Source organism: Bartonella doshiae NCTC 12862 = ATCC 700133, assembly GCF_000278155.1.
Classification (GTDB): Bacteria; Pseudomonadota; Alphaproteobacteria; order Rhizobiales; family Rhizobiaceae; genus Bartonella; species Bartonella doshiae.
In genome coordinates, this window is sequence record NZ_JH725094.1 from 41685 (window position 1) to 98306 (window position 56622).

The 56622-nt window shown below is 39.5% G+C and carries 65 protein-coding genes, 3 tRNA genes and 1 pseudogene (1 of these 69 cut by a window edge); 57 read left to right on the forward strand and 12 right to left on the reverse strand.

The features are described from left to right. The 4 genes from MCS_RS00170 to MCS_RS00185 all read right to left on the reverse strand — a co-directional run. Window positions 1-612: Rha family transcriptional regulator (locus tag MCS_RS00170; RefSeq protein ID WP_004854221.1), on the reverse strand; the 612-nt coding region annotated here is incomplete at its 3' end. Continuing rightward, a complete protein-coding gene (locus tag MCS_RS00175; RefSeq protein ID WP_004854222.1) occupies window positions 605-1039 on the reverse strand; it encodes an antA/AntB antirepressor family protein in 435 nt (144 codons plus the stop codon). The genes MCS_RS00170 and MCS_RS00175, both read right to left, overlap by 8 nt. 37 nt (window positions 1040-1076) lie before the next feature. Further along, the gene (locus MCS_RS00180; RefSeq protein WP_004854223.1) at window positions 1077-1481 is read right to left on the reverse strand and encodes a hypothetical protein; all 405 of its coding nucleotides are present in this window, start codon (window positions 1479-1481) and stop codon (window positions 1077-1079) included. A gap of 165 nt (window positions 1482-1646) precedes the next feature. Further along, window positions 1647-2297, reverse strand: a complete 651-nt coding sequence (locus MCS_RS00185; protein WP_004854224.1) for a LexA family transcriptional regulator — start codon at window positions 2295-2297, stop codon at window positions 1647-1649. Window positions 2298-2347: 50 nt separating this feature from the next. Here MCS_RS00185 and MCS_RS00190 point away from each other — a divergent pair, with 50 nt between their 5' ends. The 6 genes from MCS_RS00190 to MCS_RS00220 all read left to right on the forward strand — a co-directional run bounded on the left by MCS_RS00190 (window position 2348) and on the right by MCS_RS00220 (window position 5775). Beyond that, on the forward strand, window positions 2348-2665 hold the full coding sequence (locus tag MCS_RS00190; RefSeq protein WP_004854226.1) for a helix-turn-helix domain-containing protein: 318 nt from the start codon (window positions 2348-2350) through the stop codon (window positions 2663-2665). A 42-nt stretch (window positions 2666-2707) separates the two neighbouring features. Beyond that, window positions 2708-3061 (forward strand): hypothetical protein, encoded by a 354-nt coding sequence (locus tag MCS_RS00195; protein WP_004854227.1) that lies wholly within the window; start codon window positions 2708-2710, stop codon window positions 3059-3061. A gap of 106 nt (window positions 3062-3167) precedes the next feature. Beyond that, the gene (locus tag MCS_RS00200; protein ID WP_004854229.1) at window positions 3168-3647 is read left to right on the forward strand and encodes a crossover junction endodeoxyribonuclease RuvC; all 480 of its coding nucleotides are present in this window, start codon (window positions 3168-3170) and stop codon (window positions 3645-3647) included. Beyond that, window positions 3637-4875 (forward strand): DUF1376 domain-containing protein, encoded by a 1239-nt coding sequence (locus MCS_RS00205; protein WP_004854231.1) that lies wholly within the window; start codon window positions 3637-3639, stop codon window positions 4873-4875. The genes MCS_RS00200 and MCS_RS00205 overlap by 11 nt, the downstream gene beginning before the upstream one ends. Further along, window positions 4859-5272, forward strand: coding sequence for a hypothetical protein (locus tag MCS_RS00210; protein ID WP_244596000.1), 414 nt, complete (start codon window positions 4859-4861; stop codon window positions 5270-5272). The genes MCS_RS00205 and MCS_RS00210 overlap by 17 nt, the downstream gene beginning before the upstream one ends. Window positions 5273-5448: 176 nt before the next feature. Then, entirely contained in the window at window positions 5449-5775 is a 327-nt protein-coding gene (locus MCS_RS00220; RefSeq protein ID WP_004854235.1) for a hypothetical protein, read from the forward strand. Between the two features lie 23 nt (window positions 5776-5798). On the opposite strand, the gene MCS_RS00225 is transcribed toward MCS_RS00220, so the two are convergent. Both MCS_RS00225 and MCS_RS00230 read right to left on the reverse strand, forming a co-directional pair. Further along, window positions 5799-6104: a BrnA antitoxin family protein gene (locus MCS_RS00225; RefSeq protein WP_004854238.1), complete on the reverse strand. Its 306-nt coding sequence runs from the start codon at window positions 6102-6104 to the stop codon at window positions 5799-5801. Further along, window positions 6082-6381, reverse strand: a complete 300-nt coding sequence (locus MCS_RS00230) for a BrnT family toxin (protein WP_004854240.1) — start codon at window positions 6379-6381, stop codon at window positions 6082-6084. Before MCS_RS00230 ends, MCS_RS00225 begins: the two co-directional genes overlap by 23 nt. A 193-nt stretch (window positions 6382-6574) precedes the next feature. Here MCS_RS00230 and ssb point away from each other — a divergent pair, with 193 nt between their 5' ends. From ssb to MCS_RS00250, 4 genes are all read left to right on the forward strand, one after another. Beyond that, a complete protein-coding gene (gene ssb, locus MCS_RS00235; RefSeq protein WP_004854241.1) occupies window positions 6575-7021 on the forward strand; it encodes a single-stranded DNA-binding protein in 447 nt (148 codons plus the stop codon). A 53-nt stretch (window positions 7022-7074) separates the two neighbouring features. Further along, window positions 7075-7569 carry a hypothetical protein gene (locus tag MCS_RS00240; RefSeq protein WP_004854244.1) on the forward strand — a complete coding sequence of 165 codons (495 nt, stop codon included), beginning with the start codon at window positions 7075-7077 and terminating at the stop codon, window positions 7567-7569. Between the two features lie 96 nt (window positions 7570-7665). Beyond that, entirely contained in the window at window positions 7666-7923 is a 258-nt protein-coding gene (locus tag MCS_RS00245; RefSeq protein ID WP_004854246.1) for an AbrB/MazE/SpoVT family DNA-binding domain-containing protein, read from the forward strand. Then, a complete protein-coding gene (locus MCS_RS00250) occupies window positions 7923-8255 on the forward strand; it encodes a type II toxin-antitoxin system PemK/MazF family toxin (RefSeq protein WP_004854248.1) in 333 nt (110 codons plus the stop codon). Before MCS_RS00245 ends, MCS_RS00250 begins: the two co-directional genes overlap by 1 nt. A 16-nt stretch (window positions 8256-8271) precedes the next feature. Here the strand turns inward: MCS_RS00250 and MCS_RS00255 are convergent, their stop codons facing one another. The 4 genes from MCS_RS00255 to MCS_RS00265 are packed head-to-tail and all read right to left on the reverse strand — an operon-like array spanning window position 8272 to window position 10038. Then, a complete protein-coding gene (locus tag MCS_RS00255) occupies window positions 8272-8976 on the reverse strand; it encodes a hypothetical protein (protein WP_004854250.1) in 705 nt (234 codons plus the stop codon). 12 nt (window positions 8977-8988) lie between these two features. After that, window positions 8989-9162: a hypothetical protein gene (locus MCS_RS08435; RefSeq protein ID WP_004854251.1), complete on the reverse strand. Its 174-nt coding sequence runs from the start codon at window positions 9160-9162 to the stop codon at window positions 8989-8991. A gap of 10 nt (window positions 9163-9172) precedes the next feature. Next, window positions 9173-9529, reverse strand: a complete 357-nt coding sequence (locus MCS_RS00260) for a hypothetical protein (RefSeq protein ID WP_004854253.1) — start codon at window positions 9527-9529, stop codon at window positions 9173-9175. A gap of 35 nt (window positions 9530-9564) precedes the next feature. Next, window positions 9565-10038: a hypothetical protein gene (locus MCS_RS00265; RefSeq protein ID WP_004854254.1), complete on the reverse strand. Its 474-nt coding sequence runs from the start codon at window positions 10036-10038 to the stop codon at window positions 9565-9567. 291 nt (window positions 10039-10329) lie between these two features. Here MCS_RS00265 and MCS_RS00270 point away from each other — a divergent pair, with 291 nt between their 5' ends. From MCS_RS00270 to MCS_RS08595, 25 genes and pseudogenes are all read left to right on the forward strand, one after another. Then, the gene (locus MCS_RS00270; protein WP_004854257.1) at window positions 10330-10644 is read left to right on the forward strand and encodes a hypothetical protein; all 315 of its coding nucleotides are present in this window, start codon (window positions 10330-10332) and stop codon (window positions 10642-10644) included. After that, window positions 10625-11950: a PBSX family phage terminase large subunit gene (locus tag MCS_RS00275; protein ID WP_004854258.1), complete on the forward strand. Its 1326-nt coding sequence runs from the start codon at window positions 10625-10627 to the stop codon at window positions 11948-11950. Before MCS_RS00270 ends, MCS_RS00275 begins: the two co-directional genes overlap by 20 nt. Beyond that, window positions 11935-13989 (forward strand): portal protein, encoded by a 2055-nt coding sequence (locus MCS_RS00280; protein ID WP_004854260.1) that lies wholly within the window; start codon window positions 11935-11937, stop codon window positions 13987-13989. The genes MCS_RS00275 and MCS_RS00280 overlap by 16 nt, the downstream gene beginning before the upstream one ends. An 11-nt stretch (window positions 13990-14000) precedes the next feature. After that, window positions 14001-14912 (forward strand): hypothetical protein, encoded by a 912-nt coding sequence (locus tag MCS_RS00285; protein WP_004854261.1) that lies wholly within the window; start codon window positions 14001-14003, stop codon window positions 14910-14912. A 97-nt stretch (window positions 14913-15009) separates the two neighbouring features. After that, window positions 15010-16152, forward strand: a complete 1143-nt coding sequence (locus tag MCS_RS00290; RefSeq protein WP_004854263.1) for a N4-gp56 family major capsid protein — start codon at window positions 15010-15012, stop codon at window positions 16150-16152. Window positions 16153-16171: 19 nt separating this feature from the next. Further along, window positions 16172-16630 carry a hypothetical protein gene (locus MCS_RS00295; RefSeq protein ID WP_004854264.1) on the forward strand — a complete coding sequence of 153 codons (459 nt, stop codon included), beginning with the start codon at window positions 16172-16174 and terminating at the stop codon, window positions 16628-16630. Window positions 16631-16702: 72 nt separating this feature from the next. After that, a complete protein-coding gene (locus MCS_RS00300) occupies window positions 16703-17401 on the forward strand; it encodes a phage adaptor protein (protein WP_004854267.1) in 699 nt (232 codons plus the stop codon). After that, window positions 17401-18858 (forward strand): hypothetical protein, encoded by a 1458-nt coding sequence (locus tag MCS_RS00305; RefSeq protein ID WP_004854268.1) that lies wholly within the window; start codon window positions 17401-17403, stop codon window positions 18856-18858. Before MCS_RS00300 ends, MCS_RS00305 begins: the two co-directional genes overlap by 1 nt. Window positions 18859-18899: 41 nt before the next feature. After that, window positions 18900-19283: a hypothetical protein gene (locus MCS_RS00310; RefSeq protein WP_004854271.1), complete on the forward strand. Its 384-nt coding sequence runs from the start codon at window positions 18900-18902 to the stop codon at window positions 19281-19283. Between the two features lies 1 nt (window position 19284). Further along, a complete protein-coding gene (locus MCS_RS00315; RefSeq protein ID WP_004854272.1) occupies window positions 19285-19545 on the forward strand; it encodes a hypothetical protein in 261 nt (86 codons plus the stop codon). 44 nt (window positions 19546-19589) lie between these two features. Continuing rightward, window positions 19590-20213 carry an IS607 family transposase gene (locus tag MCS_RS00320; protein ID WP_004854276.1) on the forward strand — a complete coding sequence of 208 codons (624 nt, stop codon included), beginning with the start codon at window positions 19590-19592 and terminating at the stop codon, window positions 20211-20213. Further along, entirely contained in the window at window positions 20210-21406 is a 1197-nt protein-coding gene (locus tag MCS_RS00325) for an RNA-guided endonuclease InsQ/TnpB family protein (RefSeq protein ID WP_004854278.1), read from the forward strand. The genes MCS_RS00320 and MCS_RS00325 overlap by 4 nt, the downstream gene beginning before the upstream one ends. A 16-nt stretch (window positions 21407-21422) precedes the next feature. Further along, a complete protein-coding gene (locus tag MCS_RS00330; protein WP_245256363.1) occupies window positions 21423-22235 on the forward strand; it encodes a tail fiber domain-containing protein in 813 nt (270 codons plus the stop codon). Then, window positions 22235-24061, forward strand: coding sequence for a hypothetical protein (locus tag MCS_RS00335; RefSeq protein ID WP_004854281.1), 1827 nt, complete (start codon window positions 22235-22237; stop codon window positions 24059-24061). The genes MCS_RS00330 and MCS_RS00335 overlap by 1 nt, the downstream gene beginning before the upstream one ends. Further along, the gene (locus MCS_RS00340) at window positions 24054-26267 is read left to right on the forward strand and encodes a hypothetical protein (protein ID WP_004854282.1); all 2214 of its coding nucleotides are present in this window, start codon (window positions 24054-24056) and stop codon (window positions 26265-26267) included. Before MCS_RS00335 ends, MCS_RS00340 begins: the two co-directional genes overlap by 8 nt. Next, complete coding sequence (locus MCS_RS00345; RefSeq protein ID WP_004854285.1) at window positions 26267-27259, forward strand: transglycosylase SLT domain-containing protein; 993 nt, start codon at window positions 26267-26269, stop codon at window positions 27257-27259. The genes MCS_RS00340 and MCS_RS00345 overlap by 1 nt, the downstream gene beginning before the upstream one ends. Further along, on the forward strand, window positions 27252-28229 hold the full coding sequence (locus tag MCS_RS00350) for a tail fiber protein (protein WP_004854286.1): 978 nt from the start codon (window positions 27252-27254) through the stop codon (window positions 28227-28229). The genes MCS_RS00345 and MCS_RS00350 overlap by 8 nt, the downstream gene beginning before the upstream one ends. A gap of 9 nt (window positions 28230-28238) precedes the next feature. Beyond that, window positions 28239-28490 carry a hypothetical protein gene (locus tag MCS_RS00355; protein WP_004854288.1) on the forward strand — a complete coding sequence of 84 codons (252 nt, stop codon included), beginning with the start codon at window positions 28239-28241 and terminating at the stop codon, window positions 28488-28490. 17 nt (window positions 28491-28507) lie between these two features. Beyond that, window positions 28508-30211 (forward strand): hypothetical protein, encoded by a 1704-nt coding sequence (locus MCS_RS08805; RefSeq protein ID WP_004854290.1) that lies wholly within the window; start codon window positions 28508-28510, stop codon window positions 30209-30211. Between the two features lie 13 nt (window positions 30212-30224). Next, a complete protein-coding gene (locus tag MCS_RS00365; protein ID WP_004854291.1) occupies window positions 30225-30890 on the forward strand; it encodes a lysozyme in 666 nt (221 codons plus the stop codon). Continuing rightward, the gene (locus MCS_RS00370) at window positions 30887-31114 is read left to right on the forward strand and encodes a hypothetical protein (protein WP_004854293.1); all 228 of its coding nucleotides are present in this window, start codon (window positions 30887-30889) and stop codon (window positions 31112-31114) included. Before MCS_RS00365 ends, MCS_RS00370 begins: the two co-directional genes overlap by 4 nt. Then, window positions 31047-31265, forward strand: a complete 219-nt coding sequence (locus MCS_RS08890; protein ID WP_035452328.1) for a hypothetical protein — start codon at window positions 31047-31049, stop codon at window positions 31263-31265. Before MCS_RS00370 ends, MCS_RS08890 begins: the two co-directional genes overlap by 68 nt. Then, a complete protein-coding gene (locus MCS_RS08560) occupies window positions 31246-31464 on the forward strand; it encodes a hypothetical protein (RefSeq protein ID WP_004854294.1) in 219 nt (72 codons plus the stop codon). The genes MCS_RS08890 and MCS_RS08560 overlap by 20 nt, the downstream gene beginning before the upstream one ends. A 35-nt stretch (window positions 31465-31499) precedes the next feature. Next, on the forward strand, window positions 31500-31946 hold the full coding sequence (locus MCS_RS00385; RefSeq protein WP_004854298.1) for a hypothetical protein: 447 nt from the start codon (window positions 31500-31502) through the stop codon (window positions 31944-31946). Next, window positions 31947-32314, forward strand: a pseudogene (locus MCS_RS08595) (XRE family transcriptional regulator). Between the two features lie 101 nt (window positions 32315-32415). Here MCS_RS08595 and MCS_RS00395 read toward each other — a convergent pair. Together MCS_RS00395 and MCS_RS00400 are read right to left on the reverse strand one after the other, a co-directional pair. After that, window positions 32416-32505: transfer RNA gene (locus tag MCS_RS00395), tRNA-Ser, on the reverse strand. A 340-nt stretch (window positions 32506-32845) separates the two neighbouring features. Continuing rightward, window positions 32846-32921, reverse strand: a tRNA-Val gene (locus MCS_RS00400). A 174-nt stretch (window positions 32922-33095) separates the two neighbouring features. Between MCS_RS00400 and MCS_RS00405 the strand changes: the two genes are divergently transcribed. The 22 genes from MCS_RS00405 to mfd form a co-directional block, all read left to right on the forward strand. Beyond that, window positions 33096-33172 (forward strand) — tRNA-Asp (locus tag MCS_RS00405). A gap of 342 nt (window positions 33173-33514) precedes the next feature. Further along, window positions 33515-33880, forward strand: coding sequence for an NADH-quinone oxidoreductase subunit A (locus MCS_RS00410; RefSeq protein WP_004854299.1), 366 nt, complete (start codon window positions 33515-33517; stop codon window positions 33878-33880). Beyond that, on the forward strand, window positions 33871-34452 hold the full coding sequence (locus MCS_RS00415) for a NuoB/complex I 20 kDa subunit family protein (protein ID WP_004854302.1): 582 nt from the start codon (window positions 33871-33873) through the stop codon (window positions 34450-34452). The genes MCS_RS00410 and MCS_RS00415 overlap by 10 nt, the downstream gene beginning before the upstream one ends. 14 nt (window positions 34453-34466) lie before the next feature. Then, window positions 34467-35075: an NADH-quinone oxidoreductase subunit C gene (locus tag MCS_RS00420; protein ID WP_004854304.1), complete on the forward strand. Its 609-nt coding sequence runs from the start codon at window positions 34467-34469 to the stop codon at window positions 35073-35075. 119 nt (window positions 35076-35194) lie between these two features. After that, entirely contained in the window at window positions 35195-36385 is a 1191-nt protein-coding gene (locus MCS_RS00425) for an NADH-quinone oxidoreductase subunit D (protein ID WP_004854306.1), read from the forward strand. Further along, window positions 36385-37059: an NADH-quinone oxidoreductase subunit NuoE gene (gene nuoE / locus MCS_RS00430; protein ID WP_004854308.1), complete on the forward strand. Its 675-nt coding sequence runs from the start codon at window positions 36385-36387 to the stop codon at window positions 37057-37059. Before MCS_RS00425 ends, nuoE begins: the two co-directional genes overlap by 1 nt. Before the next feature lie 147 nt (window positions 37060-37206). Next, window positions 37207-38511, forward strand: coding sequence for an NADH-quinone oxidoreductase subunit NuoF (nuoF, locus tag MCS_RS00435; protein ID WP_004854309.1), 1305 nt, complete (start codon window positions 37207-37209; stop codon window positions 38509-38511). Window positions 38512-38580: 69 nt separating this feature from the next. Further along, a complete protein-coding gene (gene nuoG / locus MCS_RS00440; protein ID WP_004854311.1) occupies window positions 38581-40650 on the forward strand; it encodes an NADH-quinone oxidoreductase subunit NuoG in 2070 nt (689 codons plus the stop codon). A gap of 22 nt (window positions 40651-40672) precedes the next feature. Further along, window positions 40673-41719, forward strand: a complete 1047-nt coding sequence (gene nuoH, locus MCS_RS00445) for an NADH-quinone oxidoreductase subunit NuoH (protein ID WP_004854312.1) — start codon at window positions 40673-40675, stop codon at window positions 41717-41719. A 13-nt stretch (window positions 41720-41732) separates the two neighbouring features. Continuing rightward, window positions 41733-42224, forward strand: a complete 492-nt coding sequence (nuoI, locus tag MCS_RS00450) for an NADH-quinone oxidoreductase subunit NuoI (protein ID WP_004854316.1) — start codon at window positions 41733-41735, stop codon at window positions 42222-42224. 96 nt (window positions 42225-42320) lie between these two features. Then, window positions 42321-42941 (forward strand): NADH-quinone oxidoreductase subunit J, encoded by a 621-nt coding sequence (locus MCS_RS00455; protein WP_004854318.1) that lies wholly within the window; start codon window positions 42321-42323, stop codon window positions 42939-42941. 10 nt (window positions 42942-42951) lie between these two features. Further along, the gene (nuoK, locus tag MCS_RS00460; RefSeq protein ID WP_004854320.1) at window positions 42952-43260 is read left to right on the forward strand and encodes an NADH-quinone oxidoreductase subunit NuoK; all 309 of its coding nucleotides are present in this window, start codon (window positions 42952-42954) and stop codon (window positions 43258-43260) included. Window positions 43261-43266: 6 nt separating this feature from the next. Beyond that, window positions 43267-45231: an NADH-quinone oxidoreductase subunit L gene (gene nuoL, locus MCS_RS00465; RefSeq protein WP_004854322.1), complete on the forward strand. Its 1965-nt coding sequence runs from the start codon at window positions 43267-43269 to the stop codon at window positions 45229-45231. Then, complete coding sequence (locus MCS_RS00470) at window positions 45231-46700, forward strand: NADH-quinone oxidoreductase subunit M (protein WP_004854324.1); 1470 nt, start codon at window positions 45231-45233, stop codon at window positions 46698-46700. Before nuoL ends, MCS_RS00470 begins: the two co-directional genes overlap by 1 nt. Window positions 46701-46718: 18 nt before the next feature. Beyond that, window positions 46719-48173, forward strand: coding sequence for an NADH-quinone oxidoreductase subunit NuoN (gene nuoN, locus MCS_RS00475; RefSeq protein ID WP_004854325.1), 1455 nt, complete (start codon window positions 46719-46721; stop codon window positions 48171-48173). Then, the gene (locus MCS_RS00480; protein ID WP_004854328.1) at window positions 48173-48982 is read left to right on the forward strand and encodes a biotin--[acetyl-CoA-carboxylase] ligase; all 810 of its coding nucleotides are present in this window, start codon (window positions 48173-48175) and stop codon (window positions 48980-48982) included. Before nuoN ends, MCS_RS00480 begins: the two co-directional genes overlap by 1 nt. Window positions 48983-49033: 51 nt before the next feature. Continuing rightward, window positions 49034-50710 carry a ribonuclease J gene (locus tag MCS_RS00485; RefSeq protein ID WP_004854330.1) on the forward strand — a complete coding sequence of 559 codons (1677 nt, stop codon included), beginning with the start codon at window positions 49034-49036 and terminating at the stop codon, window positions 50708-50710. A gap of 213 nt (window positions 50711-50923) precedes the next feature. Then, window positions 50924-52249, forward strand: coding sequence for a proline--tRNA ligase (gene proS / locus MCS_RS00490; RefSeq protein WP_004854331.1), 1326 nt, complete (start codon window positions 50924-50926; stop codon window positions 52247-52249). A gap of 11 nt (window positions 52250-52260) precedes the next feature. Next, window positions 52261-53529, forward strand: coding sequence for a lipoprotein-releasing ABC transporter permease subunit (locus tag MCS_RS00495; RefSeq protein ID WP_004854334.1), 1269 nt, complete (start codon window positions 52261-52263; stop codon window positions 53527-53529). Between the two features lie 2 nt (window positions 53530-53531). Then, window positions 53532-54212, forward strand: coding sequence for an ABC transporter ATP-binding protein (locus tag MCS_RS00500; protein ID WP_004854337.1), 681 nt, complete (start codon window positions 53532-53534; stop codon window positions 54210-54212). A 72-nt stretch (window positions 54213-54284) separates the two neighbouring features. Beyond that, entirely contained in the window at window positions 54285-54581 is a 297-nt protein-coding gene (locus MCS_RS00505; RefSeq protein ID WP_004854339.1) for an FAD assembly factor SdhE, read from the forward strand. Between the two features lies 1 nt (window position 54582). Continuing rightward, window positions 54583-56622, forward strand: partial view of a transcription-repair coupling factor gene (gene mfd / locus MCS_RS00510; RefSeq protein ID WP_004854341.1) — the 5' portion only. The gene runs 1452 nt beyond the window's last position; 2040 of the gene's 3492 nt are visible here — the first part of the coding sequence; the start codon lies at window positions 54583-54585; the stop codon falls past the right edge of the window.

Sequence of the window (56622 nt, forward strand, 5' to 3'; positions counted from 1 at the left end):
CTTTTGGATTTTGTCTTGATAAGGAAGCAAATTTCCACCTGCTGCTCGTCTGTAAACCCAACCTTTTTGCTGTAAGAAGAGAATGAACTGTTTTGGTTGCATCTCGAGTATTTTAGCGGCTTCTGTAAGACCGAAGAGTCCATTATGACGCTGTAAACTTTCAAGAGCCATTGCTTTTGGTTTTAAATTTGCAATAATGTTATCTTTTTGTTCATTTTCATTTTTGAGATAAGTTAAAACACCAAGCATAACCTGAGGGCTTGAGTAATCGATTTGTGGTATTACTGCTTGCTTTTCCAATTCTTGCCAACGGTCTATAATCCTAGCACGTAATGTCATACTGTAACCAGAAACTAAAATGAGGCATTCACGTTTAGGGAGGTTGTAACAAGGGAGAGTGCGACCTGTTGAATCTTTGTAAAAACCTATAAATTCACTCAGCCCAAATTTGGGCTCAGTACTTTTAGAGTGCAGTTCTTCAAGCATTTGCTTAACATCACGCATAACGTGTTTATGTTGCTTACCGCATAACTCTGCAATTTCACGACTAGACATCGTTTGAACTGTTGTGTTTTGAAAATTTCTTTCAGATGTTGTGATAAAATTATGCATGCTTCACTCCGTTCGTTGTGACAACATTGTCATTGTGCTTAATTTGCTGTCTTAGATGTCTTAAGAAATCTTCTAATGTTTCAGGATTTGAATAATCGATTTTTGAATTTGCTTTTTTTTCGCATTTCAGAAAATATTCACGCACTTGTTTACCTTTGAGACCAGGTTCACAAATGGCAATGTGTTTTGCTGTGTCTAAAGTGAGAGCATAATCTTTAAGAGGATTTCCACGTGAGGAGTTTGATAATTTTTTCGTAGAAAGTACAAAGTCGACATCTTCTCTAAAGCTAAGTTCTTTAATACAGTTTGTTATCCACTTTCTAAACTCGGTTTTTACCTCTAAAAAGGTATATAAATCACGAGCGCTAATAGTTTGAACCTTTTGATGCTGAATAATATTGTATTGAGTAGCAAGAAGCTTTTCCATTACGAACCTCATATTGGTGGGATTGAAAGGAGCGCTTTTAAAAACGCACTATATATGGTGAACAGTTGGGAATGACATCACAGGGTTGCAAACGGTTCTGCTCTTCATAGGTACCAAACATCTCATCATTATATTTTTCTTCTGCGATATCGTCTAAAAGACTATGGTAAGCATCACTTTCATATACATAAGACTGCACTTTGCTGTCCTCATCGAGATCTTCGAAGTTTTCTTTTACATATGCTTCTGCAATTTCTTCAGAAATGTCTTCACAGTTCTTTTCAGAAAGATTGATGCGAAAGATTTGGATTACATCATCCGCTTCATTAACGATCCCTAAAACTTGGCTTTCATCAAGTGGACCTGACCGACCAATATGTTGATCATTATCGTAGACAACTAATAAAATTTCATTGGAATTAATAAGAATTGGCTTATCCATAATTTCCCCTCCCTAACGCCTCTTGGCAATTGTTTGTGCGTGGTTTATGGATACCAATGTAGCGATTTTAAAAACAAAGTCAACAAAAAAATGTAGCGATTTTGAAAATTTTTTTAAAAGTAATAAACTAAAGGCTTGCTTGAAGAGAAGTATAAAAATATTAATTCATATTCTGGCTGGCTTAATCCAGTCGATAGGTGCGCACCATTCTAATTCTACATCTACGATATCAGCATATTTTCCATTTATACTGGATAAAACCCATTTCCCTTTTTCTTTCCCGAGACGTAATACTTTGATGTAAACTTTTCCACATTTAGTTTTTATGATGGCGCGGTTGTTGATAAGATCCTCTGGTGGCAAATGATAGGAATAAAAAAGAAGGCTTCCTTCTTCAATGGCTGGAAACATAGAATCACCTACCACGCGAACAGCAACAGTTCCTTTAGGAGCAGATGGCGGGGCTTCTACTTCTTCTAGACAACCAGAATCTATTGCGATTATTTCTCCTCCGGCTCCTACAGATCCAATCAAAGGAACTAAGTGATTAGTAGGAATAGAAGCACCTGTAAGCTTTGATATTTCTAATAATTCTCGAGCAGAAATATCTCTTGTTCCTTTTAGCATTTTATTGACGGCAGCACGATCTATCGAGCGACCTAAAGAAGCGGTTAGCTGTCGTGAAAGCTCTGATTGGCTTAATCCAGCTTCAGATAAGGCATTTTGCAACCATTGTGAGATACTTATTGTCATATCTTTATTGTAGGTACGTTGTATACAATCGTCATTTTCTAATTTAGCAACATGTGGTTTCATTATTAATTTTCCTTCTTGACATTGTTTTTATAATCGCTACATAATATGCTATGAAACAATTTTCGGAAATAATAAATCTATTAGGTGGGGTTCGTAGGGTATCTCAGTTGCTTGGGGTACATAGAACACGCGTATATGTCTGGCTCCGTCCTATATCAAAAGGTGGGACTGGTGGGAGAATTCCAACAAAACATATCCCAATTCTTTTGAATGAAGCCAACAGAATTGGAGCACCGATTAAGGCAGAAGACTTTTTCTCGTTTTTTTATAGGACGCAATCATGTGATTCTAAATTATCTTCACAATCTACTTTTATTGCTGCTCCTACAGATAATAATGAACATCAACAGCACCATTCACACTCTTAAACAGGTAAAAGATAATATGAAGGAAAATAAGTGAGGTATGGAATGGGAATGGATTACAATTTCGCAATGATGATTGTATTTTTTATAGCCAATGTAATCATGTTTCTTGTTGGTTTTTATGTCTTTCGTAAAAAAATAAAAAACTTATCTTATACTTTTTGCATTTTAGAAGATTTAACAAAAGAAATGCATTTTCCAGATGGCAGCACAATTGTTTTTAGCGATTCTGATTGGGATTTTTCTCTTGATGAAAATGATAATTTGATAGTTCAAAGCACTTTAGGACCTTCATTGTCCATAAAGGCATGTAGTAACGCATATGGTTTCAAAAAACGTTTCATAGATAATTTACAGAAATACAATCGGTCTACACATTTAGTTAGTGCAGCGAGATGAAGCATGCTGTGTATTTTTGAATTGAGTGAGTTCATTTTTTTTAACTTATGACTACACGCTCTGTCACAGCGCACGCATAAATACGCAACAGCCTTAAGGGGGGATTATGATCACTAACGCACAAACCATTTTATGTCTTGATCTAGGGACTAAGACAGGCTGGGCTATATGCGGTGCGGATGGTCGTATAACAAGCGATACAGAAAATTTTCAATCACGCCGTTTTGAAGGCGGTGGTATGCGTTATTTACGCTTTAAACGGTGGCTTATTGAACTAAAGAGGTCTGTTGATGAAATTGATGCGGTGTATTTTGAAGAGGTGCGCCGGCATATTGGTACGGATGCAGCGCATGTGTACGGTGGTTTATTAGGTCACTTAACGGCTTGGTGTGAACATCATCAGATACCATATGAAGGCATTCCTGTTGGCACCATTAAGAAGGCGACGACAGGAAAAGGCAACGCCTCAAAAGAAGAAATGATTAAGGCAGTGCGTACAAAAGGACACAATCCGAAAGACGACAACGAAGCAGATGCTTTAGCAATTTTATATTTAATGAAAGAAGGGGGTATATATGTCCAGTAAATTACCGTGGACGAGGCTTTTTGCAGATAGGTGGATTCTTGATCTTGCTTGTTTATCTCCCATTGAATGCAATGTTTATATAAAATTGCGTTTGCAAATGCTTTATACTGGAGAGCCGCTTTTAAATAACACAAAGGTCTGGGCTAATTACACTGGTTGTTCAGTAAAAATGTTTATGAAAGCGTTAGAAGTTTTAATAAACACAGGTCATATCGAACGTTTAGACGATGGGTGTTTATGGAGTTTAAAAGTTGAAGAAGAACTCAATAACTCTAATGAAAGCTTAGATAAGGTATCGAAGACATCTCGGTCAAAGAAGTTATCAGAGAGAGCAAAGAAAGCAGCGCAGGCAAGATGGGATAAACATACAAATGATGCTTGTGATGATGCTAAAGCCTCTGAAAATCCTGATAAAAACGATGCTAAAGCCATGCTTAACGATGCTAAAGTTATTAAGCATGATGCTAACAGTATGCTTAAGGATGCTAAGCATGATGCTTACGACATGCTTAATGATGCCTATATATATAACATAAACAATAACACTAACATTAACAGTTATAATAAAAAAACTAAAACTATCGTTTTAGCAAAAAAAGAAATTGGTTCTGAAAGTTTAGAAACAAACGAACAGGTTGACGAACCAACAGAGGTTGCTGCTGTTGAGACTACATCAGAGCAAATCGCAACGGGTGTAGACAACCAACCTCCCATTCACGAGCAAGAAAGCGTTCCTAAGAAAGCCAAGCGGATTAAAGCCGATAGAGACTGTCAATTGCCTGCGGATTTTGAACCTAATTTGCAATACGCAATCGATAAAGGCTTAACGCATGATGAGGCGTTATTAGAATTCGAAAGATTTAAACTTCATTGGAAAGATAACCCATGTCGAAATGCTAAAAAAAGTGATTGGCAAAAGGCTTGGTACAAGTGGGTTACACATCCCGAATATGGAATGCTAGCTAAGAAAAAAGCAAGATTAGAACAGGAGAAACGGTTAGGTGGTCATTATGGAAAATTCACTCAGAAAACTTTCACAGAACAGCTTGCAGAAGGCTTCAACGAACTCAGAGATCATCTCTCATCTGGAGAAGATTATGGAAATGATCAGTCCGGGGTATCCATTGACGCTGAAAGCTGGGAATACATTGACGAAACAGGAGGAAGCGCAAACCTTAGATGCTTGCAATCGTCTACAAGCGTTGCTCTCTGTGAAAGCTTCAGTTAAACAAATTGAGCAAGCTTCTTTCCTACTCTCAAGCATGAGAGTCCCTGCGAACACAGACGCTAAAGCCGTCGTTTTATCCTATGGCATGATGCTGGACCGCATTTCGTCATATGCTCTGAAAAAGGGTGTCGAAGATATCGTAACAGGTCAAGCAATTGGGATATCAAAAACATTTATGCCAACTTGTGGAGAGCTTTTAACTTATTGCCAGACAGTAGAAAATACTCTTCTTTCAAAAGCCGAAAGTGTACGTAGAGCAATTGAAAACACCCGTGAAAAAAGGCTGAAAGAAAAGGCAATGAGAGAGAATTCAAGACCACTCACGTTGGTTGAAAAGCAAAAGCTTGAAGGGATTTTAAATGGTCTTGGGGGAACAGTGAAAAACATTGCAGGTTAGCAAAATAGTGAAAAGTGCTGACTATTTTTGGATTGGATATGTATTTAAATCGATAAAAAAGTACCATAAAAAGCGATTTAAAGATTTTACGATGAAAAAATATCCGCAATATAAAACGCTCTGTACGGTCAAATTTGAGACAAATAGACCAGTTGGTAAAATTATGGACTAAAAACATGAGAATATTAAAAGACCTGTTCTTAAAAAACCGTAAACAGCCCATGCAAAAAGAGTTTGTTGCAACAGCTGTTGGTTATGTTCCTTGGGGGGACGGAGCAGAGGAGTATTTTTACAACCTCTACAAATATGAAGACGGTACAAGAGAATGTGAAAAGTTTGATGGTGGTCAGTATTACAAAACACCTAAGAATGCAGATTTCAGTACCAAAGCGCAAGTGAAAGCGTGGGTTTACGGTGGTGCTATTCCGAAAAGCGTTCTCAATTACGAACCTCTTATAGATGAAATCAATAAAGAGATCAAAAAATTATCGAAAGCAGTTTGATACTTTTTGTAGCAGGAAAGAGGTCAACGCATTGAACGAAGCATGGCGTCACGTAAAATGGCGTTAATCCGCGTTTGATATCCTTTCCCTTGACTTTTAAGCCACGCTAGAACGTCTGAATCCACACGCACTGTTGTGACAGTTTTGGTTGGTTTATAGAATGGGTTGCGAACAGCGTTTTTCCAGAATGCATCATCTAGTGTTGGAATATCACTATGATCAATTGCACTGTCCGGCATTGCAGCCAGTTTATCAACTTCAACTTTCTGTTTATCTGTCAAAGGTGATAAGTTACCTACATCAATTTCATAACGAACTTTCTTCTTCATAACGTTTCCTTTCTTTTGAGTTAGCTCGTCGCGCTGAAATAATACGGATTACTTCTATACCATCTTTATCATCATGGACAGTATGCGCTACGAGCAGCAGTAAAAAGCCATCCACAAGCCCTAAAGTTTGCCAACGATATTCCCCGTTTTCAATACGATCTTGCTTAACCATGGCGAATGGATCTGCAAAAACACGTGCGGCTATTTCAAAACTTACACGGTGCTTTCTAAGATTACTTCTTGCTTTAGTTTCATCCCATTCAAATCTTATTTTCATGTCTTATGTTAATACATTTATGTATGTATTTCAAGAGTTTTAAATGAACACTGAACTATTTATGTTTTTTGCATATTAAATATAATTTTATATGTTAAAAAACAATAATATCATTTTGAAATAATTGAAAAAATATGCAAATCATGCTAAGATTTTCTATGTATTAAAATACAAATTTAAGGTAAGAAAAAACATGCTAAATAAAGTGATGTTAATCGGACGCCTTGGTGCTGATCCCGAAAGCAAAACAATGAATTCTGGAGCAGAAATAGTCAATTTTAGTATAGCGACTTCTGAGAGCTATACAGATAAAAAAACCAATCAAAAAGTAGAGAAAACAGAATGGCATTCCGTGGTGATTTTTAATCCACATTTGGCAAAAATTGCACTTCAATATCTAAACAAAGGTTCAAAGGTTTACGTAGAAGGAAAATTACAGACACGCAAATGGCAAGATAAAAACGGCGGTGAACATCTTGCAACAGAGATTGTCTTACCACAATTTAAAGGCGAATTATATTTGCTTGATAGCAAGAAAGAGCAATCTGCATCCTCTTCACCTATCACTGCTCAAAGTTATGCTATCGCTTCAGGTGCTGCTGATCGTAGTGCATCTCTTAATGACAGCATACCATTTTGATTGATAACATATGGCAAAGAGAAACATGTGGGCTCCCACAGATTAGGGGATGTATGAAAAAGAAAGATGCTTACATTTCACAAGTGAAAGTACGTCAAGATCCTGTTAATCAATTGGCAATTGAAATGCGTGCTAAACGCTTTGGTTTGACAATTGAAGAGGCTAAAAATCCGCTTGCTGGTACTTATGTGGGGCGGCTGTGTTTGCAAGGCGTGCTTACTCAAGACCAGTATGATGCTGCACAAAAATATCTTGAAGTGAAAAATGATTATTTGTGTGCAAAAGGTTTACCAAGCGCTGTTTATGATGAAATGCCAACCTCTTCTGATGACAAAGCAAGAGAGAAATGGGCTGAATTTGCAACAGAACAGTTTTCTAATATGCAAGAGGCGATAAAAGAAACACAACATCTCTATAGACAGTATAATCTTTATGCAGCAATACAATATATTGTTGTTGAAGACCAAACATTACCATATCTTGTGAATTCATTGCGGGTCGCTCTTAACGCGCTTCATAAATATTTTGACCAAAAAAATAAATGGTAAATGTTTTATTGTTCTTTTCCCATAAAAGCATGAAAAGCTCTTGAAGAATATGCACTAGAATGTTATATTTTTATATAATATTAAAGGGAGTGTTTTATGCACACAACAAAATTACGTAAAGTTGGAGGGTCAGTTATGCTCTCTATACCGCCCGCATTGCTTGATGTTCTTCATCTTTCTGAAAACACGCAAGTGGGTTTGGCTATTGACAATGGACAATTGGTTGTAAAACCACAGGCATTCCCTAGTTATACTCTTGATGAATTATTAGCCCAATGTAATCCTTCAGATGATTTTGCGGATGAGGATATAGAGTGGCTTGATGCTCAACCTGTTGGTAGAGAGCTCTTGTAATGAAGCGGGGCGAAATTTGGTTTGTATCGCTTGACCCAACTTCTGGTTATGAGCAAAAAGGAACGCGTCCTGTACTGATTGTGTCACCGGAGGCGTTTAATCATGTCACGAAAACACCAATTGTTTTACCTATTACAAGTGGAGGAAATTTTGCGAGAACCGCAGGGTTTGCTGTTTCATTAGCAGGAACAGGATTACATACCACAGGTGTGATACGTTGTGATCAACCACGAGCTCTCGATATAGCAGCGCGTCAGGGAAGGAAAATGGAAACAGTTCCCTCCATGATTATGAACGAAGTGCTTGCCAAGCTATCAACATTTCTTACCTAATTGCTTCAGGTATTTATTATAATGTTTCAAAGGCAGTTGATTGCTCTTCTGATAGTTCGGCTATAAATACTGCGTGAGAAAAGCTAAATAATATATATACGAATACTTCAAATCCGATACAGAATACAGTATCCATAGAGAGGTTTTCCCGAAACTGAATCCAGAGAAGCATTGTTTGTAGTAAAAATGAAACAGGTAGCGCTTGTATTCTATATTGGATTGGTGCCATACAGACTGTAAGGGGAAGAGTAAGCATTAAAATAATTGTCCCTAACAAATAAGGGGTAAAAGATTGGGGAAAAAGCGTGGAAATTATGTACACTGTAGGAAACATGATTATTAAAGTGACTACTGCTGCGAAGTAGGAGAGTTCCACTAAGCACAAGAGTAGAGATACCCCATGTTTAGCAAAACGGAAGTAATAATTTATCGTTTTTTCTCCGTTTTTTTTCTTAATCGCTTTATGTTCTTTAAATTCTTCTCGTTTCTCAATTATTTCGTTCCATTTTCTTTTGTCCTTTGTAAAGGCATAGTCAATAGTCTCTACCGTTGGTAGTATTATTGTTACTAGTACTCTCATTACTACACTGAGTATCGTACCTAGAATCTCATATATTTTCTTTAACAAGAATCCAACACCGTAAATTACTAATATAATGATACTAATTAATATTGGGATTATTATGAAAATAAGGATTGCAATTCCTATAATAAACCACATTTCCCTCCTTTTTTACTCGTCAATCGCTTTATTTAGTTCTTGGAGCGCTAGATTCCGTCCTCTAATCGCTTTACGGTATAATTTCAGATATTTAACGATAGAATAAACAAGTGAAATAGATAATATTATTATTGCACAAGCCCCAATAGTTCCTATAATTTGCCCTAGTATCGCAGCTGTAATCATTTCTCTCTCCTCACTCTGGGTTTTGATGAGCAAGTGCTTCATCCAGTTGCTTAATAACTTTGTTTAGTTTCTTCTTTATTACGATGTATAGTACTATAGAGATTGGTAAGGAGCCATACAGAAGTAATACGCATATCAACCCTATTGCGGTTGCGGCATCCATTTGAGCTTTATCTGCATTGCCTAGTATTGTGAGAATAATAGATAAACATAGGCTTATAAAAATTATTAATCTAGATTCTGTTCGTGAAACAACACCAGACTTCATTGTTTCCTTGATCTCTTTTTGTATATTGAGTGCTAAATCCCATTTAAGAGACGTATCATCTTGTTTTTCATGCAATGTTTTCGATATTTGTGCTGTCATGTTGGTATCATTTCATTCTTTAAATATTTTGATCGTTAGACAATTTTCCAAATAAATTTGATCAACGCTATAAACGCTATAAGACAAATTAATATCAATGCTATAATCGCTACGATCGGTAGAATTTCATCTAAATTTTGTATTATAGCAATAAAAATTAACACTCCTAAAAATGCTAATATTATTACAGGATAAAATACAAAGGCTGCAGCCATAGCTGTATAGCATCCTGTTTGGAATTGGAGGGACAAGAGCTCATAAAATGCGCTGTTAATATTTTCATCTTTTAAACTTAGCTTTTCTTCTCTTGCACATGCACTTAGTATCAAAAAATACGATATAAGTGCTACAAATATTGGTACAATTAATTTATCTTGTTGTTGGTTGTCTAATCCGAAGGGATTAAAACCCAGTATCATAAAGCCAATTATAGCAAAGAACGGTAAGAACAAAATTAGTGTAAATGTTTTTTTAATTCTGCATAAATCTGCTTTTTTGAAAAATAACATTAATTCCCCCCGCTTTTTGTGTTTCCGTATAATTGATTCGTTGAGATGATACAATTGTGAGTGGTTGGTTGTTAAAAACACTAGATTTAGGTGAAAAAAATAAAAAATACACAATATCGTGTTTTTTTGTTGACAGGATATGAAAAATAGTGTTTTATGGCGTTGCTGTACTGGTCGAATTGCGTCTAGAATTACGATAAAGGTATAACCTTTCTTATAAGTTTATATGATTGTTCAGAGCCCTGCTTTTGCGGGGTTTTTTTATTGTCTTGTTTACAAAAAGAAACACACATGAAAACCACTGAAAAACTTGCAAAAAGAACGCCCCCAAAGGCAGGTCAAGGGCGGGTAAAAGGCGTGCCAAATAAAACGACACGTATTTTGAAAGAAGCAGTGCTTAAGGCAGCAGAGCGCGCTGGTAAGAAATATGGTGATGATGGTTTGATCTCTTATCTCGAAAAACAGGCAATCAAATGCCCCGCTGCTTATCTGTCATTGTTAGGAAAGATTTTGCCTCTTCAAGTGACAGGGGAAGATGGGGAAGCCATTAAGATGATAACGCGTGTAGAAATCGCGCCTTTGGTCAATGACAACACGACAGATTAATATTGTTCCAAAGCTTATACCGATTTTTACAGGAAAGGCTTTGGTGCGTGCTGCTTGGGGTGGACGCGGTTCAGGCAAGACAAGATCATTTGCCTTGATGGCGGCTTTAAAAGGCTATCAATTTGGTAGGGAAGGGATATCAGGCACTATACTTTGTGCACGGCAGTTTCAGAATTCTTTGGCAGAAAGTTCATTGGAGGAGATTAAACGCGCCATTGAAGCGCATGACTTTTTAAAGGACTATTACAAGGTTGGGGAGTCGTCGATTAAGTCGATTGATGGTCGTATAGCCTTTCAGTTTTCTGGTCTTGACCGCAATATTGCAAGTATCAAATCCATGGGGCGTATTTTGCTTTGTTGGGTTGATGAGGCAGAGCCCGTTACAGAGACGGCTTGGCAGACGCTTATACCGACGTTGCGTGAAGAAGGAGAAGGATGGCGGGCAGAGTTATGGGTTACATGGAACCCATTGCGAGAGAATGCCCCCGTTGAGAAGCGGTTTCGCTTTTCAGACAATGAGGCAATTAAGCGTGTTGAGATCAACTGGTCAGACAATCCGAAGTTTCCCAAGATCTTGAATGAAGCGCGGTTGGATGATCTTAACAATCGACCAGAGAGCTATAAGCATATTTGGGAAGGGGATTATCTGAAAGCCGTTCAGGGTGCTTATTATCAAAAGGAAATGTTGGCAGCTGAGCAAGAGGGGCGAATAGGACGCGTTGCTCGTGATCCTTTGATGCAAATACGTGCTTTTTGGGATATTGGGGGCACGGGTGCTAAGGCGGATGCGACAGCAATATGGATAGCACAGTTTGTGGGGCGAGAAATTCGTGTTCTCGATTACTATGAAGCACAGGGGCAACCGCTCTCAGAGCATATAGGCTGGTTGCGTCAAAATGGCTATGAGAAAGCACTGATGGTTTTGCCTCATGACGGTGCGACCAGAGACCGTGTGCACAATGTGAGTTTTGAGAGTGCTTTAAATGATGCGGGCTTTGAAACGCAAGTGATCCCTAATCAAGGGGCAGGGGCGGTTAAGATGCGTATAGAAGCGGTGCGGCGTATTTTGCCTTCTGTTTGGTTTCACGAAGAGATGACGGTAGCAGGGCGCAAAGCACTGAATTGGTATCACGAGAAATGGGATGAGAAGCGCGGCATTGGTTTGGGTGCAGAGCATGATTGGTCGAGCCATGGGGCGGATGCCTTTGGACTGATGTGCATTGTCTATGAAGCACCACGTATTAAACCGCAACAAGAGCGTTATCGCGCTATAGAAAGAGAAGCGGCATCATGGATGGCATTCTAGATCACGACTTTCAAAAAACGACAGAATTTGATGAATATGAATTCTATAAGCGCCTAAAATCTTGGTATGCAGAAGATATTGAACATGTCAATGAATGGCGTGAACAGGCGCGTGAAGATTTTGATTTTTATAATGGTCGCCAATGGGCAGAGGAAGATCTTGCGGTTTTGAAAACACAACGCCGCCCTGTCATGACCTTTAATCGTATTGCACCGCTTGTAAATGCTATTGTTGGTGCGGAGCGTAATAATAAGCGCGAAGTACAGTTTCAACCACGGCAAATGGGAGCAGCAATACCCAATGAATTGCTTACTGGAGCAGCAGAATGGTTTCGTGATGAGGCGGAGGCAGAATATGCAGATTCCGATGCTTTTCAAGATATGGTTATTTGTGGCATGGGCTGGACAGATACGCGGCTTGATTATGATACAGATCCCGAAGGGATACCTGCTGTTCAGCGTTTAGATCCCTTAAAAATGGTTTGGGATGCGAATGCTGTGCGACCCAATCTCGTTGATGCACAGCGTATGTGGTATGTTGATCGCAAATCCGTTGAGGATGCGAAAAGTCTTTTTCCTGATATGGCTGTTGAAGATCTTAACGCCGATTGGGCTATCGATAGTACAACCGCTTCTGAGGATTCTCATGTGTCGCGTGATGCGTATCATGATGACTCCAATGCGACTTCTCTCTCAGAGCCGAGTTCTGGGAAACGCTATGTTACGCTGGTTGAATGCCGTTGGTTTGAATATGAGACTACTTACAAGGCGCCTGATCTTCAAACCGGTCAGATGCGCAACTATAGCAAACAGGAGTTTGAACAGCTTCAAAGGATTATGCCACAGTTACAAGGTGCGCGTTTTAATAAAAAAGTGGTGAGACGCGCTTTTCTGGGACGACGTCTTTTAAGCCAGCCCGATAAGCCATTAGCACCTGATGGGCAACTTGGGTGGGAGTGTATCACGGGCACGCTGGATAAGCTTAAAAACCAGTTTTACGGGATTGTTCGCCCCGCAAAAGATCCACAAAAATGGTCGAATAAATATTTTAGCCAAGTGATGTATATCCTTAATAGCCAGTCTAAGGGCGGCTTGATGGCAGAACGAGGCGCTTTCGATGATGATCGCCAAGCGTTAGAAAGCTGGGCGCGAACGGATACGATTACTTGGGTTAAAAATGGCGCGCTTACAGGAGGGAAAATTCAACCAAAGCCAAGTGCACAATTTCCCAATGGATTTTTCCAGCTGTTTAATGAATCGCGTGAAGCGATAACGCATGTAACAGGGTTATCGGCTGAGTTTATCGGAACACGGGAGGTCAACCAAGCCAATGTGCTGGAAAATACACGCCGGCAATCAACGCTTAATTTGCTTGCGGGGCTGTTTGATAATCTCAAGCTTTATCGGTGTAGGCAGGGAAAGATTATCCTTTATCTTATCCAGAATTATCTCTCTGATGGACGTCTGGTACGTATTTCTGGACAAGAGAATGCCCAATATGTGCCGTTGACGCGTGAAGCTGTTACGACGCTTGAGTATGACATTATTGTTGATGATTCACCAACAAGCCCCAATGAAAAAGAGAGAACTTTTGCGGCAATTACGCAAATGTTGCCTTTGCTTGGTGGGTTTTTAACACCGGAGATGATTCCAGATCTTTTAAAGCTTTCCCCACTACCGGCAACATTGGTAGCAAGTTTAACCGCAAAGGCACAGCAAGCACAACAAGAACAACAGCAACAGCAGATGATGCAACAAAGCCAAGGGGCGCAATTAACTCCAGAGCAACAAGCAAAGATTGCTGTTTTACAGCAGGAAGCGCAAGCAAAGAGCACACTCTATCAACTTGATGCACAGCAGAAACAAGCGGCATTGCAGCAGAAAAATATCGAACTTTTCTTGAAGCAAGAACAAGCGCGGATGCAACTTGAGCTTCAACAGGCAAAAAATGAAATAGCGCAGCGCGATTTAGAACGCAAAGCCCTACAGGCACAGTTGGAACACTATCGAGTTTTGACAAAAAATATAATAACACATTGAAGGGACAGAATATGGAAGAAGAGTTTACGCCTGAAGAACAAGCAATCTATGATGAACATTTTGCCAGTGATAATACTGTTGAGTTGGTCGAGCCTGAACAAGTTGAGGAAGTTCTTGAAGCAGAGGAAAGTTCTGAACAACCAGCTGTAGAACCGCTTCAGGAGCAGCCAAATTCTGATGCAAGAGAATCTGATAAACTAGAGCAAGAGCGGCAAGCACGCCAAAAGGCAGAACAAAGCGCCATTGAAGCGCGTGAATTGGCTATTGAACTTGCGCAAAAATATGCCGCAATGCAGGAAGAAATCACGCGCCGCCGTGAAGAAAATGTTCCCTCCCTAGAAGACGATCCAAAAGCACATGTTGCATGGCTTAGTCATAAGGTACAGGAACAACAGAAATTGCTTGATGAGTTTTCTCATATGAGAGAGAGCCAAGAGCGCATGAGTCAAGAGGAATATGAACGCCAAAAGTTAGGGGATTATTTCGAGGAAGCAAAAGCGCAGGTACAAGATAAATATCCAGATTTAGACAGTATCACGGACTATCTCTATGAAAGAGCAGACAATGTTCTACAAGCGCAAGCAAGCCTTTATCCGCAATGGAAAGACCCTGTAGCACGGCAACAGCAAATTGGTGCTGAATTGCGCCAAATATGCCAGCAGTGTCAGAAAGCCGGTATAAATCCAATTGAGGTTTTGGTGCAAAAAGCGAGAGCTTTTGGCTATAGTGGAGCGCCAGTTAAGGATGAAGTGGGAGCTCTTCAAGAGCGAAGTCAAGCAGCGCGTACGCTTACAGCGCGTGGCGGGCAAGTTCCAACAGGTGGTATGGATGTGAGAACGCTTTTTTCCATGCCAGAAGCCGAATTTGCTGTATGGGTTGAGAAAAATCCCGAAAAATTTGAACAAATTATGAGCAGAGCGTGAGATGTGCGTGGTGACGCAACAGAGAGAACCAAGTGATTGTTATCGTTTGGGGGAGCCGCAAGGCAAGTTTTAAAAACCAAGAAAGGCATTGATTGAAATGGCAGTAACACAGGTAAATCTTAATGACCCATTAGCCGTTGGCGTTTGGGCTAAGATGCTAAACACAGAAACTTCAAAAGCGTTGCCCATTGCACCGCTGATGGGAAAAGGCAAAAACAGCATTATTCAAGTATTGGATATGCTAGGAAAATCCGCTGGTGACTCTGTGACGAGTGGATTACGCGTCCAACTTATGGGGGATGGCGTTAGCGAGGGACAAACGCTGGAAGGCAATGAAGAAGCACTCCAATTTATGAATGAAACAGTGCGCATTAACGAGCTTTCTCATGCTGTACGCGTAAAATATGAAGGCACCATTGATCAACAACGTGTTTTATTTAATTTACGAACAGAAGCAAAAGATGGGCTTGTTGATTGGTATGCAGATCGCTTAAGTTTGATGTTCTTCATTCAGGCAGCAGGTTATACAGCACCATGGATTCACTTCGAAGGACGCACCATAACCCTTAAACCCGTACATTATGGTTTTAATGCTCCATTAGAGCCAAGCAAACTGCGTGTTATTCGTGCCAATAAGAAAAAGACTGATGAAGAACTTACAAAAGACGATGTTTTTACATTAGATCTTATAGATAAAGCTGTTGAACGCGCAAAACTTGCAAATCCACGTTTGCGTCCGGTTCGTGTTGATGGAAAATCGGCATATGTGATGTATCTCCACCCAACACAGGTGACCCAATTGCGCACCAATACAAAGAGTGGTCAATGGTTAGACATTACCAAGGCAGCTTATGATGGCTCTGGAGCTAAGAACCCAATTTTTGAGGGCTCTCTGGGGATGTATAACGGTGTCATTTTGCGTGAAGCTGAACATGTCCCCAATGGTATCAATTCAAAGACACAAGAGCCTGTAACATCTGTTCGCCGTGCTGTGTTGCTTGGTGCGCAAAGTGTTATCATGGCTTATGGGCGCGTTGGCAATGGAGCAACAGGAGGTGATGGGAAAGGGGGAACACGCTATAAACTTGTTGAAGAACTGTTTGATTATCAACGTGAATTTGGGGTTGCAGCTAAAACCATTATCGGCATGAAAAAGTCACGCTATACCTTGCCGCACTCTGATCAAGGGGGACAAGACTTTGGTACGATTGTTATCCCTTCTTTTGCTGAAGCAAGCTAATTATTAAAGGATGGCAATTATGGCAGAAAAATCGCTAATTACACAGGAACCTGATGAAACCGTTGAGACTGTTGAACCCGTTGAAACCGTTGGCATGATAGATGAGGGATTGCCACCTGTTTTGCAAGGACGCAACAACTCTACGCAGCAGGTTAGTTTTTTACGGGCGCGTGTTAAATGTACAGACCAAGGGTTGATAACGAAAATTGGTGTTCTACCCCGAGGGGCTTTTATCAAAAGTATTACAGCTTATACCATGGAGGATTTTGAAGATGTAACGGTTACATTTGGAAAAGAGCCTCATGGTAATGATTATGGAGATATAGGGCTTCGGCAATCTACCGATGGCAATCTGTACATACCCATGGAAGAACGAGATGTTCCATTAGAAGCTGAAAATACGATTTACATGACACGAGACAAGAAAAGCACCAAAGGGGATGCTGAGGTGATTGTTGAGTTTTACACCAATCGTTAAAGGCAAGGGGGCGTTTATTGCTTGCGTCCCCCTCCCATACAAGATGCCTCAAGACATTTGGAAGAGGGTGATATGACAATAATAGTACAGACAAGTGGTCCGATTGGAGACAAACAGACTATTGTTCCTCATGATAAAAATTTCATTCAGATGTTAAACGATATTCAGGATGAAATAGATGACCAAACAGATGAATATGTTGATCAAGTTCAAAAGGCGATATTTTCAGCCATTCGATTTTGTGAACGATTGCCTTTTTATTTTAATGAAAGTCGCGAAGTTGTTTTTACTACTCTAAAGGGGAAAAGCCGTTATGGAGCGGACGAAAATCCAGTTATTTCGGCTGCTGTTCGCATTGCTGATGCTTATATTTATGAAGATAATCACAGCAAAGCAAAGCTTTTGCAGGTAGATCCGCTTGTTATTGAGAATCTTGAGAATGATTGTAACCATGGCATGCCTACGCGATACAGTTATTTTGAACAAAAGCTTATTTTGTATCCAACCCCAGAGCGGGTTTATTCTATCAGGCTTATTCTCGATCCTATAAGAATAAAAGATATTGAGAGCGCACAAGAAGCGTCCATATGGTTTCGTGAAGCCTATGAACTGATCAAAACGCGTGCAAAATATGAAATTTATATGAATATTATTAAAGAACCACAGATGGCAGCAGCAGCTTTTGCCATGTTTCAAGAGCAACTAGATGCGCTTCAAATTGAAACATCACGGCGCAAGAATTTGTTAAAAATTCAACACACGGATTTCTGATGACCTTTATCCCTATTGCTGAATATAGACCAGATGTTGCATTTATTAATAGTGGTTATTCCAGTGAGATCGTGAACGTTTTACCTGCACAAAACTCGTATATTCCGTTTCCCATGGTGGCGCCGGTCTCAGATCCTTTTCCGGATGTGATTTTGGGGGTTTATGCTGTGCGCTCATTGGGTGGTGTGCGCATTATTGTGGGGGCACCAACAAAACTTTATGAATATGACAACAGCACGCGCGGCTGGAAAGACATTAGCAAACCTCACACACGATATCACGCCAATGAGACTGCACTTTGGTCTTTTGCCTCCTTTGGTGATCATATCATTGCTGTTAATAGCAATGACCCACCACAAATGCTTTCGTTAAAAACGGATGAAAGGTTTTGTGATTTGAGCGGTAATCCGCCGCGTGCTGGACTTGTGCGTGTGTGGGGTGATTTTGTTTGCCTGATGCAACTAACAGATAAGCCAAACCGTGTGCAGTGGTCCGGTTTGAATGATGCAACCCATTGGACGGTTGGGGAGAAAAGTTGCGATTATCAAGATTTTCCTGATGGTGAATATGTTCAAGGGTCTACGGAATCAACAAATCCACTTATTTTCATGCGCTCCGCTATTTATCACGCAACTTTTGTACCAGGCTCTAAAATTATCTTCAGTTTTGCAAAAATAAAAGACAAAATAGGGGCTAAAAGCAGTATGGCAATTGCAAGCCGTGGAGACTGTACTTTCTTTGCATCTGATGATGGTTTTTATCAAATCAACAGTGCTGGTGAAATGCTTCCTATTGGCTTTGGAAAAGTCGATAAAACTATCTTCACACTTTACAATAACTTTGCCATTGATGAGATGAGGGCATGTATTGATCCGGTCTATTCTCGTGTTTATTTTTCTATCAATGATAACACCGAAGGGATGCATATTTATGTTTATGATTGGCTCTTACAAATATGGAGTGTCATTAAGGGGCAAAACCTTCTCTTATTTCCGCTTTTTGCAGCAGGTTACACATTAGAAGGCTTAGACGAAGTACAAGAGAGCTTGAAAGATTTACCAGCTTCTCTTGATAGTAAAATGTGGCAAAATGGTGCGCCTGTTTTAGGAGCCTTTACGCCAGACAACAAATTTGGTTTTTTTGCAGGTCCTCCGATGGAAGCAGTTATTGCTTCACAAATTGTGGGGGATACGGGCAGGCAAATCAACCTGATGAGTGAGGCTTTTGTTCAAGCGGATACAACAAAAGGTTTTTTAAGTGTTGGGGCGGCTTTTATCATTGATAACAAGAACCAATTAAATTGGGCTAAAGAGCGTTATGCCGGCTATAATATTGGGATGTATAATATCCGCTCACGGGCGCGTTATCACGCCTTGCGTCTGAGAATACCAGAAGGCACGCCATGGACGCATATAACAGGCTTTGATGTAACGCTCAAACCCGCGGGCATAAGATGAATTTTAAGATCTATAATACAGAAAAATGGAGTGCTGAACAAATGGCGCCCTATTTTGAGAATGTCATAAAATCGATAGCTTATTTTAATCAAAAATTCCCTGATGATTATAATACAGAGACCATTTTAAACGATATTTTGAAGGGAGAAAAAGTTCTTTGGATTATCGTTGATGCGCATGAAAACTTTATGGCACACGTCACAACACAGTTACAAGAACTTGTCACTGGAGCATTAAGGGCGGTTATTGTCACCCTTGGTGGAAAGGGAGGAGCGCCCTTAACAAAGCTTATTACTCAGATTGAAGCCTATTACAAGGAAAAAGGGGCAAAAGAGCTTGTCATCATAGGCAGGCGAGGGTGGGAAAAATCTCTTAAATCGCATGGATATTTCGTCAATCTTTTAGAATATAGAAAGCAGCTTTAACATGGGAAAAAGTTCTAAACCAATCCAGAATACCCAAAATACGACGCAAACAAATGCCCCTCCTGAATGGGCAAAAGGTATTTTTGAACACGCAGCTCAAGATGCCATGACTTTTTATAACCAAGGCAGCGGAAAAGCCGTTTATGACGGGCAGCGAGTTGCGGGTTTAAGTGATCAAACAAAGAATGCGATTAATGGGCTTAGCAATAATACGCATAACTATGATAACAATTATTTAAATGGATTAGCCACAGGGCTTTAACAGCTTACTTGTAATCTATTTATATCTGTGTAATAATATACATTATGGATAGATTTGTTGGGATAGGTAAGGCCGCTCAAGTTTTGGGTGTTTCGATTAGCACTTTGCGCCGTTGGGAAGGTGAAGGCAAAATTATTTCTGAGCATACGGCAGGAGGACACCGCCGTTATGACCTATCCAAGCTTAGGCCTGAGCTTTTTCATTCGAGAGAACTGTCACAAAGAAAAACCATTGCTTATGCGCGTGTATCGAGCCATGATCAAAAAGACGATTTAGAGCGACAAAAACAGGTTCTTGAGCTTTATTGCGCAAGCCAAGGTTGGACTTATGAACTCATCTCTGATTTAGGGTCAGGGATGAATTATCGTAAAAAGGGTCTTAAACGTTTATTGGATGCTCTCATTGAAAATGAGATAGGTCGTTTGGTGATTACGCATAAAGATCGTTTATTGCGCTTTGGTGCAGAATTGGTTTTCGCCATTTGCGAAGCCAAACAAGTTGAGGTTGTCATTCTCAATCAGGGGGAAGAAAGCAGTTTTGAAGAAGATTTAGCCAAAGATGTTTTAGAAATTATTACTGTCTTTAGTGCTCGTCTTTATGGAAGTCGTTCGAGAAAAAATCAAAGGTTATTAGAGAATGTTCGTCAAGCTGTAGAGGCATCGCAATGATTGTTGCTCACAAAATAGCTCTAGACTTAAACAATAAGCAACGAAGCTACATGGCTCGAGCCAGTGGTTGCGCGCGCTTTGCTTATAATTGGGCACTGAAGGAATGGCAGCAGCAATATGAAGCATGGAAGAAAGATAATAATTTACCAAAGCCTAATGACTATGCGCTACGTAGACAATTCAATTCTCTAAAACGAGAACAATTTCCATGGATGATGGAAGTTACTAAAAATGCTCCACAAATGGCAATTATTCAATTGGGTGTGGCTTTTAAGAATTTCTTTTCAGGGAGAAGCCGATATCCCACTTTTAGAAAGAAAGGAGTGCACGATCGTTTTACTTTGACCAATGATCAAATACAGTTGCAAGGTTTCAAGATAAGAATTCCCAAACTTGGTTGGGTTCGTCTGCGAGAACAATTGCGATTTCAAGGAAAGATCTTGTCAGCAACCATTAGCCGTAAAGCGGATCGGTGGTTTGTAAGTCTTAGCGTTGAAACAGATAATCAAGAGTCACTGAGCGAGAACCAAGCTATTGTTGGTCTTGATTTGGGCATCAATGCACTTGCAACGCTTTCGACAGGAGAAACCATAGGAGGCGTTAAACCTTATAAGGCTTTGCTAAATCGTTTACGGCGCTTATCACGAAGGCTAAGCCGTAAGCAAAAAGGCTCGAGCAATCGTTATAAGGAGAAACAAAAACTCGCTAAGCTTCATGCACGGATAAGTAATATCAGAACAGATCATTTGCATAAGGTTACAACAGATTTAATTCAGCGTTTTGGTACATTTTGTCTCGAAGATCTTCATGTAAAAGGCTTGCTGAAAAATAAGCATTTATCGCGTGCCCTTGCAGATCAAAGTTTTTTCGAGTTTCGCCGTCAATTGGAATATAAGGCGGCACGTTATGGTCGACAGATTGTTATTGCAGATCGTTGGTATGCGAGCAGTAAGATCTGCCATCATTGCGGATGTAAGATTGAACAATTGCCTCTTAACATACGTGAGTGGAGATGTTCTCATTGTGGTACACACCATAATCGAGACATTAATGCCGCGATTAATTTAAAAAACTTGGCGGTGAGTTCCACCGTATCAGCCTGTGGAGAGGAAGGCTCTGGCCAATGTCCTGTGACTTTGGTGAAACCAGCCTCAAAGAAGCAGGAAATCAACAGTATATTTAATCAGAAATGATCACATTTACATAAGTTTGATAGAACGGCAAAATTCAACAAGCCAAAACTTAAAGAACATGGCTTCAGGGCAACAAATAGGCAATAACCCTTATTTTAATGAAGCGCTTCAAAACACATTAAATAAAGCAACAGACACGATTAACAGTTCACTTTCGGGGGCGGGGCGTTATGGTTCTGGGGCGCATACTGGGGTTTTGGCTGATGAATTGGGGGGCATAGCAACACAAGCTTTATCACAGCAATATAACCAAGATGTCAACAACATGATGAATGCTAATGGTCTCATTGACCAAGCAAACCAAAATCAGTTGGCGGGTGCCAATAACTTCTTTCAAGGTCAAGGTCAGGCAAATCTCAATGCGTTGACGGGAGGGAGTGTGCTTGATGCCAATCATCAACGGCAATTGGATGAAGAGCGGCAAAAATGGGAGCAGCAGAACAATCTTGATTGGGACCAGTTAAGTAAGTTGCTCGCAGCTGGTGGGGCTGTTGCTGGAAATTACGGAACGCAAACAGGACAAAGGACGACATTGACTCCACAGCAAAAACCTAATCCATGGGAGATTGTTGGAAATGTTGGAACTATCCTTGGTACTTTTGCTGGGCTTAGCGACATCAGAGCGAAAGAAAATATCGTGCAAGTGGGGCAGCGAAATGGACACAAACTCTATGAGTATAATTACAAGGGCTATCCAGAGCGCTATCGTGGGGTGATGGCGCAGGATGTTTTGAAGTCAAAACCTGAAGCTGTTTTCTTGCATAAGGCGACAGGCTTTTTGCATGTGGATTATAGCAAGCTTGGCTTTGAGATGGAAAGGGTGCAGTGATGGAACAAGAAAACACAAATTCTCTTTTAAAGTTGTTTGATCCAAAATTTTTGCGTCCCTTGATATATCAGGGTATGTATCAATTGCCAAAGCATTTGTTCGAACAGCTTTCTACGCCTCCAAGCACGCCGTTGGAAGGGCGATACAAGCCAAGTTTTTTAGAACGCGCTGCTTTTAGCACAAACCCTTTTGATGCGAACAATGGGGATAATACTCCACAAAAATTGAGTCCTACAGAGCTTATTCGTGGTTCTCAAGCAGGAGGAGGAGAAGTTGGGAAAAAGACGCCAGCAGAATTGATTATGTCTACGGATGATTTAAAGCGCCAAATGCCTCCATTACCGGATGTTTCAAAGGATACTGTTAAGATACAAGAGGCGCCAGAGCAACAAAAGCATGACTTCTCAGAGCAGGGAGGTGTTGCATCAATGATCCCTCAATCTCCACTTGTTGGGAATATTGATCAGTCTAGTGGGGATGAAGCTGGGCGACAGCAAAAAAATGTGATGGATTATATTGCAGAGATCAACAACAGATCTATGGAAAAAAATCCGCAGGAGAGCAGCCCTGTCAATGAAGAAAAACTTTCTCATACGCCTATTCCAGAAGAAGAACATTTAAAAGCAAATGCTAAGCCCGAACAGGCAACGGATTATGTAAACGCAGTTGGAAATTTTATCCATAAAGATGCAGACCCAAGCAGCTTATGGGAGCGTTTTAGAAAATCAGAATTTTCCGAGCATTTAATGGATTTTTTTGCGGGGCTTGCATCAGGAAAAACACCGCAAGAAAGTTTTTCAAATGCGGCGCTTGTTATGCGGCAGGGCAATAATGTACGTGCTCAAAATAGACCAATTTTTGAGTTTTTACGCTCTAAAGGATATAGTGATAAAGACGCACAAGCCCTTGTGCAATATCCAGATCTTGCCATGAAAGTTATAGGCAACACGTTAAGCCCTCAAGAAGCCTATAGAACATTGACATCAGAAGAAAAGGCAGAGCAGGGATTGCCTGAGGATATGACTTTCCAAGTCTCAACAAGCACAGGGAAAATTATACCTGTCCAAGGAGGACAGCGTTCCACTGCTTCTGGATTAGGGGGGAATACTGATGGCATGCTGTCAAAGCCTGAATCAGGTTATATGTATGTTAAGGACGAAAATGCACTTGGTGGCATACGTGCGGTGCCAATTGCAGGCAGTGGTGCAGAACATAAATTAATCCAAGAACAGAAGGAGGAGGAGCGTAAAAACCAACAAACACAAATGCAAATTCTGGATACAGAGGACAGATCAAATCGTATACTCTCGGCATCTAAAGAATTGCTAAAAACTGTTGAGGAGAACCCGCATGTTACTGGTTTCCTTGGTTATTGGTGGTCATTCATACCTGGTTTTAAGGCAAAAGATTTCGGGCATATGCTTGATTCATTAAAGGCGAATATTGGGATTGATGCCTTGAGAAAAGCAAAAGCATTTTCACCAAATGGCGCATCTGGCTTTGGAAACTTGTCTAATATGGAATTGCAAACCTTGCAAAACTCTGTAGCGGCACTGTATCAAAGCCTTTCCGCAGAGCAAATGAAGAAATCTTTAAAAACCGTTATTGATACTTTCAACAAATCCAATGCAGCAACGCGCGCAATTCTTTTTGGTGGTGCAGATGCAACAAGCGAGCTCGTTCGAGCCGCCTATGGGCAAGATGCTTATAAAAAAAATAATACGCAGTCAAATGATCCAATAGAAAAACAGATAGAAGCATTACCGGAAGGTGTATTGTTTATTGATAGTGATGGACGCATTAAGGAGAAACAAACCAATGGCTGAAGTAATTCCTCCTCTTATTAATCGTAAAAACACAAGAGTCATTGGGCATATAAGTGACTATACACCAGAACAGCTTCAAGAGCTTTTCGCGAAGAATAAGGAAAGGCTAAGTGGTTCTGTTACAGGAAATAATGGTGCAACAGAAGAAGATGGTCCACATCCAAGTGCAGCGGGTGCTTTTGGATGGGGTGCTCTTCACGGGTTAACCATGGGGTATGATGATGAAATAGCTGGAGTATTCGCTTCGGGACCTCTGGGACCTATTAATTATTGGATGGGAGATGAAGAAGCAGTTAAAAAATATAATGAAGTGACAAAGCGATGGCGTGACTATCAAAGAGCGGCGAACCGAGATCAGTTTTATCTATCTCTTGCGGGGAATTTAGCGGGTGCTGCGGCACCCGTAATTGCTTCTGCCCTCTTTCCACCCGCGGCAGGGGCGACTGCTGCTGCTCGTGCGGCAATTGGGGCTGATGTTGTGCTGGGAGGAAGAGCTGGTGTTGCAGGAGCACAAATAACGAGTAAAGCTTTAGCAGCAGGAGAAAGGGCGGTGCAATCTGCTTTAGCAGAGGGTGCGGAACGGGCAGCGGCAAAAGCTGCAGGTGAAGCAGCAATGAAAGCAGTAGCAAGTAAAGAGGCGGCAAAATTTAGCTTGGGGCGTGCAGCAAAAGCTGGAGCCATTTATGGTGGAATAGCAGGCAGTGGTGAGGGGGAAGGGCTTGCAGATACTCTAGTGTCTGCTGGGTTAGGTGCAGGGTTAGGCGTTGCAACACCATTTGTTGCCAGTGGCGTATCAAAAGTGACACCTTTTGTGACAAAATCACTTAAAGCAGCATTGAGAGGACCTATAAGCCCAGCTGAAATGGCAGCAAAAGCAGCGCTAATGCCAGAAAAAGAAGCATTTCAGATAAGCGATAGAGCGCTTAGGGATGTAAGCCAAACTTTAGGGGATGAAGGTGTTGATAAGCTTGAAAGGGCATTAAAACAGCGTGGTCCTGATTCAATGATTATTGATCTTCATGATGGGCTTGCTACAAGAGCTTTTAAGGCAGCAAAAAAAGACCATGATACATATTCGCTCATAAGTAATCGTTTGAATGAAAGACAAGATGCGAGTGCACTGCGGGTAAAGGATGCGTTGACAGATGTGATGGGTCCAAAAGTAGATACGCTTAATTTAAAGCAAGAGATTATCAAACAAGCACAGAAAAAGGCTGAACCATTTTATGAGAGGGCGAAAGCTTCTCCTATTTCTAATGCTGTCAGTAAAGATTTATCGCGGTTGCAAGAAACTCCTGCCTTCCAAAAAGCCTATAAAAAAGCAATTGCGCAAATGCAAAATGAAGCGGATGCAACAGTTATAGGGAGCAATGGATATCCAAAACTGAATATGCGAATTTTACATAAGATGAAAGAGGTTTTGGATGATCAAATTAAATCTGCACGTATCAAAGGAAAATGGGGATATGCTCGAGATTTGACTGATTTCAAGCAACGCATTCTGGACGTTTTGGATACGTCATCTCCAGATTATGCTAAAGCACGGAAAATTTATTATGACGAGCGTACTATCGGTGATGCCTTAGAGCAGGGAAAACAAGCGCTGAAGAAGAGCGTTAATCTCGATACAATCAACAGTCAACTTTCTGGTTTTGGGTTGATGGAAAAAGAGGCTTTTCAAAAAGGGATGCGGTCACAAATAGAGGATGCAGCAGGCAATGCACAGAATTTTGAACACAGTCTTTTGAGTTTGTTTGACACAAAAAATGGTCAAGAAAAATTACGGCAGAGTTTTGGTGAGGACAAAGCCAAGCAACTTATGAAAGTGTTGCGACCAGAAGTGGAAAGAACAAAGCTTTTTGCACGATTGCCAAACCATATGGGTGAAGTAGAAGAAAAGACAATAGAACAAGCGGTGAGTGTAGGAAAGATTGGTCTTATCAAGGCAGCCATGAAAACTTTTGCAAGGGAATGGGGACGCAAACTCTCAAGCGTCAATAAAGATACTGAGAGAGATATTGCAGCGCTTATAACAGCGCGGGAAAAAGGAGATTTTGGGTTAGCAAGAGAAAAAGCCGTTGAATTAATTAAGAAGTTTCATGAAGCAGAAAAGAAACGCTTAATAACAAAAGAAGATCACACAAAATTCTTCAATTTTATTGGAATTATTTTGAACAGCAGTGCTGATAGAACGGTTATAAACTAATGATCAATTTTCATCCCAATGTGAAGCGTGCTATTTCACAGGCAGCACAAAAATATGGTTTGCCAGAAAGCTTTCTTGAACGTGTTGCTATGATAGAAAGTAATGGTAATCCAAATGCAAAAAATAAGAACAGCAGTGCGGGAGGGCTGTATCAATTTTTAGATTCAACAGCAAAGCAATATCAACTCAATAACAAGTTTGATCCCTTTCAAGCAACTGATGCTATGGCACGGTTAACGAAGGATAATACGCGTTATTTAGCTACAGCATTAGGCAGAGAGCCATCAGAGGCAGAGCTTTACCTCGCACACCAACAAGGACCAGCAGGGGCAGTAAAGCTTATCAAAAATCCACATATTCCAGCAAGCCAGCTTTTAGGTCGACAGGCAGTCACACTCAACGGTGGCAACATAGAAGCTACAGCAGGGGATTTTATGAATCATATTTATGGGCTTTATAATAAAACGGGAGATGCTTTGAAGAGAACGATACAGCAAAACCAAAGCAATGGACAAGCGGCACCAAACGAGGTGGGTCCTTTTCGTGGGTTTGAGAGGCTTCAAAAGACAATTCAAGGTCATCAAGGGGGTCAAGGTGATCAAGGGGGCAACCAATTGATGGCATATGACACGCCATTCCCAAACAGAATGATGGCACCTGAAAGCGGAGACAATTTAACAGGACAGATTATGGAAACCACACCATTACAAGCACAGGGCATTGATGCAGGTGCTCTTAAAAAGGGCTTTTCCGGCTTGCTTCATTTAATGAGAGAGAATGGAGAAAGACAAAAACAGCAGGCACAGATGGTACAGCAACAAATGTTACAGCAACCAGTCATGGCGGGTTTCTCACAATCGACGGGGCGCCCGACAGATTTAACAGCTCTCATTGATCCCTCTAGGCGGCAATCTGTTGGTTCCTATGGGCGGCAAAAAGAAGAGCAATTGCGCGAAGAGCTATTAAGAAGAACGGGGGCTTATCATGTCTGATATTTATGACTGGTCACTCACAGCTGATCAAAATGCCAATTCCGATAGTATGATTAATTGGGCAGAAGGGCAGCCACCTAGTTCTGTCAATGATAGTGCGCGGGTCATGATGCAGCGTATACGTGAATATCTTGCCGATAATGGTGGTTCTCTTGACTCAAAGTTTATTGTGAATGCAAAGGAACAAACAACATCAATCACGTTGACGACGGTGTCACCGATAGCGAAATATAAAAACGATATCATTATCCGTTTTAAGGCGCGTGGTATGAATATTGGCACGACAACAATAAACATGAATAGTATGGGAGCAAAGCCACTCTATAAAGCCACTAGCACGGGGATAGTACCATTGACAGGCGGTGAGTTACAAACAGGGGGCATTTATGAAATAGTCTATAATGATGGCGCATCAACAAAAGGTCTTGAGGGCTGGTATCTTTTAAATCCTACCCCCATTCCACCACCAAAGTTCGAAACCTTTCCTTCAGGGTTTATTGCAACTTTTGCTATGCAAGAAATCCCAAACGGTTGGCTTTTATGTGATGGTGCTACTTATGAACGCAAAGATTATCCGCAATTGTTCAAAGCGATAGGCGATCAATGGGGAAAAGACAGCGATACAACCTTTAAAGTTCCAGATTTTAGAGGAATGTTTTTGCGCGGCTTTGATGATGGTCGTGGTTTAGATCAAAATAGAGACTTCGCAGAGGTGCAAAAAGACAGCATTAAATCTCATACACATGCTTGTACCATTGAAGAGGCAGGTCAACATACGCATAAGCATGATTATTCTACGGTTACAAGAGTTGGCCAAATAGGTGGCAAAAATCCTGCTTTTGGTAATTCATATTATACAAAAGATACACAACCTGCTGGAGTGCACACGCATAAGGTAACGATTTCTTCAACGGGCGATGCAGAAACACGCCCTGTTAATGTACCGGTTGTTTATGCCATAAAATCATAAGGTTTTCAGATGATCAATAATCCGTCTGCTATTGATGATATTGCGGACGCGGAGCAAATCCGCGTCCTTTTTTATGCAAGCAATCGAATGGTTCATGCACCCTTAAATAAGGTGCTTGATCTCGTCAAAAGCGACATACATCATGATCTTTTAAGCGCTTTGGCAGAATATAAAGAAGCGACAGATAAACGCATAGAGATCATGCAAAAACTTATTGATGAATTGCAGTCCTCTCTCTCACACAACAAGACAACGAACTGATTAAGGAATGAAACGCGATGCCATTACCCTATCACACACATATATTTAAGCTTGAACCAGCAACAAAAGAAGAAGTCAAAGAAGGTGTTTTAGATAGTAAGGCTCTTGCACCAGTTTCAGTGGGGAGTGCAGCGGCTTATGAGGTAGAATATTTTGCGAGTGCAGCTCAAGGAAAGAAAGCTGATGATGCGGTTGCAAAGAGAGATATTGGAGCCCTTGCTTACAAAAATAAGGTCACAATTCACGATATTGAAGCAAGTGGTGAAGCTTGTGAGAATACGATTTTATCAGGCGCTGGCTGGGTAAAAATATCGCCTTTAGGGATTGGCGATATGAAGGCTGCTACATATGACCCCGACAATGTGGGTGCAAATGCATTTTCTATGGAAAATATGCACGAGGGTCCTACCAAAAAGATCTTAACCATAGAGGAAAGATCAAAGCTACGATGGTTGAGTTCTACGCAGCCAACGATGGAAAAATGGCGGAGGGGAGATGAAGGTGTTTATTATCCCATATCTCCGGTAGATCTCAAAAATACCATTCGTTATTTTGTAGGCTCAAAGTCTGTTGGTATGTCAAGATTGGTCTATGATCCAGATAAAATAGAAAAAGATGCCTTTGATATGGAGAATATGAAAGAGGGGAATACGCATCTTATTTTAACCCCTCAAGAACGTGCACAGGTTGCAAAAATTGATAAAATTGAAGATGTGGCACAATACGCACAGGAAAGCGCACAACAAGGGCTTTATGCAGCAAGTGAGGCAAAGAGTATTGGGAGTGCTGCATTAAATACAGCGAAAGATGCGCAAGATCACGCTGTAGATGCGAAAAATACCGCTGAGTCCGCACAAAAAACAGGGGACAGGGCACAAGCTGTGGCAAGTGTCGCACAAGAAACAGCGGATAGTGTACAGAAAAAAGTTGATCTCATTCAACCTCTTGCAAAACAAGACTGGATTGATGGCACAAAAACAGTTGATGCTCTTATCTCACCAGCCAAACTGATGGCTTCAATCAAAGCAAATAGTAGCAATAGCAGCGGCGGTGGCAACAATGGTGGTGGGGTTAGAAAACCTGTTGAAATTCTGATGACAGAAAGCGGAGATATTCCATTGCCTGATGGTATTACTGCTGACACCGATATCGAAGTATGGGCTTGGGGCGGTGGTGGTGGTGGCGTTAAGGATGGCGGCGGCGGCGGCGGTCAATGCGTGCATGTTAAAATGAAAGGTTCGGATTTAGATAAATTAAAAACAGCTTACATTGGTCGTGGTGGTAAAGGCAATGACAGTAACATTTTATGCAATGGTGGTAGAACAATGATCAAAGGGCTTGTTACTGCAGAAGGAGGATATTCCGTCTCCATGATTTTTGTTAACTTTGGAGGGAAAGGTGGCGATGGAGGAGGAAACAGGGAGGGCAGCAGTGGTGAAAGCTTTATTTTTTCTGGTGGGAATGGTGGAGGAAGTGGAATAGACGGCAAGAGAGCTGGTACCGGTGGAAGTTCTTTTCTTGGCGGCGGCGGAGGTGGTGGCGGTCAATGTAAGGGTTCTACCATGGGGCAGGGTGGTGAGAGCTACAAAGGTGGTAGAGGTGGTCGTGGCGGCAATGGAGCTGGCGGTGGCGGCGGGGGATATTTCGATGGGAAATCCGGAGGCGACAAAATTGGCGGCGATGGCGGTGACGGAGCAGTACTCATAAAGGTATATTTATAAGGTGAATTGAACAATGGTACGGAAAATAAGTAAAGACTGTTTATACTGTTTAAAAAAGTGGGAAGGTTTGCGCTTGCAGGCTTATCAAGATGCTTCTGGCATATGGACGATTGGTTATGGTCATACGAAAAAAGCCGGTCAACCAACAGTTGTTGAGGGTATGGTGATTACGGAAAAAAAAGCCGAAGCTATGCTTTTAGCAGATTTGCAGCAATATGAGAGAGCGGTAGAAAAAGCAGTTTGTGTGAATTTAAGCGACGAGCAGTTCGGCGCTCTTGTTTCCTTTTGTTATAATGTAGGTATTGCAGCTTTCCAAAACTCTACACTACTTAAAAGGCTTAATCGGGGGGATTATGAAGCTGTACCAACTGAATTGCAGAAATGGACTAAGGCGGGAGGCAAACGTTTACAAGGTCTTGTACACCGGCGTGTCGCAGAGGCAGGGCTATGGGCTAAAGGGGCTTATGTTTCCTCCAATTATCAAACAGTCGAAATGCAAGCACCAACGGGGGTTTTCAAAGCAGAAGCTCTTGCACCGATTATTGGTTCTTTTTCTGGGCTTGGAGGCTTGTTAGCAGGAAACGGTCCGATTCAATGGGCTTTGGCAACCATTATGGTTTTAGCCGCATGCGCGGGTGTTTTCTTTGTTGCTAAACGCTTTCAGGAGCACCGTCTATGATCTTATGGATGAAAAGAAATCTGATGATAACAGGCGCGGCTTTAGCCGCTTTTTTTATTGCCTTAGCTAGAGCCTTTACCCTTGGAAAAAAGGTTGAACAACAAAAGCAAACAGAAAGTGCTTTAAAGGAAGCAACAGCACGGCTTGAGGTAGAAAATGAAATTAACAAAAAAAGTGATGCTGATGTGCGTGCTGCTCTCTCTGATTGGTTGCGCGACAAATAAATACGCTTCTTCTTGTGTTGGTTGGTTACCCATTTATGTAAGCCGGAAAGATCTTATTGTTATCAGTTCGAACTTAGCAAGAGAGATCTTAAAGCATAACAAGCAGGGTGAATACTTGTGTGGGTGGCAACATGTCCAGAAAAAAAACTGAAAAACACATAGAGCTTACAGAAGCAGAAAAAGAAATGCTTCAGGAAATGATACTTACCTACCAAAGTGTAAAAATGATGTCTCGCTTGATAAAGTGGATAGTATTTTTTCTTTTTTTGCTTATCCTTGATTTTGCACGCCTCATGGATGCGCTAGATAATATCTTCGCCCATTTAAAACAATGGTTCTCAAAAAATTAGCCCTACCCATACCTCTCCTTAAAATATGAAAGCCTATGTTTAATATACCTAGCACAATTAGATTCTTAAAGACTGTTCAGAATGATGATGTGATCTTAACACAAGATCCACTCTTAACTTCAGAAAAGAATCTCCAATGGCAAAAAATCTTTAATGATTTGCTCGTGAGTGGATACATGAATGGTAAAAAGAGAAAGAATAAAAAAGCAAATCTCGATATTAGTTTTCAGAAAGATATTATTGATTTCACTGATATTGATGCAGTTGAACAGCGTATAGAATCAATCAATTATTACTTATCAGATTGTTTACTCAAGGACGACTTTGATTACTGTTACATCAGGAGATGTTCCACTCCTAGTCATTTTAATGATTTTTATTTTGGAGCAAAAGCAGATGGTAGTTGTTTTCTTTTGCACAAAGCAAGCGAGAAATACTGTAATATTTTTTATTCTAAAGTTGTGAAAAGGAGTTATGTTTAGATGCTAACACCATTTGGTAAAACCTTACGCAAACTCCGCATTGATCATTCAGAACGCCTTTTAGATATGGCTAAAAATTAGATATATCTGTAGCATTTTTATCTTCTGTCGAGATTGGCAAAAAGTCTGTTCCTGTAGGGCTGGAGGAAAAGATTATAGAGTTTTACGCTTTAGACCAAAAGATAGCATGTCTCTTAAGAAAAGAGGCTGATGTTTGCCGCAAGAGTTTTACAATAAAGCCTTCTAATCCGTTGAGTCGTGAAATTGTTGGCATGTTTGTTAGAAATTTACATAATCTTTCACAACAGGATTTAGCAGAATTTAAAAAATTATTAGAGAAAGTTAGCAAACAAGCATGCGCTTTGTAGAAGCATGTTCGAGAATCCTATTCCCGAACCTTTATTTACGAATCCCGCACCTTGAAAAAACACACATAAAATCAATAAGTTATAGCACGACAAAAGTGCTGTGGCGGAGGGGGTGGGATTCGAACCCACGGTACAGTCTCCTGCACGCCGGTTTTCAAGACCGGTGCCTTAAACCGCTCGGCCACCCCTCCAAACTGAATATGCTTTCTTACAAAGTTCTTGCAAAAGGTCAATCATTTAAATGTGTTTCTAAATGTTTTTAATAAAATTATTTGCAAGCGAATCAAAAATAATTCCTAATCCACCTTTTATTCGAGAATTTCTTCTTAAATCAGCCATTTTATGGGTGTGGGAAACTGTATTTCGCACATCTAAAACACTAACGAAAAGCTAAATCATTTCTAGAAAATTCTGATATACTAAAAAACTCTGATTCGCAAAAATTAGAGCAGAGTATTGGAAAAGCCATTTATTCATTTTGAATTCTTCATAATATGAAGAATCAATAACTTAATATGAATATAAATTATATGGTGGGCGATGAGAGACTCGAACTCCCGACATCCTCGGTGTAAACGAGGCGCTCTACCAGCTGAGCTAATCGCCCAATGTAATGATCAGCAACTGAATGGGCAAACCTTTAAGGAATTTTTTTTCCAAACGCAAGAATAAAGATGTTGTTAGATAATTTTTTTGAAAAAATGTATAAGCCTGCTTGACATAAACGAATGAACCCCTTACACGACCGTTTATACCAATTAAATTGGTTCTAGAGAAGTGCGCGGGTGTAGCTCAGTTGGTTAGAGTGCTGGCCTGTCACGCCGGAGGTCGCGGGTTCGAGCCCCGTCACTCGCGCCATTTCATCATAAACTTCCATTTCGTGAGTATAAGCGTTCTCTTCGCAAGGGTATTTACCTTATTGTGTGGCGGTCAGTTTTTAAGATATCCAACCATAAAGGGGATTGGTTTTGGGGCGTTTTCATGAAATTTGGCTTTTCCTTTTTTCCGTTGTTTATAAGAATAGGACTTGCGTCTTTCTTTGCTCTGCGTTACCTATGCCAACAGAAAATATCGCCCGACATGCCCTTGAAGCAGTACGAGCGGAATTAACAAAGCAGTTATCATAATTTGGTCTATTGAATCTAGACAATGTTGAGTGATTGCGTTAATTCAGGCATCTTGTTAAGGTGGAAGAGGATTATGACTCATTTATTGGGCTCTTATTTACCAGTTTTAGTTTTTATTGCTGTTTCGGCAGTTATTTCTGGAGTTCTTTTGGTTACACCTTACATCGTAGCATATCGTTCTCCCGATCCTGAAAAATTATCGGCTTATGAATGTGGGTTTAATTCGTTTAGTGATGCTCGCATGAAATTTGATATTCGATTTTACTTGGTTTCAATTTTGTTTATTATTTTTGACCTTGAAGTTGCGTTTCTTTTCCCTTGGGCAGTTTCATTTGATTCAATAGGTATGTTTGGTTTTTGGTCGATGATTGTATTTTTGGCACTTTTAACAATTGGGTTTATCTATGAATGGAAAAAGGGAGCTCTTGAATGGGATTAATCTCTAACAATTCAACGCTTATTGCTCCAAAACCAAAAGGGATTATTGATTCTAATAAGGGTAAGCCTATAGGTTCTGATGATGAATTTTTCCGCAATATTCATGCTGAATTATCGGATAAGGGGTTTTTAGTTACCTCGGCGGATGCTCTGATAACTTGGGCACGTACTGGTTCTTTAATGTGGATGAGTTTTGGTTTGGCTTGTTGTGCTGTTGAAATGATGCAATGTTCAATGCCTCACTATGATAATGAGCGTTTTGGATATGCACCGCGTGCTTCACCTCGTCAATCAGATGTAATGGTAGTTGCGGGGACTCTTACAAATAAAATGGCTCCTGCTTTAAGAAAAGTTTATGATCAGATGCCAGAGCCGCGTTATGTGATTTCTATGGGATCATGTGCAAACGGTGGAGGGTATTATCATTATTCTTACTCGGTTGTACGTGGGTGCGATCGTATTGTGCCTGTGGATATTTATGTTCCAGGGTGTCCTCCTACAGCGGAGGCATTGCTATACGGTATATTATTGCTGCAGAAAAAAATCCGTCGTACTGGTTCCATAGAACGATAGGGGGTGTTGTCACGATGAATGCATCATTAATCGAACTTGAAACTTATTTGAAAAACAAATTAGGAGACAAACTTGAAGAAACTGTAATTGCATTTGATGAATTGACGATTATATCGCGTCTTGATGCAATTACAGATGTCTTGGTATTTGCTCGTGATGATTCTCGTTGTCAGTTTATTAATATTACAGACATTAGTGGTGTTGATTATCCTTTTCGTGAGAAGCGTTTTGATGTTTCATACCAATTGCTATCTCCTCGTCAGAATTTACGCTTACGTGTTAAAGTGCGTACAGATGAAAATACTCCTGTTGCTTCTGCTTGCTCGGTTTATCCGGGAGCCGAATGGTATGAGCGTGAGACATACGATATGTTCGGAATTTTGTTTTCAGGTCATCCGGATTTAAGGCGTATTTTAACTGACTATGGATTTGAAGGATATCCTTTACGTAAAGATTTTCCTGTAACAGGATTTGTTGAATGCCGTTATGATAATGAAGCAAAAAGGGTGATTTATGAACCTGTTGTTTTGCGGCAAGAGATACGCAATTTTGATTTTCTTTCTCCTTGGGAAGGGACGCAATATGCTTTGCCTTGCAATGAAAAAGCAGACAACAAAAAGTGATATTGGTGCTGGTTGAAAATTGTATAATAAGGACAAACATCTTATTTTTAATATTTTCAGTATGATAAAATTTTTTTCTGACATTTAATATGAAGTTTTAGAAAAGCAAGGGGTTGATTGTGGCTGAAGTTAATGTTCGGAACTTTAATATCAATTTTGGACCGCAGCATCCTGCAGCGCATGGGGTTTTGCGCATGGTTTTAGAATTGGATGGTGAAGTTGTTGAGCGTGTAGATCCGCATATTGGATTATTGCATCGCGGTACAGAAAAATTAATGGAAACAAAAACTTATCTTCAAGCTGGTCCTTATCTAGATCGTTTAGATTATGTTGCTCCTATGAATCAGGAGCATGCTTTTGTGCTTGCGATTGAAAAATTATTGGGTGTTGAAGTTCCTAAACGAGGGCAGTTAATACGTGTTTTGTTTTCTGAAATTGGACGCATACTTAATCATTTACTTAATGTAACAACGCAAGCAATGGATGTTGGTGCTTTGACACCACCGCTTTGGGGATTTGAGCAACGTGAAAGATTGATGATTTTTTATGAACGTGCATGTGGCGCACGTCTTCATGCAAATTATTTTCGTCCTGGTGGTGTGCATCAAGATTTACCAGAATCTTTAATTGAGGATATTGGTAATTTTATTGATCCTTTTCTTGTTGCTCTTGGTAAACTTGATGCACTTGTAACACCAAATCGGATTTTTAAGCAGCGTAATGTGGATATTGGCGTGGTAAGTATTGATGAAGCTTGGGCGCGTGGCTTTTCTGGTGTTATGATTCGTGGAGCTGGTGTGCCATGGGATTTACGTAAAAGCCAATCTTACGAATGTTATGATGAAATGGAATTTGATATTCCTGTAGGTAAAAATAGTGATTGCTATGATCGTTATCTAATTCGTATGGAAGAAATGCGTCAATCAGCGAAAATTATGCGCCAATGTGTGGATCGTTTACTGAGTACTGAAAAAAATGGACCAGTTTCGAGTTTGGATCGCAAGATTGTGCCTCCAAAGCGTGGTGAAATGAAAAGTTCTATGGAAGCGCTTATTCATCATTTCAAGCTTTATACGGAAGGTTTTCATACGCCTCCTGGAGAAGTATATGTTGCTGTGGAAGCCCCGAAGGGTGAGTTTGGCGTTTATCTTGTTTCTGATGGCACCAATAAGCCTTATCGTGTTAAGTTGCGTGCTCCTGGCTTTGCGCATCTTCAAGCTATGGATTTTTTAACGCGAGGTCATATGTTGGCGGATGCTACAGCTATTTTAGGTTCGATTGATATTGTTTTTGGGGAGGTTGATCGCTAATGTCCGTGCGCCGTCTTGCAGATGATGTTTATCAGCCCGCTGAGTTTTCTTTTACAAAAGAAAATCAGATATGGGTAAAAAATACCATAAAAAAATATCCTGTAGGGCGTGAGCAGTCTGCTGTAATTCCATTATTAATGCGTGCTCAAGAGCAAGATGGTTGGGTGACACGTGCTGCCATTGAGCATATTGCTCAGATTCTTTCCATGGCTTATATTCGTGTTCTGGAAGTTGCAACTTTTTACACTCAGTTTCAACTCAAACCCGTGGGAACAAAGGCACATATTCAGGTTTGTGGTACGACCCCTTGTATGTTACGTGGATCTGGTGAATTAATTAAAGTTTGTCAGAAAAAAATTCATCATGAACCTTTTGTTACTAATCAGGATGGAACCTTATCATGGGAAGAGGTAGAATGTCTTGGTGCTTGTGTGAATGCTCCAATGGTTATGATTTTTAAAGATACTTATGAAGATCTTACAGCTGAGCGTCTTGAAGAAATTATTGATGCATTTGAAGTAGGTAAAGGTTCTGAAATAGCGGTTGGTCCGCAAAGTAGTCGTAAATCATCGGAACCAATTGGTGGTTTAACTTCTCTTATTGATGATGAGAAAGAAAAAAAAAGATCTCTCAAGTCTTCACAAAAAAAGGATAAAGAAAGAATCGAAACATAATTTAAGTATTTTTCTTGAGAAAGTATTTTATTATTCTACCCATGATGGCAACATTTAACAAAAAGTAAGAAGTCTTGAAAAGATATTTAAAAATTGCGTTTGAGGAAAAGCGAAAAATGCTATGGAAAAAAGAAAAAAGGGTGGGGTATGCTGGCTGATAAAGATCGCATTTTCACCAATCTGTATGGTTTAAAAGATAAATCATTAAAAGCTGCAATGTTGCGTGGGCATTGGGATGGTACCAAGGCGATTATTGACAAAGGCCGTAATTGGATCATTGATGAAGTGAAGGCATCCGGTTTGCGTGGGCGGGGAGGTGCTGGTTTCCCTACAGGAATGAAGTGGTCTTTTATGCCAAAACAGAGTGATGGACGGCCTCACTATTTGGTTGTAAATGCGGACGAATCAGAGCCTGGAACATGTAAAGACCGTGATATTTTACGACATGATCCCCATACTTTAATTGAAGGATGTGCATTTGCTACTTTTGCTATGGGAGCGAATGTCGCTTTTATTTATATTCGTGGTGAATATATTCGTGAACGTGAAGCGCTTCAAGCTGCTGTTGATGAATGTTATGATGCAGGTTTACTTGGTAAAAAAACGAAATATGGGCATGCTTGTGATATTGTTATTCATCATGGAGCTGGTGCTTATATTTGTGGTGAAGAAACGGCTCTTCTTGAAAGTCTTGAGGGGAAAAAGGGACAACCTCGGCTTAAACCACCATTTCCTGCCAATATAGGGATTTATGGCTGTCCGACAACAGTAAATAATGTAGAGTCCATTGCCGTTGTTCCAACGATTTTGCGGCGGGGCGCTTCGTGGTTTTCATCAATTGGACGAGCAAATAATGTTGGAACGAAATTGTTTATGGTTTCAGGGCATGTTAATGCACCTTGTACATTTGAAGACGCTCTTGGTGTTTCATTCCGTGAATTAATTGAAAAACATACGGGTGGTGTTCGTGGTGGATGGAATAATCTTTTAGCAGTTATTCCAGGGGGGGCTTCTTGCCCAGTCGTTCGCGGTGAGGATATGATCGATGCGATCATGGATTTTGATGGGATGCGAGATGTCGGGTCTTCTTTTGGTACAGGGGGGATGATTGTTATGGATAAATCAACCGATATTATCAAGGCAATTTGGCGTATAGCTGCTTTTTTTAAGCACGAGAGTTGCGGTCAGTGTACACCGTGTCGTGAGGGGACGGGTTGGATGATGCGTCTTTTAGGGCGTATGGTTGAAGGAAGAGCGCAAAAACGCGAAATTGATCTTTTGTTTGAAGTGTCTAAACAGGTTGAAGGACACACTATTTGTGCGCTTGGTGATGCTGCCGCATGGCCTGTGCAGGGGTTGATACGTAATTTTCGTCCGGAAATCGAGCGTAGAATTGAAGATTATACGCGAAATGTAGTCCAAAGCAAAAATATTGCTTTGGAAGCGGTGTGATAAAGAATTCTGTTGCTAAGAGTAACGGAATGCAAGTTTTAAGTGGGTTATCCGCAGGCTGGATGAGTGATGATAAATATCAAAGTTGATGGTAAAGAGATTGAAGTCCCTGATTACTATACGTTGCTTCAAGCTGCTGAGGCAGCTGGTGCTGAAGTTCCTCGTTTTTGTTTTCATGAATCTTTATCAATTGCTGGAAATTGCCGCATGTGTTTGGTTGAGGTTAAGGGCGGGCCTCCAAAACCTCAAGCTTCTTGTGCTATGGGAGTTCGCGATTTACGGCTAGGGCCTAATGGTGAAATCCCTGAAATTTTTACCAACACGGCAATGGTTAAAAAAGCACGTGAAGGTGTTATGGAGTTTCTCCTTATCAATCATCCTTTGGATTGTCCTGTCTGTGATCAAGGGGGAGAATGCGATCTTCAAGATCAAGCGATGCTTTATGGGCGTGATTGTTCTCGTTATAGTGAAAATAAGCGTGCTGTAGAAGATAAATATATTGGGCCACTTGTGAAGACAGTTATGACACGGTGTATCCATTGCACACGCTGTGTTCGTTTTACGACAGAAGTGGCGGGTATTTCTGAGCTTGGTTTGATAGGTCGTGGTGAAGATGCTGAAATTACGACGTATCTTGAAAAAGCAATGACATCTGAATTACAGGGAAATGTTATTGATCTTTGTCCGGTGGGAGCTTTAACTTCAAAACCTTATGCGTTTCATGCGCGTCCTTGGGAATTGGTTAAAACGGAATCGATTGATGTAATGGATGCACTTGGTAGTGCGATCCGCATTGATAGCCGCGGTCGTGAAGTGATGCGGATTATGCCGCGTACAAATGAAGATGTAAATGAGGAATGGATTTCTGATAAGACTCGTTTTATTTGGGATGGATTGCGCACTCAGCGACTTGATAGGCCATATGTACGCAAAGATGGAAAATTTCAGCCTGTAAGTTGGACAGAAGCTTTTGCAAAAATTAAAATGGTGATTTCTAAAACCTTACCAGAAAAAATTGGAGCGATTGCTGGAGATCTCGCGTCTGTTGAGGAAATGTACGCACTTAAAACATTGCTTCTTTCATTGGGGTCAAATTTTTTTGATTGTCGTCAAAGAGGGATGATTCTATCTCCTGAATTGGGGCGTTCAAGTTATATTTTTAATCCGACGATCGCAGGTATTGAACAGGCTGATGCATTGCTTATCGTGGGATCTAATCCGCGTTATGAAGCCGCGGTTTTAAATGCACGTATTTTAAAGCGCCAACGGATGGGACATTTCCCCATCGCATTAATTGGGGAAAAGGTCGATTTACGTTATCCTTATTCTTATCTTGGAGCAGGTACCAATGCATTGAGTGCACTTGTTCGTGGTGAAGATGCGTTTTTTTATGTGTTAAAAGAAGCTGAGAAACCACTTATTCTTATTGGGGAGGGAGCTCTTTCAGGTAAGGAAGGTTTATCTGTTTTAAAAAATCTTGCAAAATTAGCTGATAGTGTTGGAGCTCTTAGCGAGAAATGGAATGGGTTTGGTGTTCTTCACAATGCTGCATCAACTGTTGGAGGATTGGACATTGGTTTTACTTCCAAGCTTGGGGTTGCAAATATTCTTAAAACCTGTGAAGTTTTATTTTTACTTGGTGCTGATGAAGTGGAATTAGCCAATACAAAAGCTTTTACAATTTATATTGGTAGTCATGGTGATAAAGGTGCGCACGCTGCTGATGTTATTTTGCCAGCATCAGCTTATACTGAAAAATCAGGACTTTATGTGAATACAGAAGGGCGTGTTCAAATGACAAATCGGGCGGGTTTTGCCCCAGGTGAAGCAAAAGAAGATTGGGCTATTTTACGTGCTTTATCAGATATTTTAGAACGAAAGCTTCCTTTTGATTCGCTTTCTCAATTAAGACAGAATCTGTTTAATGATTATCCACACCTTTGTGCCATTGATGATATAGCGCCTTCCGATATAGATGATCTTAGAGTGCTTGGTTCACACATGATTGTTTTAGAAACACAAACGTTTCCTTCTATGGTAAAAGACTTTTATTTGACAAATCCGATAGCACGTGCTTCTGCCGTTATGGCAGAATGTTCATCTCTTGCAAAGAATCATGCTATGCAAGCTGTAGAGTAAGGGCAGAGGGAAAAGGACAATGATGTATGATTTCTTTATGACTTGGCTCTTGCCATTACTCATTATAGTTGGAAAAACACTTCTCCTTTTAGTTGTTCTTCTTGTTTTAGTTGCTTACCTTCTTTACGCAGATAGAAAGATTTGGGCCGCTGTACAATTGCGTCGTGGACCAAACGTTGTTGGTCCATGGGGTTTGTTACAGTCTTTTGCGGATTTAATTAAATTTGTTGTTAAAGAGCCTATTATTCCTGCTGGTGCTAATAAGGGTGTTTTTCTGTTGGCACCTTTTGTGTCCGCTACACTCGCTTTATCAACGTGGGCTGTTATTCCAGTTAATGAAGGCTGGGAAGTTGCGAAAATTAATGTTGGTTTGCTTTATATCTTGGCTATTTCATCTCTTGAAGTTTACGGTGTCATTATGGGGGGGTGGGCGTCAAACTCTAAATATCCTTTCTTAGGGGCTCTTCGTTCCGCTGCACAGATGGTTTCTTATGAGGTTTCAATTGGGTTTGTGCTTGTAACCGTCATTTTAGTAAGTGGTTCATTGGATCTTACAACAATTGTTCATAAACAAAGTTCTGGAATTGGTACGAGTCTTGGTCTTCCTTTTAACAGTTTTCTTGATTGGAATTGGCTCGTTCTTTTTCCAATGTTTATTATATTTTTTATTTCTGCACTTGCAGAAACAAATCGTCCTCCTTTTGATTTGGTCGAAGCTGAATCTGAACTTGTAGCTGGTCATATGGTTGAGTATTCTTCAACACCTTACATGCTTTTTTTTCTTGGTGAGTATGTTGCTATTGTTTTAATGTGCGCATTAACAACCATTTTATTTTTAGGTGGTTGGTTACCTCCCTTGGATGTTTGGTGGCTTAATTGGGTTCCTGGTATTATTTGGTTTGTTCTAAAGATTTGTTTTGTATTTTTTTGGTTTGCTATGGTTAAAGCATTTGTTCCGCGCTATCGTTATGATCAGCTCATGCGACTTGGTTGGAAGGTTTTTCTTCCTCTTTCACTAGCGATGGTTGTGATAACTGCTGCTTTCTTAAAATATACTGGTTTTGCTTAAGAGGAGCTCTCATATGTCAGGTCTTATTCAAGCAGCGAAATCACTCCTTTTATTGGAATTTGTGAGTGCTTTTTTCTTGGCAATGCGTCAGTTTTTTTCACCAAAGCCTACGATTAATTATCCTTATGAGAAGGGGGTTGTTTCTCAGCGTTTTCGTGGTGAACATGCATTACGTCGCTATCCAAATGGTGAAGAACGGTGTATTGCATGTAAATTGTGTGAAGCGATTTGCCCTGCTCAAGCTATCACAATTGAAGCGGGACCGCGGCGCAATGATGGTACGCGTAGAACTGTTCGTTATGATATAGACATGGTTAAATGTATTTACTGTGGTTTTTGTCAAGAAGCATGTCCGGTTGAAGCTATTGTCGAAGGTCCAAATTTTGAGTTTGCGACGGAAACACGTGAAGAGCTTTATTATGATAAAGAAAAACTTTTATTGAATGGAGATCGCTGGGAGCGAGAAATTGCTCGTAATATATTAATGGATGCACCTTATCGTTAAGTGTATCGTTGAATGAGGTGTCGGATAATTTTTCCGATAAATTGTAATCTGGTATGAAGTGTTATACCAATTGTTTGATTAGTTGAGGAGAAGCCTATGCTAACGGATCTAGCGGCGGCATTTTTCTATTTGTTTGCTTTTATTATGCTTGCGAGTGCTGTTGTTGTTATTACAGCACGCAATCCTGTGCATTCTGTTTTGTTTTTAATATTAGCATTTTTTAATGCAGCAGCTTTATTTTTGCTTGCAGGAGCAGAGTTTTTAGGACTTATTCTGCTTGTTGTGTATGTTGGAGCTGTCGCTGTTTTATTTTTATTTGTCGTTATGATGCTTGACGTTGATTTTGCTGAGTTAAAGAGTGGAACTCTTCGGTATGCTCCTATTGGAGCTCTTATTGGCGTTATTATCGCTGTAGAATTGATTGTTGTTTTTGTGAGTAGCTATTTTTCTCCAGTCTTGAGAACACATGTTACGCAACCAATGCCAGATTTAGCGCAGCGAACAAATACACAAGCATTAGGTGATATTCTCTATACGGATTATGTTTTCTATTTTCAAATTGCTGGAATAATTTTATTGGTTGCAATGATTGGTGCTATTGTTTTGACACTTCGTCATAAGATAGGTGTAAAGCGCCAATCCATTGCAGTTCAAGTTTCTAGGACGGTGGAAAGTTCAATCGAAATCAAACAAGTTGAAACAGGCAAAGGCATTTAAGGGGAAAACTATGCATATTGATATTTCTCATTATCTCACTGTTTCTGCTCTCATGTTTACAATTGGCATTGCTGGGATTTTTCTCAATAGAAAAAATGTTATTATTATCTTGATGTCTATTGAGCTTATATTATTGTCCGTTAATCTTAATTTTGTTGCTTTTTCAGCGTTTCTTCATGATCTTGTTGGCCAGGTATTTTCTTTATTTATCTTAACAGTAGCAGCTGCTGAAGCGGCAATCGGTTTAGCAATTCTTGTCGTTTTTTTCCGTAATCGTGGTTCTATAGCGGTTGAAGATGTTAATGTGATGAAAGGCTGACCAGTAATGTATTATACAATTGTCTTTCTTCCTCTTTTGGGTTTTTTAATTGCTGCACTAGGTGGAAAAACTATAGGAGATCGGGCGAGTGAATTGATAACATGTAGCTTTATGGTTATTGTTGCCATCTTGTCTTGGGTAGCCTTTTGGGGTATTGCACTTGGTCATGCTCCAATGGTTGATGTCTTGGTATTACATTGGCTTGCCGTCGATGGATTAACTTTTGATTGGGCTTTACATATTGATACATTAACAGCTGTCATGCTTATTGTTGTAAACAGTGTTTCGGCATTAGTGCATATTTATTCAATTGGTTATATGCACCATGATCCTTCAAGGTCGCGTTTTTTTTCTTATCTGTCTTTATTTACATTTATGATGCTTATGTTGGTGACATCCAATAATTTGATTCAGATGTTTTTTGGATGGGAAGGTGTGGGGCTTGCTTCTTATTTGCTTATTGGTTTTTGGTTTCAGCGCGATTCAGCCAATAAGGCTGCAATGAAAGCTTTTGTGGTTAATCGTGTTGGAGATTTTGGTTTTCTCTTAGGGATCTTTAGTATTTTTGTTTTATTCCAATCAGTTGATTTTGCTTCTATTTTTGTAAAAGCTGCCGACAAGAGCTTCATACAAAATGTAACATTTTTAGGTTGGAAGCTTGATGTTCAGACAGCAATTACGATTACATGTCTTCTGTTGTTTATTGGAGCTATGGGAAAATCAGCACAATTTCTTTTACATACATGGCTCCCTGATGCAATGGAGGGACCAACACCTGTATCAGCACTTATTCATGCAGCAACAATGGTGACAGCTGGTGTTTTTATGGTTGCGCGTATGTCCCCAATTTTTGAACTTTCTTCGACCGCTTTAACAGTGATTGTTATTGTTGGAGCAACGACTGCGTTTTTTGCAGCAACTGTGGGGTTGGTGCAGAATGATATTAAGCGTGTTATTGCTTATTCTACATGTTCACAGCTTGGTTATATGTTTGTGGCATTAGGTGTTGGAGCTTATGGAGCAGCCGTTTTTCATCTTTTTACACACGCTTTTTTTAAAGCCTTATTGTTTCTTGGTGCAGGCTCTGTAATTCATGCGGTATCTGATGAACAAGATATGCGAAAAATGGGCGGATTACGCAAACATATAAAGGTAACTTATTGGATGATGATGATAGGAACCATTGCATTGACAGGTGTTGGGATTCCAGGAACACTTTTCGGGACTGCTGGTTTTTTCTCCAAGGATGCGATTATAGAATCCGCTTTTGCATCACATAATATTGCTTCAGGATATGCTTTTTGGCTTCTTGTTGTTTCAGCGCTATTAACAAGTTTTTATTCTTGGCGACTTATTTTTATGACATTTCATGGTAAACCACGTGCAACTGTTGATGTTATGCATCATGTTCATGAAGCGCCACTAGTTATGTTAATTCCACTCTTTATTTTGTCTATTGGGGCAATGTTTGCGGGTGTTTTTTTTCAACCCTACTTTTTTGGAGACTTGTATGATGCTTTTTGGAAAGGTGCGTTATTTACAAATAGCTACAATCACGTTCTTCATGAGGCACATAATGTTTTCACTTGGGTAAAATGGTCGCCATTTACAGCGATGGTTCTTGGATTCGTGGCAGCTTATTTGTTCTATATTTTTGTTCCTTCCATTCCCAAGAAATTGGCTAGGCTCTTTCCTAGAATGTATAACTTTCTTTATCAGAAATGGTATTTTGACCAATTATATCACATTTTATTTGTTCGTCCTGCCTTCAAAGTAGGTACTTTCCTTTGGAAAGTAGGGGACGGTAAAATAATTGATGGTTTAGGTCCGAACGGTATTGCAGCGCGTGTTCTTGATATTACAAATAGAGTTGTTCGAATGCAGACAGGATATCTTTATCATTATGCGTTTGCAATGCTTATTGGTATTGCATCGCTGATCACATGGATGATGATAGGGGGCCTAAATTGATGACCGATTGGCCTATTCTTTCTACAGTTACATTTTTACCACTTGTTGGTGTGATTTTAATTTTGTTTATCAAAGATGATAGCGAAGCAGCACGACATAATATACGCAATGTAGCATTTTTTACGAGTGTTTTTGTTTTCATTATCTCTTTAATTATTTGGGCTGGTTTTGATCATACAAACGCTCATTTTCAAATGGTTGAGAAATTCAATTGGTTAGGAGGGGGCATTAGCTACCATATGGGAATTGATGGTATTTCTATTCTTTTTGTTGTTCTTTCAGCTTTTCTTTTGCCTTTCTGTATTTTAGCAAGTTGGGAGAATATTAAAGATAGATTAAAGGCTTATATGATTGCTTTTCTTCTTCTTGAAGTTGCGATTATTGGAGTCTTTTGTGCTCTTGATGCAATATTATTTTATGTTTTTTTTGAAGGCAGTCTTATCCCAATGTTTATTATTATAGGTGTTTGGGGAGGCAATCGCCGTGTTTACGCGAGTATGAAGTTCTTCCTATACACTTTACTTGGTTCAGTACTTATGCTGGTTGCTCTCATGGCGATGTATTGGGAATCCGGAACGCTTGATATCCCGACTTTGTTAAATCATCAGTTTCCTGCACATATGCAAATATGGTTATGGCTTGCATTTTTTGCCTCGTTTGCGGTTAAAATGCCGATGTGGCCTGTCCATACATGGCTCCCTGATGCGCACGTGGAAGCACCAACGGCTGGCTCTGTAATTTTAGCTGGTGTCTTACTTAAATTAGGTGGGTATGGTTTCCTTCGCTTTTCTTTACCAATGTTTCCTATCGCTTCAGCAAATTTTGCTCCTTTGGTTTTTACTTTGTCGCTTATCGCTATTATTTATACATCATTAGTTGCACTCGTTCAAAGTGACATTAAAAAATTGATTGCTTATTCTTCAATAGCGCATATGGGATATGTAACAATGGGGATTTTTGCTGCTAATGAACAGGCTATCCAAGGTGCTATTTATCAAATGCTCTCGCATGGAATTGTTTCAGCAGCTTTATTTCTTTGTGTTGGAGTTATCTACGATCGTCTACACACACGTGAAATTTCAGCTTTTGGCGGTTTAGTCAATAATATGCCAAAATATGCCGTTGTTTTCTTGATTTTTACTATGGCTAATGTTGGTTTACCTGGAAGTTCAGGATTTTTAGGTGAATTTTTAACTTTAATAGGTGTCTTTCAAGTAAATAAATGCATTGTTGTTTTTGCTACAACTGGTGTTATTTTGTCCGCTGCTTATGCACTTTACCTTTATCGACGTGTGGTTTTTGGTTCCCTAGATAAGGAAAATTTAAAAGTACTTGTTGATCTCTCTTCAAGAGAGAAATTCATCCTGTATCCAATGGTTATTCTCACAATATTTTTTGGAATCTATCCAACGCCTATTTTTAAAGCAACTGCATTTTCCATAAAAGCCCTCATCAATAAACTGCATTAGATTAAGAGAAGAATATTCATGCAAACTGAAATAATAGCTCAATTAGGGTTAATTTTTCCAGAGATTTTAATAGCACTGGGAGCAATAGTGCTGCTTTTGATTGGTGTTTATTCCAACGTACGTTCCTCTTTAACTATAACTGGTTTGGCAATTGCTCTTCTTGTTGCAACTATTATTATTATCGTTATTTTTCCAAAAAGTGGCTTATTTCAAACCAATGCGCTTATTATCGATTCTTTCGGTCGCTATATGAAAATTTTAACACTTATTGGTGCGCTTTTCGCGCTTGTTATGTCTGTTGGTTTTACCTATGCACAAAAGTTTGATGTATTTGAATTTCCTGTACTCATACTTTTAGCAACCCTTGGTATGATGTTTATGATTTCAGCCAGTAATATGCTATCACTGTATATGGGATTAGAACTGCAATCTTTAGCATTATATGTTTTAGCTGCTATCAATCGTAATAATGTAAAATCTTCTGAAGCAGGTATAAAATACTTTGTTTTAGGAGCATTATCTTCAGGGATACTGCTTTATGGTATTTCTCTACTTTATGGTTTTACCGGTCAAATTGGTTTTCGCGAAATTGCTGTTGCTTTAAAAGGTGAAAATTTGCAATTAGGGGTTATTTTTGGAATTGTTTTTATTTTATCAGGTTTGGCTTTCAAAATTTCTGCGGTTCCGTTCCATATGTGGACACCAGATGTTTATGAAGGAGCGCCTACACCTATTACAGCATTTTTTGCTGCTGCTCCTAAAATTGCTGCGATGGCATTAATTATTCGTGTTATTGTTATGACCTTTAGTCCCCTAAGTGGTTTTGATGATTCCATGCCTGCATGGCAGCAAATTTTGGTGTTTATGGCAATTTCATCAATGATACTTGGTGCATTCGCTGCAATTGGCCAGAGCAATATTAAGCGGTTAATGGCTTATTCATCAATTAGTCATATGGGGTATGCGCTTGTTGGTTTAGCTGCTGGAGATATGCTCGGGATAAAGAGCGTTATTCTTTATATGACTATTTATCTTGTCATGACACTTGGTTCATTTGCTTTTATTCTTGGAATGCGGTCTAGCAATGGGAATGTTGAAAATATTTATGATCTTTCGGGATTAATAAAGACAAATCCATTTATGGCTGTCGTGATGACAATACAACTTTTCTCTTTAGCAAGTATACCGCCTATGGCCGGTTTTTTTGGGAAGTGGTATACATTTTCTGCTGCTGTTCATGCTGGTCTTATTCCACTTGCTGTTGTTGGTATGATAGCATCTGTTATTGGAGCTTTCTATTATTTACGGATTATTAAAATTATGTGGTTTGATGATGCAAAAGCGCATTTTGTTGTTTTATCGAATGAGCTTCGGTTTTGTCTTGGCGTTTCTGCATTGTTTATTTTATTTTACACTTTTGGGGGAATTTGGTTTGCTGAGTTAGCAGAAAAAGCAGCAGCCGCATTATTTTAATGAATATGGTTTATATCTTATCAGATTTCGCACAAAAGCAAGGATACTCTGTTGAATCGTACGAGAGTGTTACTTCAACAAATCTCATTGCACAACAAAAAGCACAAGATGGCCATCAGGGCTATCTTTGGGTTGTTGCACAGGAGCAAACACAGGGAAGAGCAAGAAGAGGTAGGGTATGGCATAGCCCGAAAGGCAATCTTTATTCTAGTCTTTTGTTAATTGATGATATTGTTCACAAAACTTCTGCTCAGCTTGGTTTTGTTGCTGGGGTAAGTGTGGTAGAAGCAATAAAACAATTTATAAAAGATGAAAAGCAAGCAGACAGTATTGTTCGTTTAAAATGGCCAAATGATATTTTGTTAGGAGGAGCTAAAAGCTCTGGAGTTTTGCTTGAAATTTTTAAATTGATACCACAACAGTATGCATTGGTTATTGGTATGGGAATAAATGTAAAATATCATTATGAAGATGCTCCATATCCTACTTCAAGTTTAAAGAATATTGGTTTGAATGTTAAAACAGAACAGTTATTTACGGTTTTAACGGAGTATTTTTCTAAAAATTATCTTCTTTGGAAACAACCAGGGGGATGTGATATAATCCGAAAGAAATGGCTTTTATATTCTGCTCATCTTGGACAGCATATCAAAATAGTTAATGATAAAAAAATCATTGAAGGTATTTTTGATGGTCTTGATAGTGATTTCAACTGCATTGTAAAACAAAAAAATGGTCAGCAAGCTATCATAACTGCTGGAGATGTTCATTTTGGTTTTGCTGCTTCTGCTAATGCAGGTTGTTATTAATTTATAAAATCTTATTTCCCATCAGATTACCTTAATGTTTAGGAGATATTTATGGTTGCAGCCAACAAGAATGAGTTTGTCTTTTTACCTTTAGGAGGAGTAGGTGAAATTGGAATGAATCTGGCTGCTTATGGATTTGGTCCCAAAAATCTTCGTGAATGGTTGCTTGTTGATATGGGGGTAAGTTTTGCTGGTCCTGAATTACCTGGAGCAGATCTTATTTTGCCTGATATTCGTTTTCTAGAAAGCGAAAAACATAATATATCTGGTCTTATTTTAACTCATGCTCATGAAGATCATTATGGAGCTGTTCTCGATTTGTTACCGCAGCTTAACATCCCGCTTTACTGTACCCCTTTTACATCAGGACTATTGGAGTGTAAAAGGCAATCAGATTTTGAATCTCGTAAAATTTTATGCCATATTTTTCAAGCTGGCGATTGTTTTCAGGTTGGTTCCTTTTCGGTAGAGGCTATTGCTGTTAATCATTCGATTCCGGAAGCTGTTTCTTTGGCAATTACAACATCTTTAGGTACTGTTATTCATACGGGTGATTGGAAAATTGATCACACACCATCACTTGGTCCTGTAACTGATGAAAAACGTTTTCGTACTTTAGGCAAAAAAGGTATTTTAGCTTTACTTTGTGATTCTACTAATGCCTGTCAGGATGGTATATCACCATCAGAACAGCAAGTTCAGGAAAGTCTCTCTGAAATTATTTCGAAAGCGGAAGGGCGTGTTGCTCTTGCAACTTTTTCTTCTAATATTGGTAGAATACGTTCAATTGCTCTTGCCGCTGAATCTGTTGGGCGAAAGGTTCTTGTCATTGGGCGCTCTCTTAAGCGAAGTATTATGGTTGCAGAAGAACTTGGTTATATGAAAGATTTGGCACCATTTGTTACGGAAGATGATTATGCTTATATTCCGCGAAAAGATATCGTTTTAGTTGTAACGGGAAGTCAGGGTGAGCCGTGTGCAGCTTTAGCTAAATTATCACGCAATGAAATGGGAAAAATTGCACTTTCTACGGGTGATACAGTTATTTATTCATCGCGGAGTATCCCAGGCAACGAAAAAGCTATTATTGAAATACAAAATCGTTTTATGGATTTGGGAATTAAAATAATTACCAATAAAGATGCTCTTGTTCATGTTTCTGGCCATCCACGTCGTTCAGAACTTTTACAGATGTATGATTGGGTAAAACCGCAAATACTTGTTCCTGTACATGGTGAAGCAATGCATCTTACTGCTCAGGCAACTTTGGCACGTCAAGCAGGGATTAAAATTGTTGCTGATGTTAGAAATGGTCGTATACTACGTCTTGCACCAGAACCCGTAGAAGTCATTGATCAAATTCCTGTTGGACGCATTTATAAAGATGGTTGCTTGATTGGAGATGAAGATGAATTGGGAATTCGGGAAAGACGCAAGCTAAGTTATGCTGGTCATGTTTCCGTTTCTCTCCATATGAATAGCAAACATGAATTATCTGATGATATTGGTCTTAGCACATTTGGACTACCTGAAAAAAATAGAAATGGTGGGAATGTGAAAGATATTCTTTTGGATGTTGTAGAAAATACAATCTATAATATTCCACGTGTTAAACGAAAAAATAATGAACTCGTTCGGGAAGCAACACGGCGTGCAGTGAGAGCAGCTGTTAATGAAATTTGGCAAAAAAAGCCTATTTGTACAGTCTTTTTGCATAGATCAAAATAAAGCAATTTGCTCTTGCATTTTTTTATTGAGAGAAAGAAAAAGGATTCTTAATTATTTTGTCGCTAGGAATACACTAAATAAAATATAAGGTACATAAATTTTAAAATAACAGGAATGTTGTATTTGGAAAATATACAGAATGTAGCTATAAAAGTTGTAGGGCATATTTAAATTATTTTGTACCGTGGTCTTTATTAGGAGTTAATTGTTTTAATGCGTCTTTCTCAGTATTTCCTCCCACTTTTAAAAGAGAATCCTAAGGAAGCAGAGATTGTTTCTCATCGGCTCATGTTGCGTGCCGGTATGATTCGCCAACAAACATCAGGAATTTATTCTTGGCTTCCCTTGGGGAAAAAAGTGCTTGATAAAGTTTGTAAAATTATTCGTGAGGAGCAAGAACGTGCTGGTGCTATAGAAATATTGATGCCTACACTTCAATCTGCAGATCTTTGGCGTGAAAGTGGTCGTTATGATGATTATGGTTTAGAAATGCTCCGCATTAAAGATCGCCAAAAACGTGATTTGCTTTATGGTCCGACAAATGAAGAGATGGTAACAGATATTTTCCGTTCCTATATTCGTTCTTATAAGGATCTACCACTCAACTTGTACCATATTCAATGGAAGTTTCGTGATGAAATCCGTCCACGTTTTGGTGTGATGCGCTCACGAGAGTTTTTAATGAAAGATGCTTACTCTTTTGATCTTGATTATGAGAGTTCTAAAACGTCTTATAATCGAATGTTTGTTGCTTATTTACGTACTTTTTCTTGTCTTGGCTTAAGAGCAATTCCCATGCGTGCTGATACGGGTCCAATTGGGGGTGAACTCAGTCATGAATTTATTATTTTGGCTGAAACGGGAGAGAGCGCTATATTTTGTGATAGACAATTTCTTGAACTTACTGTTCCAGACAGTTCGATTGATTTTAGAGATAAAACTGTTTTAGCTGATATCGTTAAACAGTGGACATCTTTTTATGCAGCAACAGAAGAAATGCATAATGAAGAAGAGTGGGCTAAAATTTCTGATCATAATCGTCTTGCAGCGCGTGGTATTGAAGTAGGGCATATTTTCCACTTTGGCACGAAATATTCTGCTCCAATGGGAGCTAAGGTTATGGGACAAGATGGAAAAGAACATATTGTTTCTATGGGATCTTATGGTATTGGGCCTTCACGTCTTGTTGCGGCAGCTATTGAGGCTTCTCATGACGAAAATGGTATTATTTGGCCAAAGTCTATCGCACCATTCGATTTTGGTATCATTAATATGAAACCAGAGGATGAAAAATGTACACAGACATGTGAAATGCTCTATCAAGGATTAAGACGTGCTGGTTTTGATCCATTATTAGATGATAGAAATGAGCGTCCCGGAACCAAATTTGCAACAATGGATTTAATTGGCTTACCAACACAAATAATTGTTGGGCCTAAAAGCATTGCGCAAAATGAAGTTGAAATGAAAGATCGAAAAACAGGTGTTAAAAAATCTCTAACGGTTGAAGCTGTACTCAATCAGTTTTCTGTGTTTTGATAGGCAATATTATGAAGTGGTTGAGCAGTAAATGGTTTTCATCTTATGAATGGATGATTGCTTTTCGTTATATGATTCCTAATAGAAAGCATGTTGTTGCATCTGTTATTTCAATCATTTCTCTTATTGGAATTATGCTAGGTGTATTTGCACTCGTTGTTGTTATGGCGGTGATGAATGGTTTTCGTGCAGAACTTCTCAATCGTATTCTTGGTATGAATGGACACCTTGTTGTTCAGACAATTGGAGCTGGTTTTACCGATTATAACACTATGATTTCTTCTCTGGAATCCGTGAATGGAATAAAATTTGCTTTGCCTATCGTTGAAGGGCAAGCACTTGTACAAGGTGAAGTTGAAGGAGGAACCGGTGCTTTAATTCGTGGTATGCGTAAACAAGATTTGGAAAAGCTTAAAACAGTATCCCAAAACATTAAATTAGGAACACTTGCCCAATTTGATAAAGAGGAAGGGGTTGCAATTGGACTTGGCTTAGCAGAAAAATTAGGACTCACAGTTGGGAGTGATCTTCGTATTATTACACCAGATGGTGATGCGACTCCTTTCGGAGTTACGCCTCGTGTGAAAGCTTATAAAGTCATTGCGATTTTTGAAGTTGGTATGTCTGAGTATGATTCAATTTTTGTTTTTATGCCTCTCCAAGAAGCACAAATGTTTTTTAATTTAGAGGATAAGGTTCAGTCTTTAGAGTTATTTCTTAATAATCCAGATGCTGTTGATCAGATAAAACCAACAGTAGAAAAAGTAATTAATCAGAAGGTATATTTAATTGATTGGCGTGCACGCAATCAGGCTTTTTTTTCCGCCTTACAAATTGAACGAAATGTTATGTTTTTTATTCTTTCTCTTATTGTCCTTGTTGCTGCTTTAAATATTATTTCAGGATTGATTATGCTTGTGAAAGATAAAAGCCATGATATTGCAATTTTGCGTACAATGGGTGCACATCAAAGTGCGATTCTGCGTATATTTATTACCACAGGTATGATGATTGGGGTTATTGGAACAATATTAGGGCTGATTTTAGGTATCATAACGACCGCAAATATCAATCATATTCAGGATTTTATATCTTGGTTGTTTAATGTTGATGTTTTTAATCCTCAACTTTATTTCCTAACAAAATTGCCTGCTCAAATTGAATGGAAACAGACGGCTATAGTAGCTATGATGGCTTTATTCTTGTCATTTCTTGCAGCACTCATTCCAGCATGGCGAGCTGCTAAATTAGATCCTGTTCAAGCTTTGAGGTATGAGTAATAATGTCAGCTATTTTAGAGCTTGTTGAGATCGAGCGCCATTTTTCTGAGAATAATAGGCCTCTCATTATTTTAGATAAAGCTAATTTTGTGCTCAATCGTGGAGAACTTGTAGCGCTTGTTGCTCCATCTGGTGCTGGAAAATCAACACTTCTTCATATTGCTGGATTATTAGAAAAACCAACAGCTGGTGATGTGTTATTACGAGGGATGTCTTGTGGAAAGCTTTCTGATAGTGAGCGAACAGCAATTAGGCGAAATGATATTGGTTTCGTTTATCAATTTCATCATTTACTCCCAGAATTTACAGCTTTAGAAAATGTCATGATCCCACAAATGATAGCAGGATTTAAAAAATCTATAGCAGAAGATCGTTCACTGAAATTATTAAAATATCTTCGTGTTTCTCATCGTGCAAAACACCGGCCATCAGAATTGTCTGGTGGAGAACAGCAACGTGTTGCAATTGCGCGTGCTGTAGCAAATGGTCCTTCAGTCCTTTTGGCAGATGAACCAACAGGAAATCTTGATCCCGTAACTTCAGCTTATGTATTTCAGGCTTTGTTTACACTTGTTCGTCAATCTGGTCTTTCGGCTCTTATTGCGACGCACAATTATGGTTTAGCTAAGCAAATGCACCGTCGCATTACGCTGAAAGAAAAAAAGATTATTGAACTTCCTTAGAGGTGAGATCAGAATTTATTCTTAAAGTTGAAACCATAATTTATATCACTTTTCACCTAGAAGGAGATTTTTATGACAATTTTTGTCGTTGACGAAAATCAATTGGATTCACGTCGCCGCCGATTGGTTTTTCGTGCATGGCACAGAGGTATTCGCGAAATGGATCTCATTTTTGGGCATTATGTAGACGCTCATATTGTAGGGATGAGTGATGAAATGGTTGCTGAACTTGAATATATTATGTCTTTTGATGACCGTGATTTGTTGGCATGGATTACTGGAGAAATTTCTCCACCTTCTGAGGTTGATAGTTTACTTTTTCGTGATATTGCCAATTATCGTTCTTGCTTAAATTTTAATTTGACCTAAGATGCCAATATTTAAAAAAATTATTATCCCTCAAAATATGCAATCTTGCATAATTTTTGATGGTGTTATTGATGGATTTGAAGCCTTTGCGCTTGCTAAATTGAGTTCTACAATTTCTCAAGGTAAACCACTTGTCTATGTTGTTCGTGATGGAACAAAAATTTTTTATTTACAGCAAGCGTTAAGTTTTATTGAGCCTAATTTACCTGTTCTTCAATTTCCTGCGTGGGATTGTTTACCTTACGATCGTGTATCTCCCGGAGTTTCTGTTCTTGCACGTCGTCTTTCTACTTTAGCACATATATTAAATTTACGAAAAAATGCGCATTCTGCGATTATATTGACAACTACAAATGCAATTATCCAAAAATTACCACCTTGTACAATGATGAATGATCAGATTCTTCACGCACGTGTTGGTCAATGTATCGATATGAAGAATGTAATTTGTTACTTAGAACGAAATGGTTTTGAGCGCGTTGCGATTGTGCGTGATATTGGGGAATTTGCCGTAAGAGGAGGAATTATTGATATTTTTCCTCCTGGTGATGTTGAACCCTTGCGTCTTGATTTTTTTGGCAGTACTTTGGAAACAATTCGTGGATTTGATGCTGCTACACAACGCACTACAGCAAATAGAACAGATCTTTTTTTGCAGCCGATGAGTGAAGTTATCCTTACTCCAGAATGTATTAGTCGATTTAAAAGTAGTTATACGCGTACTTTTGGTGTGCTTAAAAAAAATGACGCACTTTATGAAGCTATTTCTCAAGGGCGGCGTTTTTCTGGTATGGAACATTGGCTGCCCTTTTTTTATGAGAAACTCGATAATTTTTTTGACTATTGTGGTAATTCCACAGTTGTTTTCGAACCACTCATAGAAGAAGTATTACTTGAGCGTTATCGTCTTATTGAAGATTATTATGATGCTCGTAAAGAGCGTGAAAATGATAGAGACAGCAATTTTTCTTATCGACCAATAGAGCCAAAACTACTCTATTTCACACCAGAACAGATTTTAACACATGTGCAACAAGTTGGGCAACGTATTGATTTTACACCTTTTAGTGCTCCACAAGCTTTGGGAAAAACAATTATTCATGCAAATACTGTATCGGGATATGATTTTGTAAAAGAGCGCAATGCTCAAGATAAAAATGTGTTTTCAAGTGTTGTTGAGCATATTTTTTCATTACGGAGTGCTGGAAAAAAAGTTCTTTTAGCTTGTTGGAGCGAAGGATCTATGAATCGTTTGTTGCAGGTTCTTGATGATCATGGATTGAAAAAAATAGAAATTGTCAAATCATTACAAACTGTAAAAGCAATGCCTCGTGATCGTATATCTGCGGCGGTCATAATGATTGAGCATGGTTTTGAAATCGGAGATTTTGCTATTATAGCAGAACAAGATATTTTAGGTGATAGATTAGTGAGGTCACCCAAAAGACGTAAGAATAATGCGCATTTTATTTCTGAAATTACGACTTTGAATTCCGGTGACTTTGTTGTGCATACTGACCACGGTATTGGGCAATTTGTTGGTTTAAAAACTATTACAACTACAGGAGTTTTACGTGATTGTCTTGAGATCAATTACGCTGGAGGTGATCGACTTTTTTTACCAGTTGAAAATATTGAATTGCTCTCACGTTATGGATCGGAAGTTACAGGTGTAACGTTAGATAAATTAGGTGGTGTTGCTTGGCAGGCACGTAAAACGCGACTTAAGAAACATTTGTTAAAAATTGCTGAACAATTGATTCGTATAGCGGCAGAGCGCACAACGCGTTCTGCACCTGTCTTAGTGCCTCCAACTGGAGTATTTGAAGAATTTGTTGCACGTTTTCCTTATGAAGAAACACAAGATCAGATGGATGCTATTAAAGCTGTTTTAGATGATTTAGCAGCAGGAAAGCCTATGGATAGGTTGATTTGTGGGGATGTTGGTTTTGGGAAAACAGAAGTTGCTATTCGCAGTGCGTTTGTTGCAGCATTAAATGGTTATCAAGTTGCTCTTGTTGTACCAACAACATTACTTTCA

Bases quoted from the DNA above. Each gene is read 5' to 3' on its own strand.
- MCS_RS00385 (WP_004854298.1), top strand. From the start codon at position 31,500: ATGTTTAATATACCTAGCACAATTAGATTCTTAAAGACTGTTCAGAAT.
- MCS_RS00410 (WP_004854299.1), top strand. From the start codon at position 33,515: ATGACTCATTTATTGGGCTCTTATTTACCAGTTTTAGTTTTTATTGCT.
- MCS_RS00300 (WP_004854267.1), top strand. From the start codon at position 16,703: ATGACAATAATAGTACAGACAAGTGGTCCGATTGGAGACAAACAGACT.
- MCS_RS00335 (WP_004854281.1), top strand. From the start codon at position 22,235: ATGGAACAAGAAAACACAAATTCTCTTTTAAAGTTGTTTGATCCAAAA.
- MCS_RS00315 (WP_004854272.1), top strand. From the start codon at position 19,285: ATGGGAAAAAGTTCTAAACCAATCCAGAATACCCAAAATACGACGCAA.
- MCS_RS00505 (WP_004854339.1), top strand. From the start codon at position 54,285: ATGACAATTTTTGTCGTTGACGAAAATCAATTGGATTCACGTCGCCGC.
- MCS_RS00195 (WP_004854227.1), top strand. From the start codon at position 2,708: ATGGGAATGGATTACAATTTCGCAATGATGATTGTATTTTTTATAGCC.
- MCS_RS00190 (WP_004854226.1), top strand. From the start codon at position 2,348: ATGAAACAATTTTCGGAAATAATAAATCTATTAGGTGGGGTTCGTAGG.
- MCS_RS00495 (WP_004854334.1), top strand. From the start codon at position 52,261: ATGAAGTGGTTGAGCAGTAAATGGTTTTCATCTTATGAATGGATGATT.
- MCS_RS00365 (WP_004854291.1), top strand. From the start codon at position 30,225: ATGGTACGGAAAATAAGTAAAGACTGTTTATACTGTTTAAAAAAGTGG.
- MCS_RS00340 (WP_004854282.1), top strand. From the start codon at position 24,054: ATGGCTGAAGTAATTCCTCCTCTTATTAATCGTAAAAACACAAGAGTC.
- nuoK (WP_004854320.1), top strand. From the start codon at position 42,952: ATGCATATTGATATTTCTCATTATCTCACTGTTTCTGCTCTCATGTTT.
- MCS_RS08435 (WP_004854251.1), bottom strand. From the start codon at position 9,162: ATGATTACAGCTGCGATACTAGGGCAAATTATAGGAACTATTGGGGCT.
- MCS_RS00200 (WP_004854229.1), top strand. From the start codon at position 3,168: ATGATCACTAACGCACAAACCATTTTATGTCTTGATCTAGGGACTAAG.
- MCS_RS00280 (WP_004854260.1), top strand. From the start codon at position 11,935: ATGGATGGCATTCTAGATCACGACTTTCAAAAAACGACAGAATTTGAT.
- MCS_RS00175 (WP_004854222.1), bottom strand. From the start codon at position 1,039: ATGGAAAAGCTTCTTGCTACTCAATACAATATTATTCAGCATCAAAAG.
- MCS_RS00240 (WP_004854244.1), top strand. From the start codon at position 7,075: ATGAAAAAGAAAGATGCTTACATTTCACAAGTGAAAGTACGTCAAGAT.
- proS (WP_004854331.1), top strand. From the start codon at position 50,924: ATGCGTCTTTCTCAGTATTTCCTCCCACTTTTAAAAGAGAATCCTAAG.
- MCS_RS00285 (WP_004854261.1), top strand. From the start codon at position 14,001: ATGGAAGAAGAGTTTACGCCTGAAGAACAAGCAATCTATGATGAACAT.
- MCS_RS00470 (WP_004854324.1), top strand. From the start codon at position 45,231: ATGACCGATTGGCCTATTCTTTCTACAGTTACATTTTTACCACTTGTT.
- MCS_RS08890 (WP_035452328.1), top strand. From the start codon at position 31,047: ATGAAATTAACAAAAAAAGTGATGCTGATGTGCGTGCTGCTCTCTCTG.
- MCS_RS00305 (WP_004854268.1), top strand. From the start codon at position 17,401: ATGACCTTTATCCCTATTGCTGAATATAGACCAGATGTTGCATTTATT.
- MCS_RS00250 (WP_004854248.1), top strand. From the start codon at position 7,923: ATGAAGCGGGGCGAAATTTGGTTTGTATCGCTTGACCCAACTTCTGGT.
- MCS_RS00205 (WP_004854231.1), top strand. From the start codon at position 3,637: ATGTCCAGTAAATTACCGTGGACGAGGCTTTTTGCAGATAGGTGGATT.
- MCS_RS00325 (WP_004854278.1), top strand. From the start codon at position 20,210: ATGATTGTTGCTCACAAAATAGCTCTAGACTTAAACAATAAGCAACGA.
- nuoI (WP_004854316.1), top strand. From the start codon at position 41,733: ATGTCAGGTCTTATTCAAGCAGCGAAATCACTCCTTTTATTGGAATTT.
- MCS_RS00245 (WP_004854246.1), top strand. From the start codon at position 7,666: ATGCACACAACAAAATTACGTAAAGTTGGAGGGTCAGTTATGCTCTCT.
- MCS_RS00255 (WP_004854250.1), bottom strand. From the start codon at position 8,976: ATGTGGTTTATTATAGGAATTGCAATCCTTATTTTCATAATAATCCCA.
- MCS_RS00310 (WP_004854271.1), top strand. From the start codon at position 18,900: ATGGCGCCCTATTTTGAGAATGTCATAAAATCGATAGCTTATTTTAAT.
- MCS_RS00480 (WP_004854328.1), top strand. From the start codon at position 48,173: ATGAATATGGTTTATATCTTATCAGATTTCGCACAAAAGCAAGGATAC.
- MCS_RS00290 (WP_004854263.1), top strand. From the start codon at position 15,010: ATGGCAGTAACACAGGTAAATCTTAATGACCCATTAGCCGTTGGCGTT.
- MCS_RS00265 (WP_004854254.1), bottom strand. From the start codon at position 10,038: ATGTTATTTTTCAAAAAAGCAGATTTATGCAGAATTAAAAAAACATTT.
- MCS_RS00260 (WP_004854253.1), bottom strand. From the start codon at position 9,529: ATGACAGCACAAATATCGAAAACATTGCATGAAAAACAAGATGATACG.
- MCS_RS00420 (WP_004854304.1), top strand. From the start codon at position 34,467: ATGAATGCATCATTAATCGAACTTGAAACTTATTTGAAAAACAAATTA.
- MCS_RS00485 (WP_004854330.1), top strand. From the start codon at position 49,034: ATGGTTGCAGCCAACAAGAATGAGTTTGTCTTTTTACCTTTAGGAGGA.
- MCS_RS00225 (WP_004854238.1), bottom strand. From the start codon at position 6,104: ATGAAGAAGAAAGTTCGTTATGAAATTGATGTAGGTAACTTATCACCT.
- MCS_RS00370 (WP_004854293.1), top strand. From the start codon at position 30,887: ATGATCTTATGGATGAAAAGAAATCTGATGATAACAGGCGCGGCTTTA.
- nuoH (WP_004854312.1), top strand. From the start codon at position 40,673: ATGTATGATTTCTTTATGACTTGGCTCTTGCCATTACTCATTATAGTT.
- MCS_RS00220 (WP_004854235.1), top strand. From the start codon at position 5,449: ATGAGAATATTAAAAGACCTGTTCTTAAAAAACCGTAAACAGCCCATG.
- MCS_RS00270 (WP_004854257.1), top strand. From the start codon at position 10,330: ATGAAAACCACTGAAAAACTTGCAAAAAGAACGCCCCCAAAGGCAGGT.
- MCS_RS00350 (WP_004854286.1), top strand. From the start codon at position 27,252: ATGTCTGATATTTATGACTGGTCACTCACAGCTGATCAAAATGCCAAT.
- MCS_RS00185 (WP_004854224.1), bottom strand. From the start codon at position 2,297: ATGAAACCACATGTTGCTAAATTAGAAAATGACGATTGTATACAACGT.
- nuoL (WP_004854322.1), top strand. From the start codon at position 43,267: ATGTATTATACAATTGTCTTTCTTCCTCTTTTGGGTTTTTTAATTGCT.
- MCS_RS08805 (WP_004854290.1), top strand. From the start codon at position 28,508: ATGCCATTACCCTATCACACACATATATTTAAGCTTGAACCAGCAACA.
- MCS_RS00180 (WP_004854223.1), bottom strand. From the start codon at position 1,481: ATGGATAAGCCAATTCTTATTAATTCCAATGAAATTTTATTAGTTGTC.
- nuoG (WP_004854311.1), top strand. From the start codon at position 38,581: ATGATAAATATCAAAGTTGATGGTAAAGAGATTGAAGTCCCTGATTAC.
- MCS_RS08560 (WP_004854294.1), top strand. From the start codon at position 31,246: ATGTCCAGAAAAAAAACTGAAAAACACATAGAGCTTACAGAAGCAGAA.
- ssb (WP_004854241.1), top strand. From the start codon at position 6,575: ATGCTAAATAAAGTGATGTTAATCGGACGCCTTGGTGCTGATCCCGAA.
- nuoE (WP_004854308.1), top strand. From the start codon at position 36,385: ATGTCCGTGCGCCGTCTTGCAGATGATGTTTATCAGCCCGCTGAGTTT.
- MCS_RS00345 (WP_004854285.1), top strand. From the start codon at position 26,267: ATGATCAATTTTCATCCCAATGTGAAGCGTGCTATTTCACAGGCAGCA.
- nuoF (WP_004854309.1), top strand. From the start codon at position 37,207: ATGCTGGCTGATAAAGATCGCATTTTCACCAATCTGTATGGTTTAAAA.
- nuoN (WP_004854325.1), top strand. From the start codon at position 46,719: ATGCAAACTGAAATAATAGCTCAATTAGGGTTAATTTTTCCAGAGATT.
- MCS_RS00500 (WP_004854337.1), top strand. From the start codon at position 53,532: ATGTCAGCTATTTTAGAGCTTGTTGAGATCGAGCGCCATTTTTCTGAG.
- MCS_RS00295 (WP_004854264.1), top strand. From the start codon at position 16,172: ATGGCAGAAAAATCGCTAATTACACAGGAACCTGATGAAACCGTTGAG.
- MCS_RS00415 (WP_004854302.1), top strand. From the start codon at position 33,871: ATGGGATTAATCTCTAACAATTCAACGCTTATTGCTCCAAAACCAAAA.
- MCS_RS00455 (WP_004854318.1), top strand. From the start codon at position 42,321: ATGCTAACGGATCTAGCGGCGGCATTTTTCTATTTGTTTGCTTTTATT.
- MCS_RS00230 (WP_004854240.1), bottom strand. From the start codon at position 6,381: ATGAAAATAAGATTTGAATGGGATGAAACTAAAGCAAGAAGTAATCTT.
- MCS_RS00320 (WP_004854276.1), top strand. From the start codon at position 19,590: ATGGATAGATTTGTTGGGATAGGTAAGGCCGCTCAAGTTTTGGGTGTT.
- MCS_RS00275 (WP_004854258.1), top strand. From the start codon at position 10,625: ATGACAACACGACAGATTAATATTGTTCCAAAGCTTATACCGATTTTT.
- MCS_RS00355 (WP_004854288.1), top strand. From the start codon at position 28,239: ATGATCAATAATCCGTCTGCTATTGATGATATTGCGGACGCGGAGCAA.